This is a genomic window from Leisingera sp. ANG-M7 (genome assembly GCF_000813965.1).
Taxonomy (GTDB): Bacteria; Pseudomonadota; Alphaproteobacteria; order Rhodobacterales; family Rhodobacteraceae; genus Leisingera.
The window spans coordinates 115,344-169,331 of record NZ_JWLI01000007.1 but is presented as its reverse complement, the minus strand read 5'-3'; the positions used below and the strand labels follow the sequence as shown (position 1 = coordinate 169,331).

The following is a 53,988-nucleotide window of genomic DNA, read 5'->3' as shown; positions in this document are numbered from 1 at the left end:
GCGCGCGAAGGCATCACCGTGGTGGTCTGCAAGCCGGGCATGTATATCCCCGGCCTCGACATCACCATCGGCGTCGGCAAGATCCGCGGCGTTGAGAGCTTTGGCATGATGGCGTCCGAGCGTGAGCTGGAGCTGTCGGACGAGCATGACGGCATCATCGAGCTGCCTTCGGGCGCGGTCGGCGACAAGTTTGTGGACTGGCTGGCGGAGAACGATCCAGCCAAAGTCGATCCGGTGATCGAAATCGCGATCACTCCGAACCGCCCTGATGCGCTGGGCGTCTACGGCATTGCCCGCGACCTGGCGGCGCGCGGCCTTGGCACCCTGAAAACCCGCGCGTTTGAAGCGGTCCCGGGCGATTTCGCCAGCCCCATCAAAGTGACCATCGACGATGACACGCTGGACGGCTGCCCGCTGTTCGCGGGCCGGGTGATCAAGGGTGTGAAGAACGGCCCCAGCCCGCAGTGGCTGCAGGACCGGCTGAAGGCGATTGGCCTGCGCCCGATTTCGGCGCTGGTGGACATCACCAACTTCTTCACCTTCGACCAGAACCGCCCGTTGCATGTGTTTGATGCGGCCAAGGTGTCCGGTGATCTGCGGGTGCACCGCGCGCAGGGCGGCGAGACGCTGAAGGCGCTGGATGAGAAAGAATACACCTTCGGCGCGGACCAAATGGTGATCTCGGATGCCAATGGCCCGGAAAGCATCGGCGGCATCATGGGCGGCGAGGAGACCGGCTGCACGGAGGAAACCGTGGATGTGTTCCTGGAGAGCGCGTTCTGGGACCATGTGCAGATCGCCATGGCGGGCCGCGCGCTCAAGATCAACTCCGACGCGCGCTACCGTTTTGAGCGCGGCGTCGACCCGGAATACACCATCGAGGGCCTGCACAGGGCGACCCAGATGATCCTGGACCTGTGCGGTGGCGAGCCGTCTGAGGTGGTGATCGCGGGCGACGTGCCGGATCATTCGCGCGCCTACAAGCTGGATGCGGACCGGGTGCAGTCGCTGGTGGGCATGGAGATCCCGGAGAGCGATCAGCGCCAGACCCTGACCCGCCTGGGCTTCCGCCTGGAAGGCAATATGGCGCATGTGCCCAGCTGGCGTCCGGACGTGCAGGGCGAGGCCGACCTGGTGGAAGAGGTCGCGCGTATAGCGTCGCTGACCAAGCTGCAGGGCAAGCCGCTGCCGCGGCTGACCGACGGCATCCCTAAGCCGGTGATGACTCCGCAGCAGCGGCGACAGCAGATGGCGCGCCGCACCTGCGCCAGCCTCGGCTACAACGAAGTTGTCAGCTACAGCTTCATCGACAAGGCCTCGGCTGCGCTGTTCGGCGGCGGCGATGATGCCACCATGCTGGCCAACCCGATCTCCTCCGAGATGTCGCACATGCGCCCCGATCTGCTGGCAGGCCTGTTGCAGGCTGCGGCCCGCAACCAGGCGCGCGGCTTCATGGATCTGGCGCTGTTTGAGGCAGGCCCTGCCTTCACCGGCGGCGAACCGGGCGAGCAGGTGAACCAGATCGCAGGCTTGCTGGTGGGCCGTACCGGGCCGAAGGACGTGCACGGCGCCTCGCGCGCGGTGGATCTCTATGATTCCAAGGCTGATATTGAAGCGGTTCTGGCTGCCATTGGCGCACCGGCCAAAGTACAGGTTCTGCGCGAAGGGGCTGCCTGGTGGCACCCGGGCCGCCATGGCCGGATTTGCCTGGGGCCGAAGAAGACCCTCGGCGTCTTTGGCGAGCTGCACCCGAAAGTGCTGAAGGAGATGGGCATCAAGGGGGCCGCCGTGGCCTTTACCATTTTCCCGGATGAAATTCCGATGCCGCGCAAATCCTCGGCCACCCGCCCGGCGCTGGCGATCAGCGACCTGCAGGCGGTGGAGCGGGACTTTGCCTTTGTGGTGGACGACAGCGTCGAAGCGCTGACCTTGGTCAACGCGGCGGCCGGTGCCGACAAGGCGCTGATCGAGGATGTGCGCGTCTTTGACGAGTTCATCGGTGGCAGTTTGGGTGAGGGCAAGAAGTCGCTGGCGATCACCGTGCGGCTGCAGCCCAGTGATCAAACGCTGAAGGAAAAGGACATCGAGGCGGTGAGCGAGAAGATCATTGCCAAGGTCACCAAGGCCACCGGCGGCACCCTGCGCGGCTGACGGCGGGTTCAAGGCTTTTGAGCAAAAGCCTTGGCAAAAGTTTTGAGGAAAACTTTTGGGCGGCTCCCGGTTCCGGGGCCGCCCTTTTCCTTTGCGGCGGAGGTTCAGAACCGCATCTTCAGCCCGGTCAGGTAGTCGGCCAGAATGTCGAACACCAGACGGATGCGGCGGCTGGTGTGCAGCTCGCGGTGAGTGGCCAGCCACAGCGGAAATTCCAGCGTTGGCATGTCCTCCAGATCCAGTGGCTCCACGTCCGGGCTTTTGCGGGCGATGGCGTCCAGCATCGGCACGATGCCGAATCCCTGCCGGACCAGTTCCCAGGCCGCCAGGCCGCTGGTTGAGCCGACAGGGAAGTTCTCTTCGCTCAGCCGGATGCCAAGCGGTTCCAGGTAGGCCAGGAACTGAGGAATGTCGCCGAAGGAAACAAAGTCATGAGTGCTGAGGTCGGCACGGCAGCGCGGCGTGCCGCGGCGTTCCAGATAGCTGCGGGCGGCATAAAAGCGGGCAGTGGTGTCCTGCATCTTGCGGGCTATCAGTTCCGGCTGTTCCGGGCGGACGTGGCGGACCGCAATATCCGCCTCGCGCCGCTGCAGGTCGCGGATGTCGTCCGCGGCAACTATCTCAATCCGCAGCCGGGGCGCTTGCTGGCGCAGTCGTTCCAGCACCCCGGGCAGGATATGGGCCGAGATGCCATCGCTGGCGGTGATGCGCACCAGCCCTTCGATGGTCTGCGCTTGTCCTGTTGCCGCCAGGGCTAGCCCATCAGCTGCCTCGCCCATCCTGCGGCTGTGCGCCAGCAGCTCCTGTCCTGCTTCCGTCAGCGCAAGTGCACGGCCAAGGCGCTCAAACAACAGCACCCCCAGCTCTGACTCCAGTGCCGCAACCTGGCGCGAGAGCGTCGGCTGGGTGAGACCAAGCTTACGTGCCGCTGCTGACAGAGAACCGGTTTCAGCGGTGGCGAGAAAGGCGCGGATATGGTTCCAGTCAGGGCTCATCATGCAAATACGTATAACAACCTTGCGGATTTCGGCAATTTATCCGTGGTTCCTGCATAGGTAGGGTACGGGGACCCAAGGAGAGTTGCCATGACTGCCGACGCCCGCTTTTGGAACAAGATCGCCCCGAAATACGCCGAATCCAAGATCCGGGACGAAGACGCTTACCGCTTTGCGCTGGAGCGGACACGATCCTATCTCAAGGCGGATGACACCGTGCTGGAGCTGGGCTGCGGCACCGGGTCCACGGCCATTGAGCTGTCACGTGGTGTCTCCAAGATCGTCGCAACCGATCTGTCTGAGGCGATGCTGGAGGTGGGCCGCGAGCGGGCCTGGGATGCAGGTGCTGGCAATGTCGAGTTTCTATGCTGCAGCGCCGGGCAGGCGCCCGAGGGGCCGTTTGATGCGGTCCTGGCGCATAACCTGCTGCATCTGCTGCCGGACTTGGCAGAGGTTCTGGACGGCGTCGCGGGCCGGGTAAAGCCCGGCGGGCTTTTCATCTCCAAGACCCCTTGTTTGGGCGAGATGCGGGGCAGCTGGAAGTACTGGGTGTTCTCGGCGGCCATTCCGCTGATGCGGCTGGCAGGCAAGGCGCCCAGCTTTGTGGATTTTATCGACATCCGCAGGCTGGAGACGGCAGTGCAGAAGGCAGGGTTCGAGATCATCGAGACCGGCAACTACCCGGCCGATACACCTGGGCGCTACCTGGTGGCGCGGCGGCGCTGAGGTTGCCTTTGCAGCTTCCGCGCTAGGTAACGGGGTGGAGACTGAAATGTTTGAAGACCGGATTTCCGCCGGGCTTCAGCTGGCCAAGGAACTGGCTGAACGGCCGATGACGGACCCTGTGGTGCTGGCGCTGCCGCGGGGAGGAGCGCCTGTCGCCCTGCCGATTGCGCAAGCCTTGCACGCGCCCATGGACCTGATCCTGATCCGCAAGATCGGCATGCCCTCCAACCCGGAACTGGCCGCTGGCGCCTTGGCGGAGGGCAGCAATCCCATTTTCAACGGTGCTCTGCTGAAGGCCACGGGTATGAGGCCGGAGGATTTTGCCGCCCAGGTCGCCCAGGCACGGGAAGAGAACGCTGCCCGCCGCGCCCGCTATCTGCAAGGGCGCGACCCGATCGTGCTGGAAAGGCGCACCGTGATTGTGGTGGACGACGGGATTGCCACCGGCGCCACCTTTATGGCGGCACATTTCTGGCTGAAGGAACGTAAGCCTGCGCAGGTCATCCTGGCGGTTCCTGTTGCGCCGCCGGAAGCGGTGGACGAACTGCGCCCCTTGGTGGATACTCTGGTCTGTTTGCTGAGCCCCAGGGAGTTCTGGGCGGTCGGCGCGCATTACAGGGATTTTACGCAAACCAGCGATGACGAGGTCATGGCCGCACTGGCTGCGGCCCCGGACGCTGGCGCAGGAAAGGACAAGACGTGGCATTGAATGTTTATCTCTCGGGCGAGATCCACACCGACTGGCGGGAACAGATTATCGAAGGCGCCAAGGGGCTGGAAGTGAGCTTCAGCGCGCCGGTAACGGATCACGATGCCAGCGATGATTGCGGCGTGGCGGTGCTGGGCGCCGAAGAGAACAAGTACTGGCACGACCACAAGGGCGCGATGGTCAACGCGATCCGCACCCGCAAGGGGATCGCGGATGCCGATGTCGTGGTGGTGCGCTTTGGCGACAAGTACAAACAGTGGAACGCGGCCTTTGACGCGGGCTATGCCGCAGCACTGGGCAAGTCGATCATCGTGCTCAGCCCGCCGGAGCATCAGCACGCATTGAAAGAGGTCCATGCTGCCGCGCTGGCAGTCGCGGAGGAGCCCCGCCAGGTGGTCGAAATCCTCACCTATGTGTTGACCGGCAAGCTGCCTGCATGACCGCGCCAACGCTTGAAACAGAGCGGCTGATCCTGCGCCCGCACCGGGTGCAGGATTTCGAGGCCGTGGCGGCGCTCTGGGCGGAGCCGGAGGTGGTGCGTTTCATCTCCGGCACGCCGTCCACTCCAGAAGAAAGCTGGGCCCGGTTGCTGCGCTACATCGGCCATTGGCAGGCACTGGGCTTTGGCTATTGGGCCGTCACCCTGCGCGAGAACGGCCTGTTCATCGGCGAGGTGGGCTTTGCCGACTACCAGCGTGGCATGGAGCCGCCGCTTGCCGGGGTGCCGGAAGCGGGCTGGGTGCTAGCGCCGGAGGTGCACGGGCAGGGGATCGCAACCGAGGCGGTCGGCCGGATCCACGATTGGGCCGCAGAGATGACGGATTGGGCGGAAACGGCCTGCATATTCGATCCCTCCCACAAAGTGTCGCACAGGGTGGCGCTCAAGCTGGGTTATGCACCCGCGGGCGAGGCGCAGTACAGGGGCAGCCCGACGCTGGTCATGAAGCGGGCTGTCAGGCGTTGAAGCTGCAAACATTCCATTGTTTCAATGTTTTGCGGCTCACTTGCCGAGGCTGATGCATTTTCTGTGCGCAACGCTATGCAACGCTTCTTTAACGCCCCTGGGCTAGGTTGAGGGCGACTAGGGACTACAACATAGGCACCGCGCTTTCCGGAGGGCGGTGTTTGGGACTGCCGAATGACCAACCGCCGCCGCCCTCCAGTGCAAGTCACCCCGCTGATCGAGGACGCGGGCCTGTTCAAGCGCGAGGTGCGTGACGTGGTGGTGGAGCTGGTGCCGGTCTTCAGCCGCAACAACCGCGGCGATCTTGTGGTCAAGGGGATCGTGCAGCCTGATGCAGAGATTGAGGTGGTGTTTGCCGGCCGGCGGCTCCGGGAGGCTGCCAACCTGGTCGTGCGGATGAAAAAGCTGCGTGCGACGGGGGTGCGCGCGGCCATAAATGGCCATCAGGCGATGAACAGCATACGTCAGCTGCGGCTGCCGGTGAGGGTCCGGGGCACCTGGCGATTCCGGTTTCAGCCCGACCCGTCCGGCTGGGAGGTCAAGAACTACCAGCTGATCGCGGCGCAGTGGGCGTTTGCGGATGAGGACGGCGTCACCGTTCTGGCAGGCTGGCCGCCAGCCAAACCGGAAAACAGAGTGCAGGAGCGCGCCCGCGCGGTAAGAGCGCGCAATGCGGCCCTGCGGGCTTTAAAGGGCGCGCGGCAACAGTAGGCGTCCAGGTCTCGCCGTGTGTGCAAACGCCCCGCCAAAGGCGGGGCGCCACGCCCAACGGGATGCGGCCCCGGCAGGGGCCAAAGACGGGCGGGAGAGCCTCAGCCCGCCTTTTTGATTTCCACAGAGTGCGGATAGGGGATGGAAATGCCCTTGGTGTCAAAGGCCTCTTTCACCCCTTGGGTGAGGGCGAATTTCACTTCCCAGTAGTCCTCCGCTTTGCACCAGACCCGCGCGGTCAGATCGACAGAGCTGTCACCCAGGTTGGTGACCCGTACCCAGGGCTCCGGATCTTGCAGCACCCGCGCATCCGCATTCGCCTCTGCCAGGATAATCGCCTTGGCGGCTTCGGCGCTGTCGCTGTAGTCGATGCCGAACACCATGTCGACGCGGCGGGTGGCATGATGCGAGAAGTTGGTGATGACCGAGCCCCAGGCCTGGCCGTTGGGAACGATGATCTGCACATTGTCAGGTGTTGCCAGCTCGGTCACGAACAGATTCACGTCCTTCACCGTGCCCGCGGTGCCGCCGATGTCGACATACTGGCCGATCTTGTAGGGGCGAAACAGGATCAGCATGAAACCTGCGGCCAGATCGCTGAGGGTGCCCTGCAGCGCCAGGCCGATCGCCAGGGTGGCGGCTCCCAGCATCGCAACCAGGCTGGTGGCCTGAATGCCGAAGATGCCGAGGATCGCGACCAGCACCACCGCCAGCAGCACCCAGCGGATCATGCTGGCGGCGAAATTCCCCAGTGTCGGGTCGATCTGCGGCGTCTTGTTGATGCGGTTGCGCACCGCGCCGCTGATCCACCCGGTGGCAATCCAGCCCAGGATCAGTACAACCAGCGCCTTAACGCCAGCCACCACCAGCGGCCACAGCGCGCCGGCCTGTTCGATCAATTGTTCCATTGCGTTGTTATCCTTTCAAACGCGCAGAGGAGCGGAAACCCGCCCCTCTGCAATTCCTTGGTGCCGGTGTACCGGCGTTATTTTTTCAGCGAGTCGCGGATTTCCAGCAGCACGTCAAGCTCTGTCGGGCCTGCGGGTACCTCCTCTGCCGGGGCGTCCTCCTGCCGCTCCATCGCGTCGCGGGCGCGGTTCACGGATTTGACCAGCAAGAACACCACCCAGGCGATGATCAGGAAGTTCAGTACCGCCATCAGGAAGGAGCCATAGGCAAAGACCGAGGCGCCAGCCTCGCGCGCAGCCTCCAGCGAGCTGTAGCTGGCGCCATCGCCGCCCAGCACCGCGAAATTGTTGGTGAAATCCACACCGCCGGTGAACAGCCCGATGATCGGGTTGATCAGATCATCGACCATCGATTTTACGATTGCGGTGAATGCAGCGCCGATAATGATCCCCACCGCCATATCCATCACATTGCCCTTGGCAATGAAGGCCTTGAATTCGTCCAGCATGCCCGTTTCCTTTCATCCCTGTCGCGTTGTTATGCGCTTCAGGCTAGGAGCGGCGTTTCACTCTGTAAACGGGGAATATGAGGACGGTAACAGCATGCCAGAGGTGGAACTGGGGGCGGATCACACGCCGCATGCCTCAGGTCAGCAGCATCCAGGTCGCGACCGCGGCCAGCACGGCACCAAACAGAAGGTTCAGCCAGCGGGCGCCTTCCGGTGTCTGGAAGAGCTTGGCGATACTGCCGCCAGCCAGCGCCCAGACCGAGAAGGCCAGAAGGTTGTTGAGGGTGAAGATGGTCGTAATCAGCAGCACCGGCCACAGGCGCGGGGCCTCTGCTGGACCTAAGAATTGCGAGAACATCAGCGCGATGATCACATAGGCCTTGGGGTTCAGCACCAGCAGAACTGCGCCGTCTGTGAAACTGGCCGCCCGGGCCTGCTGCACGCCTTCCAGCGCTCCGGCCCGGACCAGTTGCCAGGCGAGCCACAGCACATAGAAGGAACCTGCGGTCTTGAGTGCTGCAAACAGCTGCGGCGCCTGGTCCATGGCGGTGACGAAGCCAAGCCCGATTGCCGCCGTCACGACCCAGGTTGCCAGGTGATACCCCGCGTTGGCCGGAATCGTGGCCGCAAAGCCGAAACGCGCGGCATTGGCGGCAAAGAACAGGTTGCCGGGGCCTGGGCTGAAAGCGAGCGGGAACAGGAATACGATGAGGGCGGCAGTGGTCTGGAGCATTCTGGAAGCCTCTTTGAGAGATTCCAGAAAGGCCGTTTCCGCCGGTCAGGTCGATCCGGTTCTTGCGCAAACCGGGGCAGCAAAAAGCCCCGCCGGACTGGCGGGGCTTTCTGTCTGTTCTCACTGTCCGTTGGCGTGGGCTTACTGCTTCAGCGCCAGTTTCGGCGACAGCACGTCCAGGCCCAGGGCCTCGCCCACGGCGTAGTAGGTCAGCTGGCCTGCGTGCACGTTCAGGCCGTTCAGCAGGTGCGGGTCGTCCTCGCAGGCCTGGCGCCAGCCTTTGTTGGCCAGGTTCAGCATGAAGGGCAGGGTCGCGTTGCCCAGAGCCTGGGTCGAGGTGCGCGCCACGGCGCCCGGCATGTTGGCGACGCAGTAGTGCATGATGCCGTCGACTTCATAGATCGGGTCGGCGTGGGTGGTTGCCTTGGAGGTCTCGAAGCAGCCGCCCTGGTCGATGGCGACGTCCACCAGAACTGCGCCCGGCTTCATCTCAGAGAGCTGTGCGCGGGACACCAGTTTCGGCGCTGCCGCACCGGGGACCAGAACCGCACCGATCACCATGTCGGCCTCGCGCACCAGTTCAGCGGTGGCGCCGGCAGTGGAGTACTGGTTTTTGAAGGAGCGGCCGAAGACGTCGTCCAAGTACTTCAGGCGGGTCAGCGAGCGGTCGAGGATGGTGACATCCGCGCCCATGCCGGCCGCGATCTTGGCTGCGTGGGTGCCGACGACACCGCCGCCGATCACGACAACCTTGGCCGGGGCCACGCCGGGGACGCCGCCCATCAGCACGCCGCGGCCGCCGTTGGCCTTCTGCAGGGTGTAGGCGCCAACCTGGGGGGCCAGGCGGCCGGCCACTTCCGACATCGGCGCCAGCAGCGGCAGGCCGCCGCGGTCGTCGGTGACGGTCTCGTAAGCAATTGCAGTACAACCGCTTTCAAGCAGATCTTTGGTCTGCTCCGGATCGGGCGCCAGGTGCAGGTAGGTGAACAGCAGCTGGTTCTCGCGCAGCATCTTGCGCTCAACCGCCTGCGGTTCCTTCACCTTGACGATCATGTCGGCGGTGGCAAAGATTTCCTCGGCGGTGTCCAGGATCACGGCACCGGCGGAAACGTAGTCCTCGTCGGTGAAGCCTGCGCCCATGCCTGCGCCTTGCTGGATGACAACCTCGTGGCCGCGCAGGACGGCTTCGCGGGCGGCGTCCGGGGTCATGCCGACGCGGAATTCCTGCGGTTTGATTTCGGTGGGGCAGCCGATTTTCATGTGAGTATCTCCTCAAAACTCTCTGCGGGCATATTGCCGCAGGCAGTCCGGAATGTGCTGCTTATTTGGGCAGAATAAAAACATGCCCTTCGAAGATTCTTCGCGTATATTGGCAATATACAGCAAGGATCTTCGCAAAATGTCGCTAGACGAAACAGATCGTCGCATTCTCTCGGTACTGCAAAAGCAGGGGCGCATCTCCAACGCCGACCTGTCGGAGCGGGTGAACCTGTCCGCTTCGGCCTGTCACCGGCGGGTGCAGCGGCTGGAGGCGGAGGGCTATATCCGCGAATATGTCGCCCTTTTGGATGCGCGCAAGATGAACGTGCCGTCGACGGTGTTTGTGGAGATCACCCTGTCCGGCCAGGCGGACGAAGTTCTGGACGCGTTCGAGAAGGCGGTGTCGCGGATTCCGGATGTGCTGGAATGCCACCTGATGGCAGGCACCGCGGATTACATCCTCAAGGTGGTGGCGGAAAACACCGAGGATTTTGCCCGCATCCACCGCCAGCACTTGGCGCGGCTGCCGGGGGTGGCGCAGATGCAGTCGAGCTTTGCCCTGCGCACCGTATTCAAGACCACGGCGCTGCCGGTCTGAGGCGGGATATTGGGGGGTGACATGTGTGCACCCCCTGTACACCCCCTGTACACCGGGGCGGCGCATTTTCAGGCCGGACCGGGGTAGGTGAACAGCAAGAGGTGGGTGATGTTGAAGGCAAAGTGCATCAGCACCGGCACGCGGAACCGGCCCGATCCCGAATAGCCCAGTCCGCAGGCCAGCCCCAGGAACGCGGCGAATGCGGCTACCGCCGGACCTGCGGCCACATGGGCGAGGCCGAAAAGAATGCTTGCGGCGGCAATGCCCGCGGCAGGCCCGAAGCGGAGGCAGAGGCCCTGCTGCAGGTAGCCGCGGAAGAAGGCTTCCTCTGCCAGGCAGGTGAGCAGCAGGTTCGAAGCTATCCAAAGAAGGGTCCAGTCCGGCAGCGAGGGCTCCAGGTCCAGCGCGCCGGTGAGGAGGGCCAGCGGCAGCAGCGCGGCAAGGAGCAGCAGGCCGGACTGGAAGGCGGGTTTGCCTGCCGGATCCTTGCGCTGCAGCAGCGCAGGCCAGGCCAGCAGCAAGGCGAAGAACACCAGCGGCTTGTCCAGATTCAGGTGCAGGGAATAGGGCGCGCTGCCGGGGGCGGCCCGAACCTGGTCGAGGATCAGCAGATTCTGTACCCCTGGCAGCAAATGCGCGCCAAGCGCTAGCGACCACAGCACCAGCACTGCATGCCCGGCCAATCCGGCAGGGCCGCGGGTGCTGGGGATGAGGACGGCAAGCAGCAGGCCGGCCGCCAGCACCGCCAGACTCAGCGGCTCCAGATGCCCGCGCGCCAAGGCAGCACCTCCGAAGGCGGCAAGAAGGGCAAAGGCCGGCCCGCGCTGCCCGCACCAGCCGGCAGTCAGCGCTGCTATCAGGATCAGCCAGGGCCAGGTTTGGGGCAGGGAGGTCAGGACAAAGTTCATGGCGTGCACATAAACCGCTCATCCGCCCGGTTTCCAGCAGGCGGCGCAGGGGTTGTGCTCTTTTTGCGCTTGAACCTGCCCGGGAATTCCGCTTGCCTTGAGGGAAGCTGCAGGCGGGGGGTGACATCAAGCCGTCACATGGCGCCGCTAGAAAGCAGGCTTTGCACCACCTGACAAGGAAGGAACCCGCCCGTGACCCGCGAATTTGAAACCGCCTCCCTCGACTGGCTGGAAGCGGAGCTGCAGGACACGCTGGACGAAGACATCGAGATCGAGTTTTCCGAGCCGATGCTGAGCCAGGAGATCCGCAAGGTCTACCGCGAGCAGCATCCTGAAATGCTTGACCGGCAAGTCTATTTCCGCAACCTGCTGCGGCTGCAGGCGGAGCTGATCAAGGTGCAGGACTGGGTTCAGCACACCGGCGCCAAGGTCTGCATTCTGATGGAAGGCCGCGACAGTGCCGGCAAGGGCGGGGTGATCAAGCGGATCACCCAGCGGCTGGACCCGCGGGTTGCGCGGGTGGTGGCACTGCCGGCGCCGAACCGCCGCGAGCAGAGCCAGTGGTATTTCCAGCGCTACGTGCCGCATCTGCCCGCAGGCGGCGAAATCGTGCTGTTCGACCGCTCCTGGTACAACCGGGCGGGGGTCGAGCGGGTGATGGGCTTTGCCAGCGAGGACCAGGTCGAGCAGTTCTTTCAGGACGTTCCCGAATTCGAGCGGATGCTGGTGCGCTCTGGCATTATCCTGCTGAAATACTGGTTCTCGATCACCGATGAGGAGCAGCAGCTGCGGTTTTTGATGCGCATCCACGACCCGATGAAGCAGTGGAAACTGTCGCCGATGGATCTGGAGAGCCGGATCCGCTGGGAACAGTACACCAAGGCCAAGGAGGCGATGTTCAAGCGCACAAATATCCCCGAGGCGCCCTGGTACATCGTCGAGGGCAACGACAAGAAGCGCGAGCGGCTGAATTGCATCGAGCACCTGCTGACCAAGATCCCCTATGAGGAGGTGCAGCACGAGAAGGTCGAGCTTCCGGACCGCAAGTACAACCCGGATTACGAGCGCCAGGTGCTGCCGGATGAGCTGTATGTGCCGAAGATTTACTGAGACCTGACCGGCACGGAAAAAGGGGCGCCGCGGCGCCCCTTTTGCTTTTTTGCCCGGCGGGGACAGGGGATCAGAACAGGAAGTCGCCCGAGCTGAGGTCCTGTTCTGTGATACCAGTCAGCAGCATGCTGTCGCCGTTGCCGTCGGTGATCAGCAGCCCGTTTGCGGTCTGGCTGGTGTGATTGGTCATCAGGTCGCTGAAGCTGGTGATGCCGTCAGCCGGCCGGAGGTCGATCAGTTCGCCGCTGGCGTTCGGGTCAAAGTCGCTGACGGTATCGTCACCGGCGGAGAAAATGAAAAGGTCGCCGCCGCCATTACCGCTCAGCAGGTCATTGCCGGCCCCGCCGTCCAGGGTGTCGTGCCCAGTCCCGCCAGACAGCGTGTCGCTGCCGCCGTCGCCGTTCAGCCTGTCATCGCCAAAATTGCCAGCCAGATTGTCATTCCCGTTGCCGCCGTTCAGGGTGTCGCTGCCGTCGCCGCCCAGCATCACGTCAAAACCCATGTTGCCGAACAGCAGGTCGTTGCCGCGGCCGCCGTCCATCGTGTCGTTGCCGTCGCCGCCCCAGAGGGTGTCCAGGCCGAGGTTTCCGTAAAGCACGTCGTGGCCCTTGCCGCCGTCAATCGTATCGTTGCCGTCAAGGCCCCACAGTTTGTCATCGCCGCGGTTGCCGTACATGGTGTCATGGCCGTTGCCGCCGTTCAGTGTGTCGGAGCCGTCGCCGGCCCACATCTTGTCGTCGCCGCCTTCACCGTTGAGGGTGTCCGAATGTGCGCCGCCATACAGGGAGTCGGCGCCATGGCCGCCTTGCAGCAGGTCGCGGCCGTCCTGGCCCAGCAGGTTGTCGTTGCCTGCGCTGCCGTTCAGCGTGTCATTTCCCGCTAGCCCCTCCAGGCTGCCGGCGCTGGTCAGGGTCAGGTTGTCGTTGCCGCTGGTGGGCTGGCTGCCGCCGCCGGACCCGGTGTCGAGCTGCAGCTCTGCGCTGGTCTTGGCGAAATTCTGGGTCACCATAACTGCGTCCCAGCCGTTAAAGTTGCCCTGTTCGATCCCGATCCCGATGACCTCGACGTTGGCATTCAGGATGTTGGCGCGGTGGCCGGGGCTGTTCATCAGCGCGTTGTGCAGGTCGATGACGTCATCGGCGAGGCCGGGGGCGCCGCGTTCGCTTTGCCAGGCGATGTTTTCCGCCCAGGTCCAGCTGCCGGAAAAGACAAATCCCGCGTCCTCCATCCGGTCGCCTGCGCTGGAGCCGCCTGCGCCGGTGTGGGAAAACACATCCTGCTGCAGCATCCAATCGCTGTGATCCTCGGCGGACTCGTTGAGGCGCAGCTCCAGCTGAACCGGATTGAGCCCGCGCGATGTGCGTTCCGCGTTGATCAGTTCGAGCATCTGACGCTCGAGATCGCTTGCCTGTGACATTGTAAACTGCTCCGTGAGTGAGCCGGCTGTGCGGCGGTGCCCTGATCCGTTAACGAATTTTCAGGGCGTAAAAAGGGCAGCAATGTGCAGGCGGCGCTTTGCGGCAAAGCTCTGCCCGAAGTGCGGTTATGGTACGCGGATTCCTGCGTATCTGGCCTGAAACCCCGCCGGCAGCGCGGCTGCGGGTGCTGTAGCGGCCGGAGGCTGGCTGGCGGTCAGGGCGCGGCATCCGGGATTCGCGGTGCGCCAGAGCGGTTCCAGAGCAGCTGCCAAAAACGGGGAGGGCAAACGAACCGGACGCTGCCGGGGGGAAATGGCAGCGTCCGGAAAAAATGGAAACCCTGAAAGATGAGCCTTGTTTGCAGGGACCAAGACCGGCGCCGGTTACAAGGGGGAAGCGCCGATTGCCCAGGGTTTCGGAGAACCGGGTGTTCCAATCCCGGCCGGCGGGGCAATGGTTAGGGAAACGCAACTGATCTGCCCTGCCGTGAGTCTGTGTATAGCAGAAGGTGGCAGAGAAATACACCCTAAAGATGTATTTGTGATCAATTTGACATTTTTACGTGTGTCTTCCAGGGGGAGACCGGTACGCCGCGGTGCGCGATCAGCCGAAAGAGGTGCCACAAATGACAAACCCCCGGGCAGGGCCGCGGGGGTTGTCTGATCTTTTAGCGGCGGGTCCTGGGACCTGCCATAGTGCTGTCCAAAGCTGGAGAGCGGGGCCGGCTTACAGCAGACCTTCGCGCTGGGCTTTCTTGCGTGCCAGTTTACGGGCACGGCGGATCGCTTCAGCTTTCTCGCGCGCTTTTTTCTCGGACGGCTTCTCGAAATGTTGCTTGAGCTTCATTTCACGGAAGACGCCTTCACGCTGCAGCTTTTTCTTCAGGGCACGAAGCGCCTGATCGACGTTGTTGTCGCGAACACTAACCTGCATGTGGTTTTCACCACCTTTCTAAGTTGAGTTGCAAGGATTTGCAGGAGGTGGCCGTATAGCAAAGCGCGTATATTTTGTCTAGTAGGGTACCAGGACGCTGCCAGCGGGAGGCTGAGATGACCAAGGACCACGATCACGCACCGGAGGGTATCAAGGATAAACTGCTGGATGCGGCGCTGAATCATGTGCCGTTTGACGGCTGGTCGGAGGTGACGTTCCGCGCCGCCTGCCAGGATGCAGATGTGCCGGAGGTGCTGGCCCATGCGGTCTGCCCGCGCGGCGGTGTCGACCTGGCGCTGGCGTTTCACGCCCGGGGCGATTCGCGGATGCTGGAGCGGCTTGAGGCCGAGGACTTGTCGGGGATGCGGTTCCGCGACAAGGTTGCGGCGGCGGTGCGGTTCCGGCTGGAAGCGGTCGAGGACAAGGAGGCGGTGCGCCGGGGCACCACGCTGCTGGCGCTGCCGCAATATGCCGGCGATGGCGTCAAGGCGATCTGGACCACCTGCGACCTGATCTGGGACACGCTGGGCGACGGCTCGGACGATCTGAACTGGTACACCAAGCGCGCGACGCTGGCTGGCGTCTATTCTGCCACGGTGCTGTTCTGGCTGGGCGATGACAGCCTGGAGCATCAGGCGACCTGGGATTTCCTCGACCGGCGCATCGATAACGTGATGAACTTCGAGAAACTGAAGGCCGGTCTGCAGAAGAATCCGCTTCTGAAGCCCTTGCTGGTGGGGCCGAACTGGCTGGCCGAACAGATCAAGCCACCAAAGGGGCGCGATGATCTGCCGGGGTCGGTTGATCCGCGGCGCTGAAGGGGGGGGCAGTCCCGAGGTCGGATACCTGTCTGCTGGCGGCACGGGACTTGCCGTCAGCCAAAGCGCATATGCGCGTACCTTGCTGCAGATGGCGGGAGAGAGCCCAGAGCGGCGAATGCTGCGAAGGTTTTAGGCGGCCGTTATGGGGACATATCTGGCGACTGCAGATGAACGCTCAGTTTTGAAGACGTGCAGTGAGTTGCAGCTGAAGCCGTGCCTGCCGGAAGCAGGCACGCCGCAGAGGCATAGGAATTCCGCGTGTTACTCATTCCCGCCGGTCAAATCCTGCGCAAGCATCAGCGCATTGCCGTCGAGGTCGTAGAAAGTCGCGGTTTTGACCATGCCTTCGACGACATCCGTCTCGCCATCAAATTTGACTTTCGCCTGCTCCAGTTTCTGCCGGGCCGAATCCAGATCAGCGATCCCAAAGACAGGCACGCAGTTGCCGGGTGCTGGCTTGGTGTGCTCGCCAAGGCCGATAGCGACGCCGGGCGTGTTTGTCCGAAGCTCGGACCAGCCCGCCTCATCGGCATGATAGAGCAACTCAAATCCCAGCATGGTTTCGTACCACTTTGCGCTCGCATGGCGATCCCTGACTGACATTGCGATGGTGATGGTTTGGTCGACTGCAATCAGTGACATGGGCTTTCCTTATAACTAAAAATATACTAACTATACTTTATGGACATAGAAGCGTTTGTCAACATCACGTCGAAGGCTTGGGCGATGCCTATACTCTCGTGCCTGCATTCGGGCATTGCCGGACGGCAAGCGCCCCTGCTGGCCGCGACAGGGGCAGGCAGAACCGCCTTCGCGCAAAGCATGGATCACCTGATCGAAATTGGATTGATTGAACGAAACCCTGGGTATGGTCATCCGCTGCGCCCGGAATTCCGCCTTACGCAGCTGGGGATTGCGGCGGCGGCCCTTGCCCATAAGATTCAAGGTGTTTCGACAGCGGAAGATCAGCCTTTGCTGCGCCGCTCATGGACTTTGCCGGTTCTGACATCGCTCCACACACCAAGCCAATTCAGCGGCATCAAGCGAACCCTGCCGACGATAACAGATCGGGCATTGTCGCAATCATTGAAATCCATGGAGGCAAGGAATTGGGTGTGCCGCAGCGTGGATAGCGCCGCCCGCCCGCCGAGGTCCATTTATTGTGCGGTGAACACTGGCGGCCGGATCAGCCGGCTCATTGCACCTGAAATTACCTTCATGTTGTAGAAACGGTTGTTAGTTGAAAGAGGGCGGAAGTCAGGAAAGTCCGCGCTGCTATTACAATACCGGCCGAAGTTCTGTGACAGCGTTTGTAATGCCGCTCTGACAGATTCCTGCTGCCGGCGCGGCCACTCCGCATTCCGCCCCAACTGCGGCGCCTTTGCTGTTTGCGCTCACTCTGCCGGATGCTAGGCAGAGGGCAAGGATCAGGAGGAAATCAGCCGATGACAGAGATGATGCGCGCGGTGGAGATCACCAAACCCGGCGGGCCCGAGGTGTTGAAGATGTGTGAACGCCCGGTGCCGCAACCGGGCCATGGCGAGGTGGTGATCAAAGTGGCCTATGCCGGGGTGAACCGCCCCGATGCGCTGCAGCGCGCAGGTGCCTATGATCCGCCCAAGGGCGCCAGCGACCTGCCGGGGCTGGAAGCCTCGGGCGAAGTTTTGGCCGTGGGCGCGGGCGTCAGCGGCATCGTGGCGGGCGATCAGGTCTGCGCGCTGCTGCCGGGCGGGGGGTATGCGGAATATGTGGCAACGCCGGCGGCGCATTGCCTGCCAATCCCGGTGGGCATGGATCTGAAACAGGCAGCGTGTTTGCCGGAGACCTTCTTTACCGTCTGGTCCAACGTCTTCACCCGCGGCGGGCTGAAGGCCGGCGAACGGTTCCTGGTACATGGCGGCTCTTCCGGCATCGGCACAACAGCGATTCAGCTGGCCAGGGCGTTCGGAGCGCGGGTGTTTGCGACTGCGGGGTCGGATGAGAAATGCCAGGCCTGCCTGGACCTGGGCGCCGAGCGGGCGATCAACTACCGGGACGAGGATTTCGTCAAGGTGCTGCGGGATGAGGGCGGCGCCGATCTGGTGCTGGACATGGTCGGCGGCGATTATATCCCGCGCAACATCAAGGCGATGGCCGAGGACGGGCGGCTGGCGCAGATCGCCTTTCTGCAAGGCCCCAAGGTGGAGCTGAACTTTGCCTTGATGATGGTCAAGCGGCTGACGCTGACCGGATCGACCCTGCGCCCGCAGAGCGACCTGGCCAAGGCGCAGATCGCCCAGGATCTGGCGGAGGCGGTCTGGCCCCTGCTGGAAGCAGGCAAGGTGGCGCCGGTGATGGACAGCGAATTTGCGCTGGACGAGGCGGCAGCGGCCCATGCCCGGATGGAAAGCTCCGGCCATATCGGCAAGATCGTCCTGAAGGTGGGCTGACTGCTTCAGGCCTGCAAACCAAAGGGCCGGCGGATGCGCCGGCCCTTGTTTGGTTTCAGGTGTTCACTCCACCGCGCGCCGGTACAGATGCCAGGTCGCATGTCCCAGCACCGGCACCACGATGATCAGCCCTGCCAGGAAGGGGATTGATCCGACGATCAGCGACACGCCGACGATCAGGCCCCAGGTCATGCAGACCATCGGGTTCTTGCGCAGCACCTTGATCGAGGTTGCGACCGCGACCGGCAGGCCGACATGGCGGTCCATCAGGAGCGGGAAGGACACCAGACTCATCGCCAATGCGGCAAAGGCAAAAACCGCGCCCACGATGCCGCCGCTGATTGACATCATCCAGCCCTCGCGGGTGGTCAGCACGTCGCCGACGAAGCCCATGATCGAGGCCGGCGGCTCTGGCCCCAGGGTGCGGCTGTAGATCATGTCTGCCGCCACCAGCCAGATGATGAACAGGGCTGCCAGATACAAGCCCAGCACCAGAATGGCGCCAAAGGAGGGCGAGCGAATGACCGCGAAGGCATCCATCCAGCGGGTCTCCATCCCGGCCTCGCGGCGCGATGACATCTCATACAGGCCGACTGCCGCGACGGGGCCAAGGATGGCAAAGCCCATGATCATCGGCACAACGAGCGGCAACAGGTTCATCGACAGGCTCATCACGATGAGCGCGATGCCGATAATGGGATAAAACAGCACCAGGAACATCGCGTCGGAGCGGCATGCGGCAAAATCCTCCAGCCCGGCGGCCAGCGAATGGATGATGTCATCCATGCTGAGCTTGCGTGCCTCCGGCATTGCCGCAGCGCCGGTGCTGCGCATTTCGCTGACGGATTGGCCAACGTGGTGGGAGGTGGTCTCTGCACCCTGCAGAAGCCAGCTGAGCGGGTTACCGATTGTTTTTGCCATGCGCTTCCTCCTTCTCGCTGACCAAAACGGAGTGCCGTTCAGGCAGGGCCGGGCGCGGCACGTGGTGTAATGTAGCACGAAACGCGGCAGTTTCCGCTTCACAGGCGCTTTACCGCCTTGGGGCGGGGCGGAGGCATGTTTCCGCACCTGCCGGCGGCGGCGCTGGCTGCGTGGCAGGGTTTGTGTATTTGGGGAAAGATGAAGACTGGGTCCCCTGTTCATCTGGCCCGAAATATCCCGGAGTGAATTGGCCGTGGGGCCTAGAGGGGCAGCGCCCTTGCCTGTTCAGCGGATGGGCGCGAAGCGGGCGTTTTTCAATGTGCAGTCCCTGATCACGTCGCGCCCGCAGGGCACCGGCTCCAGTGCCTTGGACAGGCAGATACGGGCCTCCTGGATGGCGCCGTCGCGGCAGGTAATGGTCAGGCTGTCGCGGCTGAGGTCCGGGTTGTCCTGCAGAAAGGCCTGCTCAACAACGGCGGCAGGCAGGGTCACCGGCTTCTCGAGACTGCGGAAGGCGGCGGGGCGGGTGACGCGTTCGTAGGCCGCACGCATCGCGGTGTAGTAGTCCCGCGCGCTGAGGCCGGAGCAGGTGCCGTGTTTCTTCCACTGGTGCCAGGCGAGCCCTGGGCTGCCCATGATGTCTGCCATGTCCCGGCTCATTGCGCGGCTCGGCGGGGCCTCTGCCGTGCGGCAGTAGCTGGGCCAGCCGCGGTGGTACTGGGGCCAGAGGCCATGCAACGTCCAGCCGTAATCATGACGGGCATCACATTGGTCCGCGCCCTTGGCGTCGCCCTCCAGCGTGCACCAGTTCGGCGACCAGCTGAGCGACAGCACGTAGTAGTCGAAGTCGCCCGCAGGCTCGCCGTCCGCCGCCGCAAGCACCGGCAGCAGGGTCAGAACAGCCGCAAATATACCTGTGAACAACTTGCGCATTGGCCTCTTTCCTTATGCATCGATGCCGACTATATAGGGCGGAAGTTCCCCGACAACGGAAACCTGCCCCGGATCGCCGGGGACGCCATTTCAGGCGGCGGGAGAGATGTATCCGGGGATCAAAGGTGTTTTAAGGAGATGAGCACATGGCAAAACCGTTGATGGCCAAGGCAACCGCCGTGTGGCTGGTGGACAATACCACAATCAGCTTCAAGCAAATCGCGGATTTCGTGGGCATGCACGAGCTGGAGATCCAGGGCATCGCCGACGGTGAAGTGGCGGTGGGCGTCAAGGGCTTCGACCCGATGGCAAACAACCAGCTGACCCAGGAAGAGATCGACAAGGCGCAGGCCAACCCGCTGCACAAGCTGAAGCTCAAGTTCAACCCGGCAGCGGCCGGCGAGGAAAAGCGCCGCGGCCCGCGCTACACTCCGCTGTCCAAGCGCCAGGACCGTCCGAACTCGATCCTGTGGCTGGTCAAGTTCCACCCGGAACTCAGCGACGGCCAGATCGCCAAGCTGGTGGGCACCACCAAGCCGACCATCCAGTCGATCCGCGAGCGCACCCACTGGAACATCGCCAACATGCAGCCGATCGACCCAGTGGCGCTGGGCCTGTGCAAGCAGTCCGAGCTGGATTCCGCGGTGCAGAAAGCCGCGGCCAAGAAGGCAGCCGAAGGCGGCGTGATGAGCGATGACGAGCGCCGCAAGCTGGTCTCCACCGAGCAGTCGCTGGAGATGGACGCTGAGCCGAAGATCCCGTCCGCCATCGAGGGTCTGGAAACCTTCACCCTGGGCGGCGGCCTCAATGACGACGAGGACGAGAAGAAAGAAGAGGACGTCCTGGACGCCGACAGCTTCTTCAACCTGCCCGCGGGCGGCGATGATGAGGACGACGACGAGGACAGCCGCTTCTGATGCGGACCTGCCCGTCCTAGGTCAGCCGGCCGGTCCGGCAAATGGAAAATCTGTAAAAAGCCGCAGATCCGGTGCTCCGGATTTGCGGCTTTTTCTGTTAGAATTGAGTCTCAATCATACAAGATGTTGACTGCGCACGTGTAGTTCGCGCAGCATGATGTTGCGGTGCAGCCATGTTCCAGGCTGCCTGCAGAATTGAGCACTGCGGAGGACGCCCTTGGGTAAAAGGGGGCTGGTCTGCGGCGCGGAAGGACAGTGTTTTGTGAGTTTGCCAGGGGTCCGGACCCGGAAGGCCGGCCCGTGCAGGGATGGCAGGAGTATTGGTTATGGACGCATCCGGGGGTGCGGCGCTTGGGGCAGGCAGCCGCTTGGATCTGGAAGAGCTGGCGGGCGCAAGCGGCGCCGGGTTCTGCCAGGCATTTGCAGATCAGCTGGCACGGGGATTCAGCGCGGATCTGGTCACAGTCAGCGCATTGCGGATCCGGCAGGGCGAGCACCTGAAGGTGGTGGCCAGCTGGTTCGACGGGATGCCGCTGGGGGATTTCGAATATGACGCGCGCGGCGCGCCGTGCCGGGACGTGGTGCTGCGCGCCGCGCCGCAGGTTTTCGCGGACCGGGTGCAGCAGCTGTACCCGGAAGACGCGATGTTCATCGAAGAAAACATCAACGCCTATGCCGGGGTGCCCTTGCTGGACGCTGCGGGCGCAGTTGCCGGCCTGGTGCAGGCGGCCTGGCGGCAGCCGCCAGGGGCGGCGCTGACAGCAGAGGCCGTAGCAGCCATGCAGCAGTTTGCCCGGCGGCTGGGGGCGGAGCTGGCCTCCATGCAGCAGGCCGCAGTCCTGGCGGCGCTGGCGCGCGGGGCGGGGGCAGGCAGCCTGTCGCCCCGGGCGGCCCTGCGGCAGCTGGCGGTTCAGATGCAGCGCGCCTTCCGGGTGCGAAGGGCTTTCATCGCTGAATACACGGCTGACAGCCCGGGCTGCTACAGGGTTCTGGCATGCTGTGATGGCGGGCTGGCCGCTGCAGGCAGCGGCGAGGAGCTGATGTCTTATGAGGGCGCCCCTTGCGCTTTCCTGCAAGAGGGAGAACCCTTTCTGGTGCCCAAAGGGCTGCAAGAGATGTTTCCGGCGCAGGAGGCGTTCCGGGCGCAGGGGGTGGTCTCCTATTTCGGGATGCCGCTGCGGGATGAGAATGGGCAGCTGATTGGCCATTTTGCGCTGCTGCACGACGGCGAGATGGCCGCCGGATTTCAGAACAGCAGCTTGATCGGCGTCTGTGCAGCACGGGCTGCGCATGAGCTATGCCGCGGCAGGGCGGAGCGGCGGCGGCGCCAGGCGGAACAGGCGCTGCTGCTGCGGCGCAAGGCCGAAAGCCTTGGGCTGCTGGCGGGCACAATCGCGCATGAGTTCAACAACCTGCTGGCCGGGATGCAGGGCCGCAGCGAGCTGGCGCTGGCGCATCTGGAGGCCGCGCATCCGGCAGCAGCGGATGTGCAGTCTGTGAAGGCGGGGCTGCAGGATTCGGCCCGGCTGATGCGGCAGCTGCTGGGCTATGCAAGGGGCGGCGGCACCCCGCAGCCGGAGGCCTGCGATCTGAACCGGATCGTCCGTGAGACGCTGGCGCTGGTGCCACCAGAGTGCAAGCTGGGCAAGGCGGTGGTTCTGGATCTGGAGGCAGGGGAACTGACTGCCCGGATGGATCCGGCCCAGGCCGGTCAGCTGCTGATGCAGGCGGTGCTGAATGCGGTTGAGGCGATCGGGCCGGGGGCCGGCACGGTGACGGTCTCCACCCGGCGCAGCAGCCTGGGCTCGGCAGAGCGGCGGCGGCTGCTGGCGGGGCGCAGGATGCCTGCGGGCCCCTGCGTCATGCTGGAGGTGCGCGACACAGGCGGCGGCATGGCACGCGATACCGTGGCGCGGATATTCGATCCGTTCTTTACCACCAAGCCCGGCGGCCGCGGTCTGGGGCTGGCGGCGGCGATGGGCATCATCAGCAGCCACCGGGGCGGGCTGGCCGTGGACAGCCGGGAGGGCGGCGGCAGCACCTTCCGCTTCTATTTCCCGGCCTGCGAGGCGGCTGAGGTTCAGGCCGCCGGACCCGCCGCGGCGCCAGAGCCGCGCAAAGGGCAGGCGCGCCGTATCCTGGTGGTGGATGACGAGGACACCGTGCGCCGTGCTGTCGCCGGCCTGTTGCAGCTGCGCGGCTGCGAGGTCGCAAGCGCGGATGGCTATGATGCGGCGCTGGCGCTTATTCAGACTCAAGGACCGTTTGACGGCGCGGTGATCGACATGAGCATGCCGGGGCGCGGCGGCTGGGAAACACTGTCCCGGCTGCGGCAGCTCCAGCCCGGGCTGAACGCTGTGATGATGAGCGGCTTTGCCTTCAGCGCTGCGCAGGCGGGTTACCCGGAACTGGATGGGGTTCAGGTGCTGGACAAGCCGTTCACCAAGGAAAAGCTGTACAAGGCGCTGTTCCGCTAGGGGAGCCCGCATACCGGAGTGCTCCCGCGCCTGCAGGTGCCCCTGCGGGCCCCTTGGCAGCCTTGGGCGTGGCGCCGCGCTGATGCGCGGCGCGGTGGCGTCTAGGCGCCGGGCGCCTGTTCCAGCAGCCAGGTCCGGACCCGTTCGATCCGGCTGATGCCCGTCTTGGCCTGCGGTGTCAGCAGATAATAAGCGCTGGCGGGCGTGCAGCGGTGCGGGTGGGCCAGGGTCAGGCTGCCTTCCGCCAGCTCGCGGCGGACCAGAAGCTCCGGCAGGATCGCCACCCCGTGGCCGTATTTCACCGCGTCGATCAGCATCTCGAACTGGCTGAACAGGGGGCCGGTGGGACGGGCGGGCAGCGCCTGGCCCAGATCTTCGAACCAGATCTGCCAGCTGAGCGGGCGGGTGGTGTGCTGCAGCGACGGGTGGTCCAGCAGGCGGGCAGCCTCCTGCGGCGGAGCTTCCAGCAGGCCGGGGGCCGCCACCGCCACCAGGGTTTCCGGCATCAGGAGATCGGCACGGAAACCGGGCCACGGCGGATCGCCCTGCACGATGGCCAGATCCACCAGGCTGGCATCCACCTGTGCATTGTCCAGGTAGGTGATGGTGTTGACCGTCAGCCGCGGCAGCGCCTGAGCAAGTTCCGCAAGCCGCGGCATCAGCCAGCGGCTGCCCAGCGTCGGATAGGTGCCGATGTTGAGCGCGCCGTAGGGATTGTCGCGGGTGCGCAGCCGGTAAAAGGTGGCTTCCAGCGCCTCAAGCTGCGGCGCCAGCTCCTGCAGCAGCATTCCGCCTGCGCCGGTCAGATGCACCCGCTGGCGCTCGCGTTTGAACAGGGTCTGACCGGTCTGCGCCTCCAGCCCCTGGATCTGGCGGCTGAAGGCGCTTTGCGACAGGTTCATGGCGCGGGCGCCCTGGGCAAAGCTGCCGGAGCGGGCTGCTGCCTCGAAACACAAGAGGGCGGAGGTGGGCGGGATCTTGCGGCGCATGGAGTTACCCTGCCATGTGTTGCAATTTTTGCAAGAAGGATTGCGGAAACGCTGCTTTTGGGACGGGAAGCAGTCTGCAATGCTGGCGTCAAGTGCAACACCCGAACATGCGAACGGAACGAAACTGGGAGCGCGCAGCATGACTTTTTCACCGCAGATCAAGGACGCCGATGTGCAGGCCGTCACCCGGGCCATGCAGGCCATGCCCGATTCCGCCTCGGTGGCGGAGTTTGTGCCGGGGCCGGGCATCCAGCGGCTGGAGCTGACGTTCGACATCCAGCTGTTGCAGGAGGCACTGCAGGAATGTCTGCGCCGCGAGGACTTCATGGGCGGCATGCAGGACCAGGGGTTTGCCGCGCTGCCGCTGACTCAGCGGCCGGGGCAGTCCGAGTGGACCGCCAATGATCTGTCGGGCCGCTACTGGCTGCGCGCCGACAGCCGCTATGTCGAGGAGCCGCGCGAGGATCTGGTGCCGGAGGTGGAGTTTTCCGAGTTCAATCCGAAATTTGCAGGAACCTACTTCGAGCATGTGCACGAGGAACTGGCCAAACGCTTTCCGATCGGGCGCACGCGGGTTTTGTCCAAGGGGCTTTACAACTGCAACTCGTGGCACCGCGATCCGGAGCCGCGGCTGCATATCCCGGTGCTTTCCAATCCCGGATCATTGTTTATCGTGAATCATCACGTCACCCACTTGCCAGCCGACGGCTCTGTCTATTTCACTGACACCCGCGGCTACCACACCGCATTGAACGGAGGCGAAACCCGGCGTGTCCACATCGTGGCGGCGCTGGCCTATGAACAGGTGACGGAATGAACCAATACGCCGGCATGGCGCGGGCCGGGGACAATGCGGCCCTGTGCGACCTGCGCAGCGATACGGTGACGCGGCCCGATGCGGGGATGCTGCAGGCAATGGCCGCAGCGGAGCTGGGCGATGACGTTTATGGCGAAGACCGCTCGGTGAACCGCCTGGAGGCCGTTCTGGCCGAACGGCTGGGCAAGGAAGCGGCTCTTTTTGTGCCCACCGGCACCATGAGCAATTTTGCTGCCATGCTGGCGCATTGCCAGCGCGGCGAGGAAGTGATCTGCGGCAGCGGCTACCATGTGAACGCCTACGAGGCGGCTGGCGCCTCGGTTCTGGGCGGCATTGCGCTCTGCCCTCTGCCCGTGCGCGCGGACGGGGCGCTGGACCCGGCAGAGATCCGGGCTGCGGTAAAGGAGGATGATCCGCATTTTCCCGTCAGCCGCCTGGTGTCGCTGGAAAACACCCATAACGGGCTGGCAGTGCCGCTGGCGGATATGGCCGCAGCGGCGGAGGCCGGCCGGGCTGGCGGGCTGTCGGTGCATCTGGACGGGGCGCGGTTCTTCAACGCAATCACCGCGCTGGGGTGCGCGGAAACGGATCTTGCCGGGCTGACGGACACGGTGTCGGTATGCCTGTCCAAGGGGCTGGGCACACCGGCGGGATCTGTGCTGGTCGGGCCAGCGGATCTGATCGCCAGGGCGCGGCGCTGGCGCAAGATGCTGGGCGGCGGCATGCGGCAGGCGGGCGTGCTGGCAGCGGCCGGGCTCTATGCGCTGGAGCATAACGCTGAGCGGCTGGCAGAGGATCACGCACGGGCAGCGGACCTGGCCGGAGTGCTGCGGGGGCTGGGCGCGGGTGATGTGTCTCAGGCCACCAACATGGTGTTCTTCACGCCCGCTGACGGGCGCAATGATGATCTGCGGGCGCATCTGGCAGCCGAGGGCGTGGTGATCGGCGGCGGCAGTTCCGGCGCGATCCGCCTGGTGCTGCACAAGGACACCGGCGATGGTGCGCTGTCCCGGGCGGTACAGGGGCTGCAACGTTTCTACGGCTAACGGAGGAGAGCCGGAAAATTTCGAATTTTCCGGCCAAAATTCTTCGAAGAATTTTGCGCCCGGCCGCGGCGTCAGATTTCCTTGCGCGCCTGCATCGCGGCGGAGATGGTGCCGTCATCGAGGTAATCTAGCTCCCCGCCGATCGGCACGCCCTGCGCCAATGAGGTCAGCTTCACCTGTCCCTGCAGCTGATCGGCGATGTAATGCGCCGTGGTCTGGCCGTCGATGGTGGCATTCAGCGCCAGGATCACTTCACTGATGCCTTCGGTGGCGACCCGGTCGATCAGCCGCGGGATGCGCAGATCCTCAGGTCCCACCGCATCCAGCGCCGAGAGCGTGCCGCCGAGCACATGGTAGCGGCCCTTGAACACGCCTGAGCGCTCCATCGCCCAGAGGTCGGCCACATCCTCGACCACGCACAGTTCGCCGTTGCCGCGCACCTCGTCGGTGCAGATCGGGCAGATCTCGCTGGTGCCGGCATTGCCGCAGTTGAGGCATTCGCGGGCTGTCGCTGCCACCTCGCTCATCACATCGGCCAGGGGCGTCAGCAGCAGCGCCCGCTTGCGGATCAGATGCAGTACCGCGCGGCGCGCCGAGCGCGGCCCCAGTCCCGGCAGCTTGGCCATCAGGGCAATCAGGTCTTCAATATCGCTGGTGGAGTTCTTGATCATGCCTTGGGCCCTTTGCTTCCCAGCCATATAGGCTGATCGGGACAGGGAAGTGCAAGGGCAGGGCAGCAAAATGTTCGGGGTTTGTTTTGCTGCGTGCCGGGGGTATGCCTAGCCTGAAACGGCGGAGGGTTCGGGATGGCTAGCGGCACATGGCGGGAAGCAGGAAAATCTCCCCGGCTGCGTTTTGCCCGGCTGACAGAGGTGCCGCCGCAGGAGATTGCCCGCCACATGTCAGACCCGCGGATGGCGGCGCATATGCCGTTGCTGACAGGCGCGTGGGATGAGGCCGCTGCCAGGGATTTCGTGGCCGCCAAGGAAGCCCGCTGGCAGCGCGACGGGCTGGGCCATTGGGCTTTCTTGCACGGTGAGGATTACCTCGGCTGGGGTGGGTTCCAGAAAGAAGGCGCAGAGTGGGATTTCGGGCTGGTGCTGCGGGCGGACTGTTTTGGCCTTGGCCCCGCCATTGCGCGCAAGGCACTGGCGTTTGCCCGCCAGGATCCGCGCATTCCCTTTGTCACCTTCCTGCTGCCGCCGACCCGACGCCATCTGCGGCCGCTGATGCGGCTTGGGGCGGTGCAGACCGGGGCGGTGCAATACGAGGGGCAGCGTTTCTTGAAGTTCCGGCTGGAGACTGGATGAGGCAGGCAAAGAAAAAGGCGGCACCAGACGGGCCGCCTTTTTTGCATTCAGCTTGCCGGTTCTTAGAACGGCAGCTTGATGTCTTTGGGCAGGCCCATGCTTTCGGTCAGCTTGGCCATTTCGTCCTGCGCCTTTTCCGCGGCCTTTGCCTGGGCGTCTTTGATGGCGGCCAGGATCAGGTCCTCGACCACTTCCTTGTCGTCGCCGTTGAAGATCGAGGGGTCGATGTCCAGCGCTTTCAGGTCGCCTTTGGCAGAGGCGGTTGCCTTGACCAGGCCCGCGCCGGCCTCGCCGGTCACCATGACGTTGTGCAGGTCTTCCTGCATCTGCGCCATCTTGGTCTGCAGTTCCTGTGCCGATTTCATCATCTTGGCCATGTCGCCAAGACCGCCGAGGCCTTTGAGCATCTGTCTTCTCCTAAGTGCGGGGGCGCAGGGCGCCGTAAGTCATCCCCGCACATATCGCAATTGCAAGCGCGATGAACAAGTGGGGGGAGGCGGTGCAGTCTTCGATTATGCCCAAGGCTTTCTTATCGTCGAAGAAAAGCTCGTGGTTATCTACGGCTATGACGAAGGCCAGAAGGCCCCACAGCGCGCCCGCGAGTGAAAACGGCAGTCGCTTTCCGCTATAGAGTGCGAATCCGGCGAGGGCGAAGAGGGCCAATGCAACAGGTTTGGACGAGAGCCGCACAAGGACATCCCATGCGCTGTCTTGTGCTTCCCCTGTGTCAAAGCAAGTGGTGGCAAAGGCGGTGGCCGGCATTGTGAACAAGAGGGCCGCCAGGCCCGCCGTCAGCCGTCTTCGAAGGGGTCCCATTCGTCCTCCACCTCGGGCAGGGCTTCGGCGGCAACTTCGGCGGCCAGTTCCTCCGGTGTGCGTATGCGGGTGATTTTGGCCTTGGGGAAGTTCTCTAAAACGGCTTGCACCAGCGGATGCGCAGTCGCCTCTTCACGCAGGGCGTTCTCAGCCGCATCGCGGATCTCGGCAATGGTTGCGGCATCGCCGTCCGGCGCGATGGAGACTACCCAGCGGGCGCCGGTCCAGTTCTGCAGCGCTGAGCCAAGCCGGGCGGCCAGGTCGCGCGGCGCCTGGGCAGAGGGGGTGAACTCGATCCGGCCCGGCTGGTAGGAGACCAGCCGCACGCCGGTTTCGACCTCGACCAGCAGCTTGACGTCGCGGTTGGTGCGGATCAGTTCCACCACGTGTTCAAAAGACGGATAGCGGGCGAGGGCGGAGCTGACCTGCGGCGCCAGCGCCGTTACCGTGCCGCCGCCACCATGGGCCACAGGTGCGCCGCCGGATGCGCCGCCTGCCGGGCCGCCTTGCGGTGCAGCACCGCCAAGCGCCTGGGCGCCCATACCTTGCATTTGCATGCCGCCGCCAGGGCCGCCTGGACCGGGGGGCGGCGGAGGGGGCGTGTCCTGCAGCTTGCGGATCAGCTCCTCAGGGGAGGGCAGGTCGGCCACATGGGTCAGCCGGATCACCGCCATTTCCGCGGCCATCATTGCGTTCGGCGCGGCGGCCACTTCCTCCAGCGCCTTCAGCAGCATCTGCCACATGCGGGTCAGGACGCGCATCGCCAGCGCATCCGCCATCGCCTTGCCGCGGGCGCGCTCGTCCGGGCTGACGGTGGGGTCCTCGGCGGCGTCAGGGGTGATCTTCACCACCGAGACCCAATGGGTGATCTCCGCCAGATCGCGCAGCACCGCCAGCGGGTCGGCGCCCTCGGCATACTGGCCGCTGAGTTCTGTCAGCGCCGCCGCCGCGTCGCCGCGCAGGATCATGTCCATCAGGTCCAGGACGCGGCCGCGGTCGGCAAGGCCCAGCATAGCGCGGACCTGATCGGCAGTGGTCTCACCGGCGCCGTGGGAAATCGCCTGATCCAAGAGCGAGGTCGCATCCCGCGCGGAGCCCTCGGCGGCGCGGGTGATCAGCGCCAGCGCGTCCTCGGCTATCTCGGCGCCTTCGGCTGTGGCGATCTTGCGCAGAAGGGCAATCATCACCTCCGGCTCGATCCGGCGCAGGTCGAAACGCTGGCAGCGCGACAGCACCGTCACCGGCACCTTGCGGATCTCGGTGGTGGCGAAGATGAATTTCACATGCGCGGGCGGTTCCTCCAGCGTTTTCAGCAGTGCGTTGAACGCGCTGGTCGACAGCATGTGGACTTCGTCGATGATGTAGATTTTGTAGCGGGCCGAGGCGGCGCGGTACTGGACTGAATCAATGATCTCGCGGATGTCGTTCACACCGGTGCGCGAGGCCGCGTCCATCTCCATCACGTCCACATGGCGGCCTTCCATGATCGCCGTGCAATGCTCGCATTTGCCGCAAGGGTCGGTGGTAGGGCCGCCCTGACCGTCCTCGCCGACGCAGTTCATGCCTTTTGCGATGATCCGCGCGGTAGTGGTCTTACCGGTGCCGCGGATGCCGGTCATGATGAAGGCCTGGGCAATCCGGTCAGCGGCAAAGGCGTTCTTCAGCGTCCGCACCATGGCGTCCTGACCCACCAGATCGGCAAAGGTCTCAGGCCGGTATTTGCGGGCCAGAACCTGGTATTGGGATTGGCCGGTGCTGCCGGTGGTGCCGCTGGGGGTATCGTTCATGATGTCTCGTGCCGGATTCGATGTGCGGGCGTCCCGCGTTGCGCGCAGGGTATTGAAGCGCAGCCGGTTCGTCCACCGCTGATGGGCAGGTGCCAGCCGGCCAAGAAAAGGTTTTGGATTCGGCGGCTTTGGCGGTTAGAATCACCTTGCAAGACCCTGGGCGGGAGTGGGAATTGGAACGCAACGCGAGGAGGCGGCATGCGATCTGACGAAGTCTCTGGGACTGCGGCGCAGGAGATGCCTGTGGCAGTGAATATTTCCATATACGAGGTGCCCGTCGCGGGCGGGAGGCTGGCGCTGTGCCCCTTGCCGGGCAAGGGCGGCGACTATGCTGGCGACATGGGCCGGATCAACGCCTGGAAGCCCGGACTGGTGATCTCCATGACCACGGCAGACGAACACGCGGCGGCCGGCAGCCACCGGCTCGGCTGCGATATCCAGAGCATGGCCAGCCGTTGGATCCATCTGCCGGTGCCGGATTTCGACGTGCCGTCGCGGCAGGTGGCGGCGAAATGGCCCAAGGCAAGCGCCTCGGCGCGGATGGCGCTGGAGGGCGGCGGCCGGGTGCTGGTCCATTGCAAGGGCGGCTGCGGCCGCTCCGGCATGGCGGTGCTGCGGCTGATGATCGAAAGCGGCGAAGACTCCGCACAGGCGCTGGCAAGGCTGCGCACTGTGCGCCCTTGCGCTGTGGAAACGCAGGCGCAGCTGGAATGGGCCTACGCGGGGCGTCCGGCAGGGCTGCGGCCGCAATAAGTCGGCAGCCCCATCAGGCCTGCCGTTCCGTTTTGCTGCGCTTGGCTTGCCGGCTTAAAGCGCCAGCATCTGCTCCGCCTGACGTGCCTCTGCCGTTTTCGGCAGCGCCTCCATCAGCGCACAGGGGCGGGCGTCCAGTTTGGAGGCCGCAAAGCCGGTGCCGTCGCGGCTGAGAATCGCATCGGCAAACCGGTCCAGCCCGTCACGCGGGGCCTCTTCCCCGACACCGCAGAACAGCCGGATCCGGTCGTGGCTGGCCACGAACTGCGCCGGGCAGTTGCGCGGGCAGCCGTCCAGCTTGCTGGTGCCGGTGATTTCGAAATCCTCCTGGGTCAGCGGCTTGGCCTTGGTCATCGCCTCAGCCAGCTTGGCGATCATCCGCTCTGCTGCCGGGCAAGGTTTCCCGAGGTATTTGCAATCCGTTGCCGCATAGAAATGCGTCTTGTCCGTCCACATCATGTTTGCGCCCTCCGCGCGTGGTGCGGGGGTCTTGGGGACAAGAGACCGGATGAGAAAGCGGAAAGCCCGCGGTGCCATCAGACCCTGTCCGGACACCCCGCCCGGGTTCGAGTTTCATATCCGATGGCAGGTCTCCTGACTTGCGGGTCGCAGCTTTCCCGATCCTTCCCGGCCCATTCGGGCCAGTGGCTCTATCGGGGTCGCTCGCCGCTTACAGTTGCGGGGGCAGTCGCGGAATTGGCCTTGCGCTGGGCGAGGCCGCACCGTGTTCCCTTTTCATCCCGGACACAAGATTCTGTGGCACGGGAACCATCAACACAAGCGGTAGCGGCTGGATCCCTGAGTCGTCAAATGTTTTTCTGCGTCTGCACAGGTGCGCGCAGCTGCAGGTGCAGTCCTCGGATCACGTCCGAGTCCCGCCGCACCCGCGCCAGCTGCCAGCCGCCCTGCAGCAGGATATAGAAATTTTCCGCCGCTGCGCGGGCCTCATCCCTGGGCAGCCCCAGGCGCTCGGCGTGCTGTGCGGTCTCCGTGATCCAGCCCTCGAAAAGCTTGGCGGCGTGCTGGTGAAAGGCCTCATTCTCCGGCCCCTCGAACAGCGTGGCCGAAACCGGGCAGCCGCTCCATTTCCCTTGCAGGTCGAACAGCTTGGCCAGTTTGTAGCAGACGGTTTTGGCACCTTCCTGAAAACTGGGGGCGGGGTCAAAAGACACTGCAATCACCTGCCGCATCTGCTCCGACGCCCAATCCGCCGCAGCCAGCGCCAGATCGGATTTACCGTTCGGGAAATGATGGTAGAGCGATCCTTTGGGCGCCTCCGCCGCGGCCAGCAGTTCGGCCAGGCCGGTGCCGCTGTAGCCCTTGTTGCGGAACAGGCCGGCCGCCGCCCGCAGCAGCCGCTCGCGGGTCGGGATGGGGCTGTCCGGGTCGGGCTGGGGTGTCGTCACGTCAGTCATGACGGCAGGTTGACAGCATTAGACCGATTGGTCCAGAGGTGGAATAGACCAATCGGTCTAGGAGGGTGCCATGCTCGACAGCCATGCAGAACACGCCGCGGAAGTCCGGGTGGAGGACGTGCGCTTTGCCGCCGGTGAGGCAGAACTGGCCGGGCGGCTCTATCATCCGGCGGCACCGGTCAAGGCAGCGGTGGTGCTGAATGGCGCAACAGGGGTGCCGCAGGGCTATTACCGGCATTTCGCACGCTGGCTGGCGGCAGAACGGCAGATGGCCTGCCTCACTTATGACTACCGGGATTTCGGGGCCTCGGCGTGCATGCACCCGCGCCGGTCACAGGCCACTATGGCCGAGTGGGCGCTGGCGGATCAGCCGGCCGCCCGCCAGGAAATGCAGCGGCACTATGCGGGTGTGCCGCTGCTGGTTATTGGCCATTCTCTGGGGGCGATGCTGATGCCCCTGCAGGAAGGCCTGACGGACGTCGCCCGCATGATCGTGGTTGCGGGCGGCTTGGTGCATCACCACGATCATCCCTGGCCCTACCGTGCGCTGGCACTGGCCTTCTGGTTCGGCCATGTGCCGGCGCTGGTCCGTGCCCTGGGCTATCTGCCCGGGCGCGCGGTGGGGTTCGGGGCCGACTTGCCGGCAGGTGTCTACTGGCAGTGGCGGCGCTGGTGCACCACCCCGGGCAGTTACTTGCCGGAAGCGGGGCGGGGCCTGCCGCAGCCGCGCTGGGCGGAAACCGGCATCCCTGTGGATCTGTTTGCAATGAAAGATGACGATGTGGTGCCGCCTGCGGCGGTCTGGCGGCTGGGCGATGCCTTTGGGAGTGTGCTGCAGCGCCGCGAGGTGCTGGACCCGCAACAGGCGGGCCTGCGGAAAATCGGCCACCTTGGCGCCTTTGCCCGCGCCAATTCCGCGCTGTGGCCGCGGCTGGTGCCGCAGTTCTAGAATTTGCGCGGAGGCTTTCCGGAAGGCGGGCTCAGGCTGCCTGGTTCAGGCGGACCGGCTCAGACGCTCTTCGGTGATGCGGGCGTAATCCGCCAGCCGCAGCTTGAAACGGCGGTTCAGATTGCTGCGTGCCAGTTTCAGCGATTGCACCAGGAGCCGGCCGGTCAGAGAGGTCGGCGACAGTTTGAGCCGCACCGACATCCGGGTCCGCTGCGGCGACAGCGCCAGCAGCTCAACCTCCGTCCGCCCGTCAATACCGCTGCCGCTGCCCTCCAGCACTATGCCCGACGGAGGCGAGTAGGAGGCCATCGTCAGCTTGATCTCGCGCGGCTTGCCCCGGAAGCGGAAGGCAAGGTCCCAGGCGAGGCCGTCTTCGGGGCGGGCCAGATCACCGCTGCGCTGCAGCTCAATGCCGCGCCGCAGGGCGGACCGCTCCAGCATGGCGAAATCCGAGATCGCACCGAACACCTCGGCAATCGGGGCATCGATGTCTTCTTTGCTGTGAAATTCCATGTTCGCCTGCCTCGTTTGCGGCTTGGGGTCTGCGCCGTTTCCGGCAAATATGCGCTTTAGTCCAGCGTGTCCGCAAGCCAGTTCTTGATCAAAAACTGCGCAATCGCGCCTTTGCGCGCGGGCTTCAAAACCGGATGTTCGCCGGCAAAGACGGTCATCATCTCCTGACGGCTGACCCACAGCGCATCCTCGATCTCCTCGGGGTCGATGGTGATCTCGCGGCTCAGCGCCTCGCCAGCGCAGCCGAACATCAGCGACATCGGGAAGGCCCAGGGCTGGCTGGACAGGTAGCTGACAGCGCCGACCTGCACGCCGGTCTCCTCCAGCACTTCGCGGCGCACGGCGGCCTCCAGCGTCTCACCCGGTTCGACAAAGCCCGCGAGCAGCGAATACATCCCCTCCGGCCAGCCGGGGGAGCGGCCCATCAGGACGCTGTCGCCATGGGTGATCAGCATGATCACCACCGGGTCGGTGCGCGGGAAATGCGGAGCCTTGCAGGCCGGGCACAGCCGCTGCCACCCCGCCTGCGCCGGATCGCTGGGGGAGCCGCAGCAGGCGCAGAACCGGTGACTGCGGTGCCAGGCCAGCAGCGCCTTGGCAGTGGCGGCCAGTTCCGCCTCCAGCGGGGTGAGGCAAGTCATGATCCGGCGCAGCTCTGCAAAGATGTGTGTGTCCGGTAGGTCCGGGTGCTGCTGCTCGCTGGCGTCGGCAAAGCTGTTGAGCGCTTCCCGGTCCAGGTCCTGCGGCTGCCAGTCACTGATGTCGCAGGCAAAGCAATGCGTGCCGCCGGTGGCCTGGCCCAGGTAAATGGCGTCACCCTTGCGGTCCGCCGCCAGCGGATGCGCGGGCGCGGTCCAAGCCAGGCCGCAGGGCAGGTCCGCCTCTGCTTTGCGCCGAGTGAGCGGCTTGCCCCGCCACATCAGCAGAACCTGCGCCTCAGAGCTCTTCCAGGCCTCCGTCAGCGCCGCCGCATCGCTGCGCAAATGCGCGGCGCGCTCAAGTCCGCCGCCGCCGCCGAAGGTCACCTGTTCCGCGCGTCTCATGGCAATTCTCCTATGACTGGCGGATTTCGGGCCGCGCTCAACGGGGAAATGCGGCAATCCATGACAGTGTGCCGCAGCCGTTGCCAGCATTCGGGCACGATCCGCGCTTGCCTGTCGCCATGCGGCCACACCTGGCACGGCTGACGTAGGGTCATTTCGCAGCGGAGCAGGGCGTAACAGGGGGGCAGCGCAAGACGCGTGTGAAAAAGTTAACACGCACTGCAAAGGATCCTTTGCAAATCGTAGAAACGCTGATTCAAATAACGCGAAACAAAAATGGCGCCGAATGGTGCAAGAGGAGCAGCGGGCAGGCGGTGTCAGCAGTATTTCGGACATGACAGGCGGGGCGGCGGCCTCCAAGGCCCGAAGTGCCGGGGAATTGCATGTGCTGGCCACCACGGACCTGCATTGCAATCTGCTGAGCCATGATTACTACGCCAACCGGCCGGACCCGGCCATTGGGCTGTCGCGGGTGGCGACCCTGATTTCCCAGGCGCGTGCTGAAGCCGCGCAGCAGGGGGCGGCCTGTGTCCTTGTCGACAATGGCGACGGTTTGCAGGGGGCACCGCTGGGAGATGTCCTGCCGCGGGCGTCCGGTCCGCATCCGCTGATGCGCGCATTTCAGGTTCTGGAATATGACGCCGCCGGTCTTGGCAATCACGATTTCGATTCCGGGCTGGAGGCGCTGGCGAATGTGCTGAAGGACGCGCCCTGTCCGGTGCTGTGCTCTAACCTGTCAGCGGTTGATCCTGACCGCGTGCTGCCATTTGCGCCCTCTGCGGTGCTGGAGCAGAAGGTGCCTTGTTGCCCGAACCTGCCGCCGGTGCGGATCGGGGTGATTTCTGTGCTGCCGCCGCAGACGCTGGCCTGGTGCCGGCAGGCGCTGGAGGGGCAGCTGCGGGCTGCTGGTATTATTGAAGCCGCAGCAAAGAAGGCGCGGCAACTGAAGGCGGAAGGCTGCGATCTGATACTGGCGCTGGCGCATACCGGGCTGGCAGCCGCGGGCGGTGACCGCAGCGAAAATGCTCTGAAAGACTTGGCCGTCCTCACGGAGATCGACGTAGTGGTCGGCGGACACACCCACCTGACATTGCCGCACCCTGACCACTCCTTTGCCAAGCCGGTGGTGATGCCCGGTGCCCATGGATCGCATCTGGGAGTGATCCGGCTGGAACTGGAATACACTGGTAGAGGCTGGCAGATGTCGGGCGGCTCGGCCTGCTTGCGGCCGGTTGCCATGCCGGGCGGGCGCGGCGCGGTGCAATCTCTGGCGGCAGAAGATCCGGCCCTGGTTCGGGCGCTGGCAGAGGATCATGCCCGCACACAAGAACGGATGCAGGAGCCGGCTGGCCACAGCCCGGTAGCTATGCATTCCTACTTCACATTTTTTGCCCCGGACCGTGGCCTGACCCTGGCTGCCTGCGCCCAAGCCGCCGCGGCGCGGGTGCTGCTGCGCGGCACTGATGCCGTAGGCCTGCCGCTGCTATCGGCGGCCTCACCGGGCAAATTCGGCGGCCGTTCCGGGCCGCAGTCCTATACCGACATTGCGGCGGGCGAGCTTTGTGCCCGCCATATTGCCGATTTGCAGGTCTTCCCGAATGAATTACGGGCGGTGGCCGTCACTGGCGCACAGCTGCGGGACTGGCTGGAAATGTCAGCCGGACTGTTCAACCGGGTTGCGCCAGGCAGCTCCGGCCAGCGGCTGACCGATCCGCTGCGGGCCGGGCACAACTTCGATGTGATCTTCGGCCTTAGCTACCGGATCGATGTCTCCCAGCCGCCGCGGTATTCAGCATCAGGGGAGCTTCTCAATCCTGCAGCCCGGCGGATCACGGATCTGCGCTGGCAGGGCCGTCCGGTTGATCCTGGTCAGCGCTTTGCGGTTGCGCTCAACAGCTACCGGGTCAGCGGCGGCGGCCGGTTCCGGATGCTCGAGGAGGCGGAAGCGCTGCCGCTGCCGCCTGTCCGCATCCGCCAGGCGATCCGCGACTATATCGCCGGGCGTTTGCCGCCGGAACCGCTGGCAGAGATGCCTTATCCCTGGCAGCTGGCACCGGTACCGGGCACCAGCGCCGTGGCTGTGACGGGCCCCGGAGCGGCGGAGCATCTTCAGGAGCTGCCCGCCGGGCTGGCCGAGCCGCGCGGTTTCAACAGCAGCGGTTTCTGGGAGCTGGAGCTGCAGCTTTAGGCATCCAACAGCGGTGCTGCAGCTGCTCTTGCCAATCACCGCGGCGGTCCTTATATCAGGATTCGAGAGGTTGGCGCGGGCAGGCGCCTCGCCAACCTGGTCAGGTCCGGAAGGAAGCAGCCACAACGAGCCCCGCTTGGGTCGATGTCCAGCCTCTCACTTACCCCCCCCTCCGCATAATTCAGCCTGAACGGGATTGCTCCCGCCCGCTCTGGTGCAATCAAAGATTGCGTCGCGCCGTTGGGCCGGGCGCCACGCTGGCGCGTGGCGGGGGCTGTCGCTTCATCTGGCTGGAAAATACCCTGGGGTGAATTGGCCGTGGGGCCAAGAGGGGCAACGCCCCTGCCTGCCTTCTTCCCTGTCAGAACCGGCCGTTGTCCGCCGGGTAGACGCCGAGGATTTCCACATTGGTGGTGAAATAGCTCAGCTCATCCATTGCCAGCTGCACATTGGCATCATCCGGGTGGCCTTCGATATCGGCATAGAACTGAGTGGCGGTAAACGAGCCGTCCACCATATAGCTTTCCAGCTTGGTCATGTTGATGCCGTTGGTGGCAAAACCGCCCATCGCCTTATACAGCGCCGCCGGGATGTTGCGCACCTGGAACACGAAGCTGGTGATCATGTTGTGGGCACCGCGGCGGGTGTAATCGATGTCCTTCGCCATGATCAGGAAGCGGGTGGTGTTGTCGCCGTTGTCCTCGATATGGCGGGCCAGCACGTCCAGCCCGTAGATCTCGCCCGCCAATTCGCTGGCCAGCGCGGCGGAGTGGATGTCTCCGGCCTCAGCCACGTCGCGCGCGGCGCGGGCGTTGTCGGGGCTAACGCGGCCGCGGATGCCGTGCTCGCGCAGGAAGGTTCCGCATTGCGGCAGCAGCACCAGATGCGAATGCGCCTCGCGGATATCCTCCAGCTTCGCCCCCGGCACCGCCAGCAGGTTGATATGAACCCGCACAAAAGCCTCGTCGATGATGTGCAACCCGCTGTGCGGCAGCAGCCGGTGGCTGTCGGCCACGCGGCCGTAGGTGGAGTTCTCCACTGGCAGCATCGCCTGCTCTGCCTCGCCGCTGCGCACCGCCTCCAGAATCTCCTCGAACGTGCGGCAGGGCAGCACCTCCATGCCCGGGCGTGCAATGCGGCAGGCCTCGTGGCTGTAGGAGCCAAGCTCCCCCTGAATGGCGATTTTGCGGCTCATGGGTGTGTTCCCCGTGCAAAACTTCAAGAATTGGGCGTTTCGTCGCGCTGTCTATACCTTGCCACTTGGGAGGGGAAGCCTTAGACACCCCTGCAGACAGCTAAATGGACTCGCGATCATGTTTGACACGATGACCCTCACCAAAGCGACCGCAGGCATCTGCGGCGCGTTCCTGGTATTCCTTCTGGGCAAATGGGGCGCAGAAGTACTGTATCACATGGACAGCCACGGTGAGGCTTCCTATGTGATCGAAGTTGCCTCGGCCGAAGATGCCGGCAGCGACGAGCCGGAAGTCAGCTTCGAAGAGCTGATGGCCTCTGCCGACGCCGCCAAAGGCGCCAAGGTATTCAAGAAATGCTCCGCCTGCCACAAGCTGGAAGACGGCGCCAACGCAACCGGCCCGTATCTGTACGGTGTGGTTGGCCGTGACATCGCCTCTGCTTCCGGCTTCGGTTATTCCGGCGCTCTGACCGGCCTGGCCGATAAGGCCTGGACCCCGGAAGAGCTGGACGCCTTCCTGGCCAAGCCGTCGGCCTATGCCTCCGGCACCACCATGTCGTTCTCAGGCCTGAAAAAGCAGACCGACCGGGTGAACCTCATCGCCTATCTGGACAGCCTGGACGGCTAAGCCGGACCGCTGTCCCAGCTATCCAAGTGAAAAAGCCGCTGCGGTTTGCAGCGGCTTTTTTGATGTTCGCGTGAGTGGTGTGCCGCGGGCGGCCTGATCAGGCCGGGTTGTTCTCACGGTAGTAGGCCAGCGCGTCGCGCTCTGTGCCGTCGGGCAGGATGCAGACGCCGATGGTGCCCGCCTTGCCGCTGCGCAGCACATATGTGCCGCCGGTCTGCACGCAGTATGCCTCTTCCGGACTGGTGTAGACGACTTCCTCTTCCTGCTGGGCGCAGGCGCTCAGTGCAGCGGCCCCGGCAACCGCAAGGGCGGCAAATCTCATTGACTTCAGCATCGCAAACTCCCTCGTTTCATAACGCAATCGTGATATGAGGCTGGCAGGCAATTATATTTCGGGCAAGCGCCGCGGCGCGCAGGCCCTTGTTTGGGCTGCTTTATGCCCAGATCAGGCGTTTGATCACCCAATCTCAACTTGAATGTTACCGCCCCCGGACATTAGCTTGGGGGCGAAAACCCGGGCCAAAGTTCCGGGCACAGGAGGTCATGGCAGATGAACATCGCCAAAGCTGCAGCGCGCGTGCGCGCGAAGGACAGAGTGAACCCGCTGCAGGCCGCCGCCGCGCTTGCGCTCGGCTTGATCCTGGCATTGGCCGCGGCCACGCTGGCGCGGGCGGAAGAGGCCATCATCAAGGCGCATGGCTTTGCCGAGTTCGGAGAGCTGAAATACCCGCAAGGCTTTGACCATTTCGATTACGTGAATCCTGATGCGCCCAAAGGGGGCGAATTGTCGATTTCTGCCGTCGGCACCTTCGACAGCATGAACCCCTATACCCGCAAGGGCCGGGCTGGGGCGCTGTCCTCGGCCCAGTTCGAAAGCCTTCTGGTGGACTCCTATGATGAGCCCGGGTCCTACTACGGCCTGATCGCCGAAAGCCTTGAATACCCCGAAAGCCAGGATTGGGTGATCTTCAACCTGCGCCCCGAGGCAAAGTTTTCTGACGGCAGCCCGGTCACCGCGGATGATGTGGTGTTCTCCCACAACATCCTGCTGGAGCAGGGACTGAAATCCTACGCCGAAGCGGTGCGCAAACGCATTCCCAAGGCGGAGGCGCTGGGGCCGCACCGGGTGAAGTTCTACTTCTCCCCGGATTTCCCGCGCCGGGCGATGATCACCCAGGTCGGCGGCACCTCGGTTTTTTCCAAGGCCTGGTTCGAGGCAGATCCGGAAAACCGCCGCATCGACCAGCCGCGCTTGGATCCCGGCATCGGCTCCGGGCCTTATGTGCTGGAAAGCGCCGATGTGAACCAGCGCATCGTCTACAGGCGCAACCCGGACTACTGGGGCAAGCACCTGAACGTGAACGTGGGCCGCCACAACTATGACCGCATCCGGGTCGAATATTTCGGCGATGATGTGGCTGCGATGGAAGGCTTTAAGGCTGGCGTCTATACACTGCGCCCCGAAAACAACTCCAAGAACTGGGCCACCAACTATGAATTTGCCGCAGTCGACTTGGGGCATGTGATCAAGGGAGAATTCCCGGACGGCAATGTGCCGGCCGCCAGCGGATTTGTGATGAACCTGCTGAAACCCAAGTTCCAGGACATCCGCGTCCGTGAGGCGATGCAGCTGGCGTTCAATTTCGAATGGACCAACGAAAGCCTGCAATACGGGCTGTTCCGCCACCGCTCCTCCTTCTGGCAGGATTCGCCGCTGGCGGCCGAAGGCCTGCCCGAAGGCCGCGAAAAGGAGGTGCTGGAGGCGTTGGGCGACCAGATCAGCCCGTCCATCCTGACTGAGCAACCGGTGATGGCCCATGCCTCCAAGGCGTCGCGCCCGGGAGACCGCAAGAACCTGCGCCGGGCGATGAAGCTCTTGGATGAGGCCGGCTGGGCCGTCGGCGGCGACGGCATGCGCCGCAACGCGCAAGGCGAGCCGCTGAAGGTTGAATTTCTGGCCGACAGCCCGACCATCGAACGCATCGTGCAGCCCTATGTCGCCAACCTGCGCACCATGGGGGTGGATGCAGTGCTGAACCGGGTCGATTATGCCCAGTACACCAGCCGCCGCCGCGAGAAGGAGTTCGACATGATCTCCTCCGCCTATCCGATGTCGCTGGAGCCTTCGACCGGCCTCTACCAGTATTTCGGGTCCGAGGCGCATGAGTATTCGGTGTTCAACCCGGCAGGCCTGGCCGACCCGGCGGTGGATGCACTGATCGGCAATATTGTCGATGCCAAGACCCAGGAAGAGCTGCGCGCCAACGCCCGCGCGCTGGACCGGGTGCTGCGGGCCAAGCGGTTTGTGGTGCCGACCTGGTATCTGGATGTGAACTGGATCGCCTATTGGGATATGTACCGCCAGCCGGAAAACCTGCCGCCCTATGACACCGGCCTTCTGGACCTGTGGTGGATTGATGCAGCGCGTGAGGCGGAGCTCAAATCCGCCGGCGCGCTGCGGTAAGGGACCTGAGATGGCAGCCTATATCCTCCGGCGCCTGCTGCTGGTGATCCCGACCCTGTTTGGCATCCTGGTGGTGAACTTCGCCCTTGTGCAATTCGTGCCCGGTGGTCCCGTCGAGCAGATCATCGCCCAGCTTGAAGGCGGCGGCGACGTGTTCGAGGGCTTTGCCGGCGGCGGCGGCGATGCCGGCACAGAGGCGATCAGCGCTAACGAGAATTACGCCGGCCGCCAGGGCCTGCCGCCGGAGCTGATCAAGGAGCTGGAAGAACAGTTCGGCCTCGACAAGCCGCCCTTGGAACGCTTCCTGACCATGCTCGGCAACTATGCGCGCTTTGATTTCGGCGAGAGCTATTTCCGCAAGATCGATGTCACCGACCTGGTGCTGGAGAAAATGCCGGTCTCAATCTCGCTCGGCCTGTGGTCAACGCTGATTGCCTATCTGATCTCGATCCCGATGGGCATCCGCAAGGCGATGCGCGATGGCTCGCCGTTCGACACCTGGACCAGCGGTGTGATCATTGCGGCCTATGCGATCCCTGGCTTCCTGTTTGCCATCATGCTGCTGGTGCTCTTTGCCGGCGGCTCCTACTGGCAGATCTTCCCCCTGCGCGGCCTGACGTCCGACAATTGGGAAAGTCTCAGCCTGCTTGGCAGGGTCATGGACTATTTCTGGCACATCGCCCTGCCGGTCACCGCCTCCACCATTGCGGCCTTTGCGACGCTGACCCTGCTGACCAAGAACTCCTTTCTCGACGAGATCAAGAAGCAATACGTCATGACCGCCCGCGCCAAGGGCCTCAGCGAGAACCGGGTCCTCTACGGCCATGTGTTCCGAAACGCGATGCTGATCGTCATCGCGGGTTTCCCGGCGGTGTTCATCGGGGTGTTCTTCGCAGGCTCCCTGATCATCGAGACGATCTTCTCGCTCGATGGCCTCGGCCGGCTGGGGTTTGAGGCCGCGGTGGCGCGCGACTACCCGGTGATGTTCGGCACCATGTATATCTTCGGCCTGATGGGGCTGGTGGTCGGCATCATCTCCGACCTGATGTATGTGGTGGTCGACCCGCGCATCGACTTTGAAAAGCGGGAGGGCTGATCCATGGCGCTCTCCCCCCTGAACCAGCGCCGCTGGCGCAACTTCTGCCGTAACCGCCGCGCCTACTGGTCGCTTTGGATCTTTGCGGTGCTGTTCGGCCTGTCGCTGTTCGCCGAATTCATCGCCAACGACAAGCCGATCCTCGTGAGCTACCGTGGCGAGGTCTACGCGCCGGTGTTCAAGTTCTACCCGGAGACCGAATTCGGCGGCGACTTCCAGACAGAGGCCGTCTATTCCGATCCGGAGGTCGAATGCCTGATCCGCTCCGGCGGGGTGGAGGACTGCTTTGATGAGCCGGATACCATCCTTGAAGAAATCGCCGCTGGCACCTATGCAGCAGATGATTTTCACGAAGGCTGGACCCTGTGGCCGCCGATCCCCTACAGCTTCAACACCACCGTCGACCGCCCCGGCGCCGCACCACTGCCGCCTGGCGGGCTGAACCTCCTGGGCACCGATGATACCAAGCGCGACGTGCTGGCGCGGGTGATCTACGGCTTCCGCCTGTCGATCCTGTTCACCCTGATGGTGACCGGCGCCGCCAGCCTCATTGGCATTCTGGCCGGCGCGGTGCAGGGCTATTTTGGCGGCCTGACGGACCTGGTCTTTCAGCGGGTGATTGAGGTCTGGGGCTCGGTGAACTCGCTCTATGTCATCATCATCATGTTCGCGATCCTGGGCCGCAGCTTCTGGCTGCTGGTGCTCCTGATGGTGCTCTTTGGCTGGACCGCGCTGGTCGGAGTGGTACGGGCCGAGTTCCTGCGCGCCCGCAACCTGGAATACGTGCGCGCCGCCAAGGCGCTGGGGGTCGGCAACCTGACCATCATGTTCCGCCACATGCTGCCCAACGCGATGGTGGCGACGCTGACCATGCTGCCCTTCATCATTACCGGCACCATCGGCCTGCTGGCGGGTCTCGACTTCCTTGGCTTCGGCCTGCCGTCCTCGGCGCCGTCTTTGGGCGAGCTGACGCTGCAGGCAAAGCAGAACCTGGAGGCGCCCTGGCTTGCCTTCACGGCCTTTTTCACCTTTGCCATCATGCTGTCGCTCTTGATCTTCATCTTTGAGGGCGTGCGCGATGCCTTTGATCCGCGGAAGACGTTTTCATGACCGGCTCAGACTTGTTTGAAATGCATCGCCCGGCGGGACGCCGGGCAGTGTCCGTCCGCCCCCACGGGCGGGCACTTCGTTTCCGCCCTCGGACGGGCACTGCCCTCATTGTGGTGCCGCAAGGGGAAAAACAATGACCAAAACCTCCCCCCTCCTGAACGTCCAGAACCTCCGCGTCTCCTTTCGCCAGGACGGGAAGGTGACAGAGGCCGTGCGTGGCGTATCTTTCTCCGTCGGCCGTGGCGAAACCGTGGCGCTGGTGGGTGAAAGCGGCTCCGGAAAATCGGTCTCGGCGCTCTCCACCGTGTCCCTCCTGGGCGACAGCGCCATGGTGAGCGGTTCCGTCACCTATGACGGCACCGAAATGGTCGGCGCCAGCGAGCGCCACCTGATGCAGGTGCGCGGCAATGACATCAGCTTCATCTTCCAGGAGCCGATGACCTCGCTCAATCCGCTGCACACCATTGAACGCCAGCTGGAGGAATCCCTGGCGCTGCACCAGGGGCTGACCGGCAAATCCGCCCGCGCGCGTATCCTGGAGCTCTTGGAGAAGGTCGGCATCCGCGACGCCGAAAGCCGCCTGACCTCCTACCCGCATCAGCTCTCGGGCGGGCAGCGGCAGCGGGTGATGATCGCCATGGCACTGGCCAACAAACCCGATATCCTGATCGCCGATGAGCCGACCACGGCGCTCGATGTGACCATCCAGGCGCAGATCCTCGACCTGCTGGCCGATCTCAAGGAAAGCGAGGGCATGGGGCTGCTGTTCATCACTCATGATCTCGGAATCGTGCGCCGCATCGCCGACCGGGTCTGCGTGATGAATAGCGGCGAGATCGTCGAAGAAGGCCCAGCAGCCGAAATCTTTGCCAACCCGCAGCACCCCTACACGCAGAAACTGCTGGCGGCAGAACCCTCCGGCCAACCTCAACCGGTGCCGGCTGACGCGCAGGAATTGGTGGCCGCCAAAGACCTCAAGGTCTGGTTCCCGATCCAGCGCGGCCTTCTGAAACGCACCGTCGGGCATGTGAAGGCGGTGAACCCGATGTCGATCTCCGTGCGGGCAGGGGAGACCCTGGGCATCGTGGGGGAGAGCGGCTCCGGCAAGACCACCCTGGCGCTCGCCATCATGCGGCTGATCGCGTCCGAGGGCGCAGTTGAATTTCAAGGCCAGGACCTGCGCAAATGGTCCACCCGCGACCTGCGTGCGCTGCGCAAGGACATGCAGATCGTGTTCCAGGACCCGTTCGGCTCTCTCAGCCCGCGGATGACCTGCGCTCAGATCATTTCCGAGGGCCTCGCCATCCACAAGGTCGATCAGCACCGCGATAGCCGCGAACTGGTGGCAGAGGTGATGACGGAAGTGGGCCTCGACCCGGCAGCGATGGACCGCTACCCGCATGAGTTCTCGGGCGGCCAGCGCCAGCGGATTGCGATTGCCCGCGCCATGGTGCTGCGCCCGAAACTGGTGGTGCTGGACGAGCCGACCTCGGCGCTGGACATGACGGTGCAGGTGCAGATTGTCGAACTTTTGCGCGATCTACAGACGCGCTACGGGCTCGCCTATCTGTTCATCTCCCACGACCTCAACGTGGTGCGGGCGATGTCGCATCAGGTGGTGGTGATGAATCAGGGCGACGTGGTGGAGACCGGCGCGGCAGGGGAGCTGTTTGCCAACCCGCAGGCAGACTACACCCGCAGGCTGCTGGCCGCCGCCGGTTGACCCGTCCGGGTTAACGCTCTGTCAGGCTTTGCAGCATCTATGCGTTCGCAGCTTACGCAACGCCCAGAAGTTGCGGCAGCGCGTTTGACCAAATGTTTGGCGCGCGAAACATTTGGTCAGGACGGCTGACCTATATCTTTTGTCTGGAAAACCGGCAAATGCTCCCGTTGGACGGCGGCGTGCGGGAGGCTTCCGTGTTCGAAAGACCGCCTCAGATGGCGGTGCTGTGGCCTGAGTGGCTCAGCTCGTAGGCGTCAAAGCTGCGGGCGATCATCCGGGTCAGCGGGCGGGCTTCCTCGCGGATTTTCAACCCTTTGGCGGAAACCTCCAGCATCCCCGGAAAGGCTGCGCTGGCCTCTGCAAACAGCCGGTCCAGATTTGCCTCGGTGACGGCAAAGCGCGACAGGATCTCTTCGCGGCAGATGCGGAAATCGCACATCAGCGCTTCGATCAGCCGCGCCCTGAGCAGGTCCTCGCCGCCAAAGGCATGGCCTCGGGCGGTGGCGAATTGGCCGTTGCGGATTGCGCGCACATAGGCCGAGGTCGCAGGCGCGTTCTGCGCATAGCCTTGCGGGAACCGCGAAATGGCCGAGGCGCCGATGCCGATCAGCACCTCTGCTGGATCGTCGGTGTAGCCTTGGAAGTTGCGGCGCAGGCGCCCGGTTTGCTGCGCCACTGCCAGCCCGTCATGGGGCCGCGCGAAGTGGTCAATGCCGATCTCCCGGTAGCCGTCCCACTGGAACAGCTGGCGGGCGGTCTCGAACAGCTCCAGCCGCGCCTCCGGCGTCGGCAGCGCATCAGAGCGGATCATGCTTTGGCGCCCGGCCATCCAGGGCACATGGGCATAGCCGTAGACTGCCACACGGTCCGGTGTCAGCGACAGCAGCTTCTGCACGCTTTCGGTCATGATCGCCGGCGTCTGATGCGGCAGGCCATAAAGGATATCGGCATTGAGGCTGCGGATCCCATGCGCGCGCAGCTGCTCAATGGCGGCGCGCGTGGCCTCGAAGCTCTGGATGCGGCCGATCGCCTGCTGGATGGTGCTGTCGAAATCCTGCACGCCCACAGAGGCGCGGTTCATGCCTGCCTCGGCCAGCGCGTCCAGCCGCCGGTCCCCGATCTCGTTCGGGTCGATCTCGACCGAGAACTCTGCCCGCGGCGCCAGGGGAAACGCCTCAGTGATTGTGCCTGCCAGATCGCGGATCAGATCGGCACTCAGCAAGGTTGGGGTGCCGCCGCCCCAATGCAGGCGCGACAGGGTGATGCCCTCGGGCAGCTGCGCTTTCAAAAGCGCAATTTCGGCTTTAAGAACCTGAACATAGGCCTCCACCGGGGCATCGGAATGGGTGCCCTGCGTGCGGCAGGCGCAGAACCAGCACAATCTGCGGCAGAACGGCACATGCATGTACAGCGAAATGCTGCTGCCCGGTGAAATATTTGAAATCCAACTGGAAAACTGCGCGGAATCAGTCTCTTTGCCAAAGTGCGGCGCGGTCGGGTAGCTGGTATAGCGCGGCACTTTGGCGTCAAACAAACCAAGTTCGGCCAATTGAGCTTTCTGTTCCATTCAATTACCGTTATGGGAACCCGCGAACCTGAGCCTTGACCCAGATCAAACCGGACCAACGTATGAACGCTCCAGTCCTTTCCCATTCCAGATGCGGTGACTGCCCGATCCGCCACCGTGCCGTTTGCGCGCGCTGCAACGCGGATGAGCTGGAGGAACTGGATGCGATCAAATACTACCGCACCTATGAGGCCGGCCAGCCGATCATCTGGTCCGGCGACGTGATGAACTTTGTGGGTTCTGTGGTCTCTGGCATCGCCTCCCTGACCCAAACGATGGAGGACGGGCGCACCCAGATGGTGGGCCTGTTGCTTCCCAGCGATTTTGTCGGCCGTCCGGGGCGTGAGGGCGCGGCATATGATGTGGCGGCGACCACCGACGTGGTAATGTGCTGTTTCCGCAAGAAGCCGTTCGAAGAACTCATGGAGCGCACTCCGCATATTGCCCATCGTCTGCTGGAAATGACCCTGGACGAACTCGACGCTGCGCGCGAGTGGATGCTGGTTCTGGGCCGCAAGACTGCGCGCGAGAAGATCGCCAGCCTTTTGGCCATCATTGCGCGGCGTGATGCCACGCTGACACCGGGCGGCGCCACCAACCGGATGGTGTTCGACCTGCCACTGACCCGCGAGGCAATGGCCGACTACCTGGGTCTGACGCTGGAAACCGTGAGCCGCCAGATCTCGGCCCTGAAACGCGACGGCATCATCGAGCTGGAAGGCAAGCGGCATGTGACCGTGCCTGACATGCGCCGCCTGATGGAAGAGGCGGGCGACGACAGTGACGGCGGCTTCCTCGGCTGACCCAGCTTAATCCGCGTTCTCTCTAACCGTTTTCCGCCAGCCAGCGCGCCACCCGTGCTGCCGGGCTGCGCGGGCCGGAGGGGCGCAGGCTCCACAGGCGCAGCGCGCGCGGCAGCTCTGCTTTGACCGCAAACGGCGCCACCAGCCTACCGCTGTCCAACAGCGGTGCAACCAGAACCCGGTGGCCGATCAGCACCCCTGCGCCATTGACGGCCTCCTCCACCGCCAGCGAGTAGAGCGAATACTCCGGGCCCCTTAGATGCAGAACCTCGCCGGTGCAGGCGGCCTGCAGCCAGTGCTCCCAGTCCTGCGCCCAGACAGCGTCTGACAGGCAGGGCACGTTCTGCAGATCCGCTGGCGTGCGCAGCTTCCCTGCCAGCGCGGGGGCGCAGACGGGGAAGATCACGTCCTGCTCGATCACCTCCCCCAGATCGCCGCCGTAGAACAGGCACAGGTCATAGGGCGTGCGTTTGAGGTTCGGCGGCTCCTCGGCGGCAGTGACCGAAACCGCCATCTCCGGCATCGCAGCGCGCAAGGCAGGCAGGCGCGGCGACAGCCAGAACTGGGCAATGGCGGGCAGGGTGGCGATATGCACGGTGCTGGGCTGGGCCTCCTCGCGCAGGAACCGGGTGGCGGCGTTCAATTGGTCAAAGGCGGCGGAGAATTCCGGCAGCACCCGTGCGCCCAGCGGCGTCAGCGTCACCTGCTTGGGGCGGCGATGGAACAGCTGCGCTTGAAGCGCGTCCTCCAGCGATTTGATCTGGGCTGAGACCGCACCTGGGGTTACGCCCAGCTCCTGCGCGGCGGCAGAGAAACCGCCCAGCCGCGCGGCGGCCTCAAAGGCACGCAGGGCGGTCAGCGGCAGCGATTGGGCAGGGGGCGGGGAAACAGCCATGTCTGAGCCTCAATTTTTCTAGCCCTAGTTTTCTGGAAAACTGATTTGCGGGCAAGGGGGCATCGGCGCTTTGATGGTGGCAGAGAGAAACCCGCCACTGCGCGAAGGAGACAAACCATGACAGAGCTTGCCCGCCGCAACTGGGTGCCCGCCGCCTGCGAAGACTACGTGCAGATCGTGGCTGCCACGACCGCCGCTGCCACCAGCGGTGAGACCGCCGCGCGGCTGACCGCGCTGGCGGACCGGAATGCAGAGATCCACGACCGTGACTGCTTCAACCTGAACCCGGCCACCAATGTGATGAACCCGGCGGCTGAGGCATTGCTGGCAACCGGCCTTGGAAGCCGCCCGTCGCTGGGCTATCCCGGCGACAAGTACGAGATGGGTCTGGAGGCCATCGAGGAGATCGAGGTGATCGCCGCTGAGGTCGCCGCCAAAGTTTTCAACGCGCGCTATGCGGAAATCCGTGTGGGCTCGGGTGCGCTGGCGAACCTCTATGGCTTCATGGCGCTGACCAAACCCGGCGATGCTATCATCGCGCCGCCTGCCGCAGTGGGCGGTCATGTCACCCATCATGCGGGCGGTTGTGCGGGGCTTTACGGGCTGCAGACCCATCCGGCGCCGGTGGATGCGGACGGTTATACCGTCGATCTGGACGCGCTGCGCGATCTGGCGCTCAAGGTGCGGCCGAAGCTCATCACCATTGGCGGCAGTCTCAACCTGTTCCCGCACCCGGTGGCAGAGGTGCGCGCGATTGCGGATGAGGTGGGCGCCAAGGTGCTGTTCGATGCGGCCCACCAGTGCGGCATGATTGCCGGCGGCCATTGGGCCAACCCGCTGGAACAGGGCGCGCATATGATGACGATGAGCACCTACAAGAGCCTGGGCGGCCCGGCGGGCGGTCTGATCGTCACCAATGATGCGGAGATCGCCGAGCGGCTGGATGCCATCGCCTTTCCCGGCATGACCGCGAATTTCGACGCGGCGAAATCGGCGGCGCTGGCGATGAGCCTGCTGGACTGGGTGGAGCACGGCGCAGGGTATGCCAAGGCGATGGCCGATCTGTCGCTGGCCCTGGCCGAGGCGCTGGCGGGTCAGGGACTGCCGGTCTTTGCGGCCGTAAGGGGCATGACCCAGTCGCATCAGTTCGCACTGGAGGCGGCGGAGTTCGGCGGCGGCCAGGCGGCGTCGAAGCATCTGCGCAAGGCGGGCTTCCTGGCCTGCGGCATCGGCCTGCCCATTGCGGAGGTGCCGGGCGACATGAACGGGCTGCGCATCGGTACCCCGGAACTGGTGCGCCGCGGAGTCACCGTGGAGCATGCGCCCCAGCTGGCGGAACTGATCACCCGGGCCTTGCGGACGGAGGACCCGGCGGCCATGGCGGCAGAGGTCGCCGAATTCCGCGCCGCCTTCCAGGGCATGCACTACGTGCGCTGACGCCAGACAGGCGGGACGCTAAAACGGGGCGCTCCCGCACCCGCGCGTGCCCGGCTGTGCCGGACCCGCTGGCGGCTTTGGGCGGGAGCACCTGTTTTCGCCGGACCTGGCGGCAGCGGGTGACCCGGCGGTTCGGTTGTGTTCTACTATGGCGGTAACACAACATGGAGGCGGCAATGCAGTTTGGAAGTCTGATCGGGATGCTGATCATCGGGGCACTGGCGGGCTGGCTGTCCGGCAAGATCATGCAGGGGCGCGGTTTCGGCATCCTTGGCAACATCATCGTCGGCGTGGTGGGCGCTTTCCTCGCGGGCACCATCTTTCCGGCACTGGGCTTTGCCGCGGGCGGCGGCTTTTTCTGGTCGCTGATCCACGCCACCATCGGCGCGGTGATCCTCTTGTTCCTGATCGGCCTGATCCGCAAGGCACGCTAGGGCCCGGCTTGCTGGTACAAAAGAAAAAGGCGCCCTGCGGGGCGCCTTTCTGATTGCAAAGCCTGACAGGCCTTAGTGGGCCATCAGCACCGGCACTGCGGCCTGTTCCAGCATGTTGCGGGTGGCGCCGCCCAGGATCGCCTCGCGGAAGCGGGAGTGGCCGTAGGCGCCCATCACGATCAGGTCGGCGGCAGTGTCAGCGGCGTGGCGGTTAAGCACGTCCGACACCCGGGTCAGCGTCTTGCTGAGCACGTCGATCTCGCATTTCACTCCGTGGCGGGCCAGCATCTGTGCCAGCATGCCGCCGGGGTCCGAACGCTCGGGGCCGTGTTGCGGCGGGTCGATTACCGCGATGCGGACCAGTTCCGCGCCCTGCAGGAAGGGCATCGCACGGCGGATGGAGGTCATTGCCTCGATGCTTTCGTTCCAGGCCACCAGAACGGTTTTTGGTGTCTTCAGCGGCGCGCCCTTGTCCGGCACCACCAGCACCGGCGCGCGGCCCTCGAACAGGGCGGCTTCGACGATCGGTTCTGCCTCGGCACGTTTGCCGGATCCATAGGGCTGGCCCAATACCACCAAGTCGGAGAACCGCGCCTGACGGGCCACGTGACGGCCGATGTCCGCGATCTGGGCGACGCCGCTGTCGGTGCCGTAGGCCACGCCAGCCTGTTTCAGGGCTGCGTCTGCCTGGGCCTGGACGCCTTCGGCCTCTTCCTGCGCGCGGGCCAGGGTTTCCTGCAGCACCATCGCATTGGCGCCGGCATAGTAGTATCCTGTCTGGGTGCGGTCGACACCAAGGCAGAGGGCATCGGCATGGGCGCCGAATTCCTCAGCCAGGGCCGCAATTTGCGCCAAAGGCGCCGCTGCGGTGTCCGCAGCTGTCAGAACGGTAAGTAAGGACTTGTAGGACATTGACACCTCTCGGCGGAAAGTGCACCGCAATCCTGACGGGTGCTGGTGCGTGGAGTTTCACTGCTCGTGAAGAAGTGTCACATGTTGCCCGGATTTGTCTTGATGCAGATCAAGGCAGCAAAGAGGCGCGTTTTGCATGAAGGGCGCGGTCTAATAACGTTCCCGGTTTCGCAAGAATCGCGGGGGCATGGCAAAGGGACGCAAGATGTCTAATTATATCAAGCTGATAGCGCTTGGTCTGGTCACGCTGTTTGCGATGATCGGCACCAATTACGCGCGGGATCTGGCTTACCAGGTGCACGCGATCATCGTGATGATCGTGGCTGGCGGCCTGTTTCTCTACACTTTGCGCAGAACCGACGAGCCGAAAGTGGCGGCCGCCGGTCTGGAAAATGAGTATTTCGACAGCGTGATCCGCGCTGGCACGATTGCAACCGCCTTCTGGGGTGTGGTCGGGTTCCTGGCCGGAACCTTCATCGCGTTTCAGCTGGCATTTCCAGCGCTGAACTTCGAATGGGCCGAGGGTCTGGCCAACTTTGGCCGCCTGCGCCCGCTGCACACCTCTGCGGTGATCTTTGCCTTTGGCGGCAACGCGCTGATCGCGACCTCCTTTTACGTCGTGCAGCGGACCTCCGCGGCGCGGCTGTGGGGCGGCAACCTGGCGTGGTTCGTGTTCTGGGGCTACCAGCTGTTCATCGTGCTGGCGGCAACCGGCTATCTGTTCGGCTCCACCCAGTCCAAGGAATATGCCGAGCCCGAGTGGCACGTCGACCTGTGGCTGACCATTGTCTGGGTCGCCTACCTGGCCGTGTTCCTGGGCACCATCATCAAGCGCAAGGAGCCGCATATCTATGTGGCGAACTGGTTCTATCTGTCGTTCATCGTCACCGTGGCGATGCTGCACCTGATCAACAACATGACCATCCCGGTCTCGATCTGGGGGTCCAAGTCGGTCATCGTATGGCCGGGCGTGCAGGATGCGATGATCCAGTGGTGGTACGGCCACAACGCTGTGGGCTTCTTCCTGACCGCGGGCTTCCTGGGCATGATGTATTACTTCATCCCCAAGCAGGCCGAGCGTCCGGTGTTCTCCTACAAGCTGTCGATCATCCACTTCTGGGCGCTGATCTTCCTCTATATCTGGGCCGGTCCGCACCACCTGCACTACACCGCGCTGCCTGACTGGGCCTCGACCCTGGGCATGGTGATGTCGGTGATCCTGTGGATGCCCTCCTGGGGCGGTATGATCAACGGTCTGATGACCCTGTCGGGCGCCTGGGACAAGCTGCGCACCGATCCGGTGATCCGGATGATGGTGATCTCGCTGGGCTTCTACGGCATGTCCACCTTTGAAGGCCCGATGATGTCGATCCGCGCGGTGAACTCGCTGTCGCACTACACCGACTGGACCATCGGCCACGTGCACTCCGGCGCGCTGGGCTGGAACGGCATGATCACCTTCGGCGCGCTCTACTATCTGGTGCCGGCGCTGTGGAAGCGCGAGAGCCTCTACAGCTTGCGCCTGGTCTCCTGGCACTTCTGGCTCGCCACCATCGGCATCATTCTCTATGCCGCTTCGATGTGGGTGACCGGCATCATGGAAGGCTTGATGTGGCGCGAAGTGGACGCCAACGGCTTCCTGGTGAACTCCTTTGCCGACACCGTGGCAGCGAAGTTCCCGATGTATGTGGTGCGGGGCTTGGGCGGGGTGATGTTCCTCGCTGGGGCGGTCATCATGTGCTACAACCTGTGGATGACGGTCCGTAAGGCGCCGGCCAAAGAGGCCAGCCTGACGGTCCAGGTCCCGGCTGAATAAGGAGCCAGGAAGCTATGTCTATTCTCGACAAACATAAGATCCTCGAGACCAACGCGACCCTGCTGCTGATCTTCAGCTTCCTGGTCGTGACCATCGGCGGCCTGGTGCAGATCGCACCGCTGTTCTACCTGGAAAACACCATCGAGAAGGTGGAGGGCATGCGTCCCTACACCCCGCTCGAGATGGCGGGCCGCGAGGTCTATATCCGGGAGGGCTGCTATGTCTGCCACAGCCAGATGATCCGTCCGATGCGCGACGAGGTCGAGCGTTACGGCCACTACTCGCTGGCGGCGGAGTCGATGTATGACCGCCCGTTCCAGTGGGGCTCCAAGCGGACCGGGCCGGATCTGGCCCGCGTCGGCGGCCGCTACTCGGATGAGTGGCACGCAGATCACCTGCGCGACCCGCAGTCGGTGGTGCCGGAATCGGTGATGCCGAAATACGGCTTCCTCGAGGAGAAGAAGATCGACGGCAAATACATCGGCGACGTCATGGCGACCAACGCGCTCCTGGGCACGCCCTACACGGATGAGATGATCGAAGCCGCGCAGGCTGACTTCCGCGCCCAGGCCGATCCGGACAGCGACTATGACGGGCTGCTGGAGCGTTACGGCGAGGACATCAATGTGCGCAACTTTGATGGCCAGCCGGGGGTTTCCGAGGCCGATGCGCTGATCGCCTATCTGCAGATGCTGGGCACGCTGGTCGACTTCTCGACCTTTACCCCGGACGCGAGCCGCTGAGGAAGGAGCAGAGATGGAACTCTATACACTCCTCAGGCAGTTCGCCGACAGCTGGATGCTGCTGTTCCTGTTCACCTTCTTCATTGGTGTGATTGTCTGGGCGTTCCGCCCGGGCAGCACCAAGGCCTACAAGGACACCGCAAACATCCCGTTCCGGCATGATGACGCACCCGCGCCCAGCCAGGGCCAACCCGCCGCGAATAAGGAGGCGAGGGCATGAGCAAGAAATCGCAGAAATTCGAAGGCGATCCGAACACCACCGGCCATGAGTGGGACGGGATCGAGGAATTCGACAACCCGATGCCGCGCTGGTGGCTGTGGACCTTCTATGCCACCATCATCTGGGGCGTTCTGTACACCGTCGCCTATCCGGCATGGCCGCTGATCAACGGCGCCACTGCGGGCGTG

55 protein-coding genes, 1 other RNA gene and 1 riboswitch (2 of these 57 running past the window's edge) are annotated in these 53,988 nt (G+C 64.2%); of the genes, 32 read left to right on the top strand and 24 right to left on the bottom strand.

The genetic code is table 11. From position 1 onward, the window contains the following. Positions 1-2,151: the 3' portion of a phenylalanine--tRNA ligase subunit beta gene (gene pheT / locus RA26_RS10810; RefSeq protein ID WP_039183670.1), read on the top strand. Its footprint begins 246 nt before the window's first position; the window shows 2,151 of its 2,397 coding nt (coding positions 247-2,397); the start codon falls outside the window, past its left edge; its stop codon occupies positions 2,149-2,151. A 104-nt stretch (positions 2,152-2,255) separates the two neighbouring features. On the opposite strand, the gene RA26_RS10805 is transcribed toward pheT, so the two are convergent. Further along, the gene (locus tag RA26_RS10805; RefSeq protein ID WP_039183669.1) at positions 2,256-3,149 is read right to left on the bottom strand and encodes a LysR family transcriptional regulator; all 894 of its coding nucleotides are present in this window, start codon (positions 3,147-3,149) and stop codon (positions 2,256-2,258) included. A gap of 87 nt (positions 3,150-3,236) precedes the next feature. Between RA26_RS10805 and RA26_RS10800 the strand changes: the two genes are divergently transcribed. The 5 genes from RA26_RS10800 (at position 3,237) to RA26_RS10780 (ending at position 6,256) form a co-directional block, all read left to right on the top strand. Beyond that, positions 3,237-3,872, top strand: coding sequence for a class I SAM-dependent methyltransferase (locus RA26_RS10800; RefSeq protein WP_039183668.1), 636 nt, complete (start codon positions 3,237-3,239; stop codon positions 3,870-3,872). Between the two features lie 46 nt (positions 3,873-3,918). Next, complete coding sequence (locus tag RA26_RS10795; protein ID WP_039183667.1) at positions 3,919-4,581, top strand: phosphoribosyltransferase; 663 nt, start codon at positions 3,919-3,921, stop codon at positions 4,579-4,581. Then, positions 4,572-5,021: a YtoQ family protein gene (locus tag RA26_RS10790; protein ID WP_039183666.1), complete on the top strand. Its 450-nt coding sequence runs from the start codon at positions 4,572-4,574 to the stop codon at positions 5,019-5,021. Before RA26_RS10795 ends, RA26_RS10790 begins: the two co-directional genes overlap by 10 nt. Continuing rightward, entirely contained in the window at positions 5,018-5,545 is a 528-nt protein-coding gene (locus tag RA26_RS10785) for a GNAT family N-acetyltransferase (RefSeq protein WP_039183665.1), read from the top strand. Before RA26_RS10790 ends, RA26_RS10785 begins: the two co-directional genes overlap by 4 nt. 174 nt (positions 5,546-5,719) lie before the next feature. Further along, a complete protein-coding gene (locus tag RA26_RS10780; RefSeq protein ID WP_039183664.1) occupies positions 5,720-6,256 on the top strand; it encodes a hypothetical protein in 537 nt (178 codons plus the stop codon). Between the two features lie 101 nt (positions 6,257-6,357). Here the strand turns inward: RA26_RS10780 and RA26_RS10775 are convergent, their stop codons facing one another. From RA26_RS10775 to ald, 4 genes are all read right to left on the bottom strand, one after another. Then, positions 6,358-7,164, bottom strand: coding sequence for a mechanosensitive ion channel family protein (locus RA26_RS10775; protein ID WP_039183663.1), 807 nt, complete (start codon positions 7,162-7,164; stop codon positions 6,358-6,360). Between the two features lie 77 nt (positions 7,165-7,241). After that, the gene (gene mscL / locus RA26_RS10770) at positions 7,242-7,673 is read right to left on the bottom strand and encodes a large conductance mechanosensitive channel protein MscL (RefSeq protein WP_039183662.1); all 432 of its coding nucleotides are present in this window, start codon (positions 7,671-7,673) and stop codon (positions 7,242-7,244) included. A gap of 136 nt (positions 7,674-7,809) precedes the next feature. Continuing rightward, a complete protein-coding gene (locus tag RA26_RS10765) occupies positions 7,810-8,406 on the bottom strand; it encodes a LysE family translocator (protein ID WP_039183661.1) in 597 nt (198 codons plus the stop codon). A 141-nt stretch (positions 8,407-8,547) separates the two neighbouring features. Then, positions 8,548-9,666, bottom strand: a complete 1,119-nt coding sequence (ald, locus tag RA26_RS10760; RefSeq protein ID WP_039183660.1) for an alanine dehydrogenase — start codon at positions 9,664-9,666, stop codon at positions 8,548-8,550. Between the two features lie 139 nt (positions 9,667-9,805). On the opposite strand from ald, the gene RA26_RS10755 reads away from it, so the two are divergent. Further along, positions 9,806-10,264 (top strand): Lrp/AsnC family transcriptional regulator, encoded by a 459-nt coding sequence (locus RA26_RS10755; protein ID WP_039170544.1) that lies wholly within the window; start codon positions 9,806-9,808, stop codon positions 10,262-10,264. A gap of 68 nt (positions 10,265-10,332) precedes the next feature. On the opposite strand, the gene RA26_RS10750 is transcribed toward RA26_RS10755, so the two are convergent. After that, positions 10,333-11,172 (bottom strand): CPBP family intramembrane glutamic endopeptidase, encoded by an 840-nt coding sequence (locus RA26_RS10750; protein WP_039183658.1) that lies wholly within the window; start codon positions 11,170-11,172, stop codon positions 10,333-10,335. A 192-nt stretch (positions 11,173-11,364) separates the two neighbouring features. Here RA26_RS10750 and ppk2 point away from each other — a divergent pair, with 192 nt between their 5' ends. Then, positions 11,365-12,282, top strand: a complete 918-nt coding sequence (ppk2, locus tag RA26_RS10745; RefSeq protein ID WP_019298245.1) for a polyphosphate kinase 2 — start codon at positions 11,365-11,367, stop codon at positions 12,280-12,282. A gap of 70 nt (positions 12,283-12,352) precedes the next feature. Here ppk2 and RA26_RS10740 read toward each other — a convergent pair whose 3' ends face one another. Both RA26_RS10740 and rpsU read right to left on the bottom strand, forming a co-directional pair. Next, positions 12,353-13,699, bottom strand: coding sequence for a CAP domain-containing protein (locus tag RA26_RS10740; RefSeq protein WP_039183656.1), 1,347 nt, complete (start codon positions 13,697-13,699; stop codon positions 12,353-12,355). 727 nt (positions 13,700-14,426) lie between these two features. Continuing rightward, complete coding sequence (rpsU, locus tag RA26_RS10735) at positions 14,427-14,633, bottom strand: 30S ribosomal protein S21 (protein ID WP_005614280.1); 207 nt, start codon at positions 14,631-14,633, stop codon at positions 14,427-14,429. A 116-nt stretch (positions 14,634-14,749) separates the two neighbouring features. Between rpsU and RA26_RS10730 the strand changes: the two genes are divergently transcribed. After that, positions 14,750-15,451 (top strand): COQ9 family protein, encoded by a 702-nt coding sequence (locus RA26_RS10730; RefSeq protein ID WP_039183654.1) that lies wholly within the window; start codon positions 14,750-14,752, stop codon positions 15,449-15,451. Positions 15,452-15,715: 264 nt separating this feature from the next. Here RA26_RS10730 and RA26_RS10725 read toward each other — a convergent pair whose 3' ends face one another. Further along, the gene (locus RA26_RS10725) at positions 15,716-16,096 is read right to left on the bottom strand and encodes a VOC family protein (protein ID WP_039183652.1); all 381 of its coding nucleotides are present in this window, start codon (positions 16,094-16,096) and stop codon (positions 15,716-15,718) included. 39 nt (positions 16,097-16,135) lie between these two features. Here RA26_RS10725 and RA26_RS10720 point away from each other — a divergent pair, with 39 nt between their 5' ends. Both RA26_RS10720 and RA26_RS10715 read left to right on the top strand, forming a co-directional pair. Continuing rightward, on the top strand, positions 16,136-16,681 hold the full coding sequence (locus RA26_RS10720; RefSeq protein WP_039183650.1) for a winged helix-turn-helix transcriptional regulator: 546 nt from the start codon (positions 16,136-16,138) through the stop codon (positions 16,679-16,681). Between the two features lie 218 nt (positions 16,682-16,899). Continuing rightward, on the top strand, positions 16,900-17,883 hold the full coding sequence (locus tag RA26_RS10715; RefSeq protein ID WP_039183649.1) for an NAD(P)H-quinone oxidoreductase: 984 nt from the start codon (positions 16,900-16,902) through the stop codon (positions 17,881-17,883). Between the two features lie 63 nt (positions 17,884-17,946). Here RA26_RS10715 and RA26_RS10710 read toward each other — a convergent pair whose 3' ends face one another. Both RA26_RS10710 and RA26_RS10705 read right to left on the bottom strand, forming a co-directional pair. Next, entirely contained in the window at positions 17,947-18,804 is an 858-nt protein-coding gene (locus RA26_RS10710) for a DUF2189 domain-containing protein (RefSeq protein WP_039183646.1), read from the bottom strand. Between the two features lie 285 nt (positions 18,805-19,089). Further along, a complete protein-coding gene (locus RA26_RS10705; RefSeq protein ID WP_039183644.1) occupies positions 19,090-19,737 on the bottom strand; it encodes a ribonuclease T2 family protein in 648 nt (215 codons plus the stop codon). A 146-nt stretch (positions 19,738-19,883) separates the two neighbouring features. Here RA26_RS10705 and RA26_RS10700 point away from each other — a divergent pair, with 146 nt between their 5' ends. Together RA26_RS10700 and RA26_RS10695 are read left to right on the top strand one after the other, a co-directional pair. After that, on the top strand, positions 19,884-20,654 hold the full coding sequence (locus RA26_RS10700) for a DUF1013 domain-containing protein (RefSeq protein WP_039183642.1): 771 nt from the start codon (positions 19,884-19,886) through the stop codon (positions 20,652-20,654). Between the two features lie 326 nt (positions 20,655-20,980). Further along, positions 20,981-23,131, top strand: a complete 2,151-nt coding sequence (locus RA26_RS10695) for a hybrid sensor histidine kinase/response regulator (protein WP_039183640.1) — start codon at positions 20,981-20,983, stop codon at positions 23,129-23,131. A gap of 101 nt (positions 23,132-23,232) precedes the next feature. Here RA26_RS10695 and RA26_RS10690 read toward each other — a convergent pair whose 3' ends face one another. After that, positions 23,233-24,120 carry a LysR substrate-binding domain-containing protein gene (locus tag RA26_RS10690; RefSeq protein ID WP_039183638.1) on the bottom strand — a complete coding sequence of 296 codons (888 nt, stop codon included), beginning with the start codon at positions 24,118-24,120 and terminating at the stop codon, positions 23,233-23,235. Positions 24,121-24,259: 139 nt separating this feature from the next. On the opposite strand from RA26_RS10690, the gene RA26_RS10685 reads away from it, so the two are divergent. Then, positions 24,260-24,937, top strand: a complete 678-nt coding sequence (locus tag RA26_RS10685; protein WP_039183636.1) for a hypothetical protein — start codon at positions 24,260-24,262, stop codon at positions 24,935-24,937. Then, positions 24,934-25,983: a low-specificity L-threonine aldolase gene (gene ltaE / locus RA26_RS10680; RefSeq protein WP_082015805.1), complete on the top strand. Its 1,050-nt coding sequence runs from the start codon at positions 24,934-24,936 to the stop codon at positions 25,981-25,983. Before RA26_RS10685 ends, ltaE begins: the two co-directional genes overlap by 4 nt. A gap of 71 nt (positions 25,984-26,054) precedes the next feature. Here ltaE and recR read toward each other — a convergent pair whose 3' ends face one another. Then, positions 26,055-26,654, bottom strand: coding sequence for a recombination mediator RecR (gene recR / locus RA26_RS10675; RefSeq protein ID WP_039183634.1), 600 nt, complete (start codon positions 26,652-26,654; stop codon positions 26,055-26,057). 135 nt (positions 26,655-26,789) lie between these two features. On the opposite strand from recR, the gene RA26_RS10670 reads away from it, so the two are divergent. Then, positions 26,790-27,293 (top strand): GNAT family N-acetyltransferase, encoded by a 504-nt coding sequence (locus RA26_RS10670; RefSeq protein ID WP_052272380.1) that lies wholly within the window; start codon positions 26,790-26,792, stop codon positions 27,291-27,293. A 62-nt stretch (positions 27,294-27,355) separates the two neighbouring features. On the opposite strand, the gene RA26_RS10665 is transcribed toward RA26_RS10670, so the two are convergent. Together RA26_RS10665 and RA26_RS10655 are read right to left on the bottom strand one after the other, a co-directional pair. Further along, positions 27,356-27,700: a YbaB/EbfC family nucleoid-associated protein gene (locus RA26_RS10665; RefSeq protein ID WP_019298230.1), complete on the bottom strand. Its 345-nt coding sequence runs from the start codon at positions 27,698-27,700 to the stop codon at positions 27,356-27,358. 384 nt (positions 27,701-28,084) lie between these two features. Next, a complete protein-coding gene (locus RA26_RS10655) occupies positions 28,085-29,896 on the bottom strand; it encodes a DNA polymerase III subunit gamma/tau (protein WP_039183631.1) in 1,812 nt (603 codons plus the stop codon). A 237-nt stretch (positions 29,897-30,133) separates the two neighbouring features. On the opposite strand from RA26_RS10655, the gene RA26_RS10650 reads away from it, so the two are divergent. Continuing rightward, complete coding sequence (locus RA26_RS10650) at positions 30,134-30,649, top strand: protein-tyrosine phosphatase family protein (RefSeq protein WP_039183962.1); 516 nt, start codon at positions 30,134-30,136, stop codon at positions 30,647-30,649. Positions 30,650-30,703: 54 nt separating this feature from the next. On the opposite strand, the gene RA26_RS10645 is transcribed toward RA26_RS10650, so the two are convergent. Together RA26_RS10645 and RA26_RS10640 are read right to left on the bottom strand one after the other, a co-directional pair. Further along, positions 30,704-31,108, bottom strand: a complete 405-nt coding sequence (locus tag RA26_RS10645) for a hypothetical protein (RefSeq protein WP_052272394.1) — start codon at positions 31,106-31,108, stop codon at positions 30,704-30,706. Between the two features lie 108 nt (positions 31,109-31,216). Next, a riboswitch (cobalamin riboswitch) is annotated at positions 31,217-31,437 on the bottom strand. Between the two features lie 18 nt (positions 31,438-31,455). Then, complete coding sequence (locus RA26_RS10640; protein ID WP_039183629.1) at positions 31,456-32,064, bottom strand: TetR/AcrR family transcriptional regulator; 609 nt, start codon at positions 32,062-32,064, stop codon at positions 31,456-31,458. Positions 32,065-32,134: 70 nt separating this feature from the next. Between RA26_RS10640 and RA26_RS10635 the strand changes: the two genes are divergently transcribed. After that, on the top strand, positions 32,135-33,013 hold the full coding sequence (locus RA26_RS10635; RefSeq protein ID WP_039183628.1) for an alpha/beta hydrolase family protein: 879 nt from the start codon (positions 32,135-32,137) through the stop codon (positions 33,011-33,013). A gap of 45 nt (positions 33,014-33,058) precedes the next feature. Here RA26_RS10635 and RA26_RS10630 read toward each other — a convergent pair whose 3' ends face one another. Then, positions 33,059-33,526, bottom strand: coding sequence for an SRPBCC family protein (locus tag RA26_RS10630; RefSeq protein WP_039183627.1), 468 nt, complete (start codon positions 33,524-33,526; stop codon positions 33,059-33,061). Between the two features lie 56 nt (positions 33,527-33,582). Then, positions 33,583-34,569: an NAD(+) diphosphatase gene (gene nudC, locus RA26_RS10625; RefSeq protein ID WP_039183626.1), complete on the bottom strand. Its 987-nt coding sequence runs from the start codon at positions 34,567-34,569 to the stop codon at positions 33,583-33,585. A 286-nt stretch (positions 34,570-34,855) separates the two neighbouring features. Here nudC and RA26_RS10620 point away from each other — a divergent pair, with 286 nt between their 5' ends. After that, positions 34,856-36,757, top strand: a complete 1,902-nt coding sequence (locus RA26_RS10620) for a 5'-nucleotidase C-terminal domain-containing protein (protein ID WP_241482629.1) — start codon at positions 34,856-34,858, stop codon at positions 36,755-36,757. 63 nt (positions 36,758-36,820) lie between these two features. After that, an RNA gene (gene ffs / locus RA26_RS22390) (signal recognition particle sRNA small type) lies at positions 36,821-36,919 on the top strand. A gap of 199 nt (positions 36,920-37,118) precedes the next feature. Here ffs and RA26_RS10615 read toward each other — a convergent pair. Further along, positions 37,119-37,952 carry a prephenate dehydratase gene (locus RA26_RS10615; protein ID WP_019298220.1) on the bottom strand — a complete coding sequence of 278 codons (834 nt, stop codon included), beginning with the start codon at positions 37,950-37,952 and terminating at the stop codon, positions 37,119-37,121. A 118-nt stretch (positions 37,953-38,070) separates the two neighbouring features. On the opposite strand from RA26_RS10615, the gene RA26_RS10610 reads away from it, so the two are divergent. Then, on the top strand, positions 38,071-38,580 hold the full coding sequence (locus tag RA26_RS10610; protein ID WP_039183625.1) for a c-type cytochrome: 510 nt from the start codon (positions 38,071-38,073) through the stop codon (positions 38,578-38,580). Between the two features lie 97 nt (positions 38,581-38,677). On the opposite strand, the gene RA26_RS10605 is transcribed toward RA26_RS10610, so the two are convergent. Continuing rightward, positions 38,678-38,914, bottom strand: a complete 237-nt coding sequence (locus tag RA26_RS10605; protein WP_039183624.1) for a putative hemolysin — start codon at positions 38,912-38,914, stop codon at positions 38,678-38,680. A 216-nt stretch (positions 38,915-39,130) separates the two neighbouring features. On the opposite strand from RA26_RS10605, the gene RA26_RS10600 reads away from it, so the two are divergent. The 4 genes from RA26_RS10600 to RA26_RS10585 all read left to right on the top strand — a co-directional run bounded on the left by RA26_RS10600 (position 39,131) and on the right by RA26_RS10585 (position 44,973). Continuing rightward, complete coding sequence (locus RA26_RS10600; RefSeq protein WP_052272379.1) at positions 39,131-41,044, top strand: extracellular solute-binding protein; 1,914 nt, start codon at positions 39,131-39,133, stop codon at positions 41,042-41,044. 10 nt (positions 41,045-41,054) lie between these two features. After that, entirely contained in the window at positions 41,055-42,140 is a 1,086-nt protein-coding gene (locus RA26_RS10595; RefSeq protein WP_039183623.1) for a microcin C ABC transporter permease YejB, read from the top strand. A gap of 3 nt (positions 42,141-42,143) precedes the next feature. After that, positions 42,144-43,250, top strand: a complete 1,107-nt coding sequence (locus RA26_RS10590; RefSeq protein WP_039183622.1) for an ABC transporter permease — start codon at positions 42,144-42,146, stop codon at positions 43,248-43,250. Positions 43,251-43,383: 133 nt separating this feature from the next. Beyond that, a complete protein-coding gene (locus RA26_RS10585) occupies positions 43,384-44,973 on the top strand; it encodes an ABC transporter ATP-binding protein (protein ID WP_039183621.1) in 1,590 nt (529 codons plus the stop codon). Positions 44,974-45,184: 211 nt separating this feature from the next. Here RA26_RS10585 and hemN read toward each other — a convergent pair whose 3' ends face one another. After that, positions 45,185-46,540: an oxygen-independent coproporphyrinogen III oxidase gene (gene hemN, locus RA26_RS10580; RefSeq protein WP_039183620.1), complete on the bottom strand. Its 1,356-nt coding sequence runs from the start codon at positions 46,538-46,540 to the stop codon at positions 45,185-45,187. A gap of 62 nt (positions 46,541-46,602) precedes the next feature. Here hemN and fnrL point away from each other — a divergent pair, with 62 nt between their 5' ends. Next, complete coding sequence (fnrL, locus tag RA26_RS10575; protein ID WP_039183619.1) at positions 46,603-47,343, top strand: transcriptional regulator FnrL; 741 nt, start codon at positions 46,603-46,605, stop codon at positions 47,341-47,343. Positions 47,344-47,365: 22 nt separating this feature from the next. Here fnrL and RA26_RS10570 read toward each other — a convergent pair whose 3' ends face one another. Beyond that, entirely contained in the window at positions 47,366-48,238 is an 873-nt protein-coding gene (locus tag RA26_RS10570) for a LysR family transcriptional regulator (protein ID WP_039183618.1), read from the bottom strand. Between the two features lie 117 nt (positions 48,239-48,355). Between RA26_RS10570 and RA26_RS10565 the strand changes: the two genes are divergently transcribed. Beyond that, a complete protein-coding gene (locus RA26_RS10565; protein ID WP_039183617.1) occupies positions 48,356-49,675 on the top strand; it encodes a serine hydroxymethyltransferase in 1,320 nt (439 codons plus the stop codon). A 176-nt stretch (positions 49,676-49,851) separates the two neighbouring features. Continuing rightward, the gene (locus RA26_RS10560; RefSeq protein WP_039183616.1) at positions 49,852-50,109 is read left to right on the top strand and encodes a GlsB/YeaQ/YmgE family stress response membrane protein; all 258 of its coding nucleotides are present in this window, start codon (positions 49,852-49,854) and stop codon (positions 50,107-50,109) included. A gap of 72 nt (positions 50,110-50,181) precedes the next feature. Here the strand turns inward: RA26_RS10560 and RA26_RS10555 are convergent, their stop codons facing one another. Beyond that, a complete protein-coding gene (locus RA26_RS10555; protein WP_039183615.1) occupies positions 50,182-51,021 on the bottom strand; it encodes a universal stress protein in 840 nt (279 codons plus the stop codon). A gap of 205 nt (positions 51,022-51,226) precedes the next feature. Here RA26_RS10555 and ccoN point away from each other — a divergent pair, with 205 nt between their 5' ends. The 4 genes in view from ccoN to ccoP are tightly spaced (at most 14 nt apart) and all read left to right on the top strand, a layout consistent with a single transcriptional unit that may run on beyond the window. Beyond that, positions 51,227-52,837: a cytochrome-c oxidase, cbb3-type subunit I gene (ccoN, locus tag RA26_RS10550; RefSeq protein WP_039183958.1), complete on the top strand. Its 1,611-nt coding sequence runs from the start codon at positions 51,227-51,229 to the stop codon at positions 52,835-52,837. 14 nt (positions 52,838-52,851) lie between these two features. After that, a complete protein-coding gene (ccoO, locus tag RA26_RS10545; RefSeq protein ID WP_039183614.1) occupies positions 52,852-53,580 on the top strand; it encodes a cytochrome-c oxidase, cbb3-type subunit II in 729 nt (242 codons plus the stop codon). 13 nt (positions 53,581-53,593) lie between these two features. After that, on the top strand, positions 53,594-53,800 hold the full coding sequence (locus RA26_RS10540; RefSeq protein ID WP_039183613.1) for a CcoQ/FixQ family Cbb3-type cytochrome c oxidase assembly chaperone: 207 nt from the start codon (positions 53,594-53,596) through the stop codon (positions 53,798-53,800). Beyond that, positions 53,797-53,988, top strand: partial view of a cytochrome-c oxidase, cbb3-type subunit III gene (gene ccoP, locus RA26_RS10535; protein WP_039183612.1) — the start only. It continues 678 nt past the right edge of the window; only the first 192 of its 870 coding nucleotides appear in the window; its start codon is at positions 53,797-53,799; its stop codon lies off the right edge, out of view. Before RA26_RS10540 ends, ccoP begins: the two co-directional genes overlap by 4 nt.

What these genes read in the sequence shown, in the direction of transcription:
- RA26_RS10805 (WP_039183669.1), bottom strand. Translation starts at nt 3,149, where the DNA reads ATGATGAGCCCTGACTGGAACCATATCCGCGCCTTTCTCGCCACCGCT.
- RA26_RS10800 (WP_039183668.1), top strand. Translation starts at nt 3,237, where the DNA reads ATGACTGCCGACGCCCGCTTTTGGAACAAGATCGCCCCGAAATACGCC.
- RA26_RS10795 (WP_039183667.1), top strand. Translation starts at nt 3,919, where the DNA reads ATGTTTGAAGACCGGATTTCCGCCGGGCTTCAGCTGGCCAAGGAACTG.
- RA26_RS10785 (WP_039183665.1), top strand. Translation starts at nt 5,018, where the DNA reads ATGACCGCGCCAACGCTTGAAACAGAGCGGCTGATCCTGCGCCCGCAC.
- RA26_RS10780 (WP_039183664.1), top strand. Translation starts at nt 5,720, where the DNA reads ATGACCAACCGCCGCCGCCCTCCAGTGCAAGTCACCCCGCTGATCGAG.
- RA26_RS10775 (WP_039183663.1), bottom strand. Translation starts at nt 7,164, where the DNA reads ATGGAACAATTGATCGAACAGGCCGGCGCGCTGTGGCCGCTGGTGGTG.
- mscL (WP_039183662.1), bottom strand. Translation starts at nt 7,673, where the DNA reads ATGCTGGACGAATTCAAGGCCTTCATTGCCAAGGGCAATGTGATGGAT.
- RA26_RS10765 (WP_039183661.1), bottom strand. Translation starts at nt 8,406, where the DNA reads ATGCTCCAGACCACTGCCGCCCTCATCGTATTCCTGTTCCCGCTCGCT.
- ald (WP_039183660.1), bottom strand. Translation starts at nt 9,666, where the DNA reads ATGAAAATCGGCTGCCCCACCGAAATCAAACCGCAGGAATTCCGCGTC.
- RA26_RS10755 (WP_039170544.1), top strand. Translation starts at nt 9,806, where the DNA reads ATGTCGCTAGACGAAACAGATCGTCGCATTCTCTCGGTACTGCAAAAG.
- RA26_RS10750 (WP_039183658.1), bottom strand. Translation starts at nt 11,172, where the DNA reads ATGAACTTTGTCCTGACCTCCCTGCCCCAAACCTGGCCCTGGCTGATC.
- RA26_RS10740 (WP_039183656.1), bottom strand. Translation starts at nt 13,699, where the DNA reads ATGTCACAGGCAAGCGATCTCGAGCGTCAGATGCTCGAACTGATCAAC.
- rpsU (WP_005614280.1), bottom strand. Translation starts at nt 14,633, where the DNA reads ATGCAGGTTAGTGTTCGCGACAACAACGTCGATCAGGCGCTTCGTGCC.
- RA26_RS10730 (WP_039183654.1), top strand. Translation starts at nt 14,750, where the DNA reads ATGACCAAGGACCACGATCACGCACCGGAGGGTATCAAGGATAAACTG.
- RA26_RS10725 (WP_039183652.1), bottom strand. Translation starts at nt 16,096, where the DNA reads ATGTCACTGATTGCAGTCGACCAAACCATCACCATCGCAATGTCAGTC.
- RA26_RS10720 (WP_039183650.1), top strand. Translation starts at nt 16,136, where the DNA reads ATGGACATAGAAGCGTTTGTCAACATCACGTCGAAGGCTTGGGCGATG.
- RA26_RS10715 (WP_039183649.1), top strand. Translation starts at nt 16,900, where the DNA reads ATGACAGAGATGATGCGCGCGGTGGAGATCACCAAACCCGGCGGGCCC.
- RA26_RS10710 (WP_039183646.1), bottom strand. Translation starts at nt 18,804, where the DNA reads ATGGCAAAAACAATCGGTAACCCGCTCAGCTGGCTTCTGCAGGGTGCA.
- RA26_RS10705 (WP_039183644.1), bottom strand. Translation starts at nt 19,737, where the DNA reads ATGCGCAAGTTGTTCACAGGTATATTTGCGGCTGTTCTGACCCTGCTG.
- RA26_RS10700 (WP_039183642.1), top strand. Translation starts at nt 19,884, where the DNA reads ATGGCAAAACCGTTGATGGCCAAGGCAACCGCCGTGTGGCTGGTGGAC.
- RA26_RS10695 (WP_039183640.1), top strand. Translation starts at nt 20,981, where the DNA reads ATGGACGCATCCGGGGGTGCGGCGCTTGGGGCAGGCAGCCGCTTGGAT.
- RA26_RS10690 (WP_039183638.1), bottom strand. Translation starts at nt 24,120, where the DNA reads ATGCGCCGCAAGATCCCGCCCACCTCCGCCCTCTTGTGTTTCGAGGCA.
- RA26_RS10685 (WP_039183636.1), top strand. Translation starts at nt 24,260, where the DNA reads ATGACTTTTTCACCGCAGATCAAGGACGCCGATGTGCAGGCCGTCACC.
- ltaE (WP_082015805.1), top strand. Translation starts at nt 24,934, where the DNA reads ATGAACCAATACGCCGGCATGGCGCGGGCCGGGGACAATGCGGCCCTG.
- recR (WP_039183634.1), bottom strand. Translation starts at nt 26,654, where the DNA reads ATGATCAAGAACTCCACCAGCGATATTGAAGACCTGATTGCCCTGATG.
- RA26_RS10670 (WP_052272380.1), top strand. Translation starts at nt 26,790, where the DNA reads ATGGCTAGCGGCACATGGCGGGAAGCAGGAAAATCTCCCCGGCTGCGT.
- RA26_RS10665 (WP_019298230.1), bottom strand. Translation starts at nt 27,700, where the DNA reads ATGCTCAAAGGCCTCGGCGGTCTTGGCGACATGGCCAAGATGATGAAA.
- RA26_RS10655 (WP_039183631.1), bottom strand. Translation starts at nt 29,896, where the DNA reads ATGAACGATACCCCCAGCGGCACCACCGGCAGCACCGGCCAATCCCAA.
- RA26_RS10650 (WP_039183962.1), top strand. Translation starts at nt 30,134, where the DNA reads ATGCCTGTGGCAGTGAATATTTCCATATACGAGGTGCCCGTCGCGGGC.
- RA26_RS10645 (WP_052272394.1), bottom strand. Translation starts at nt 31,108, where the DNA reads ATGATGTGGACGGACAAGACGCATTTCTATGCGGCAACGGATTGCAAA.
- RA26_RS10640 (WP_039183629.1), bottom strand. Translation starts at nt 32,064, where the DNA reads ATGACTGACGTGACGACACCCCAGCCCGACCCGGACAGCCCCATCCCG.
- RA26_RS10635 (WP_039183628.1), top strand. Translation starts at nt 32,135, where the DNA reads ATGCTCGACAGCCATGCAGAACACGCCGCGGAAGTCCGGGTGGAGGAC.
- RA26_RS10630 (WP_039183627.1), bottom strand. Translation starts at nt 33,526, where the DNA reads ATGGAATTTCACAGCAAAGAAGACATCGATGCCCCGATTGCCGAGGTG.
- nudC (WP_039183626.1), bottom strand. Translation starts at nt 34,569, where the DNA reads ATGAGACGCGCGGAACAGGTGACCTTCGGCGGCGGCGGCGGACTTGAG.
- RA26_RS10620 (WP_241482629.1), top strand. Translation starts at nt 34,856, where the DNA reads ATGGTGCAAGAGGAGCAGCGGGCAGGCGGTGTCAGCAGTATTTCGGAC.
- RA26_RS10615 (WP_019298220.1), bottom strand. Translation starts at nt 37,952, where the DNA reads ATGAGCCGCAAAATCGCCATTCAGGGGGAGCTTGGCTCCTACAGCCAC.
- RA26_RS10610 (WP_039183625.1), top strand. Translation starts at nt 38,071, where the DNA reads ATGTTTGACACGATGACCCTCACCAAAGCGACCGCAGGCATCTGCGGC.
- RA26_RS10605 (WP_039183624.1), bottom strand. Translation starts at nt 38,914, where the DNA reads ATGCTGAAGTCAATGAGATTTGCCGCCCTTGCGGTTGCCGGGGCCGCT.
- RA26_RS10600 (WP_052272379.1), top strand. Translation starts at nt 39,131, where the DNA reads ATGAACATCGCCAAAGCTGCAGCGCGCGTGCGCGCGAAGGACAGAGTG.
- RA26_RS10595 (WP_039183623.1), top strand. Translation starts at nt 41,055, where the DNA reads ATGGCAGCCTATATCCTCCGGCGCCTGCTGCTGGTGATCCCGACCCTG.
- RA26_RS10590 (WP_039183622.1), top strand. Translation starts at nt 42,144, where the DNA reads ATGGCGCTCTCCCCCCTGAACCAGCGCCGCTGGCGCAACTTCTGCCGT.
- RA26_RS10585 (WP_039183621.1), top strand. Translation starts at nt 43,384, where the DNA reads ATGACCAAAACCTCCCCCCTCCTGAACGTCCAGAACCTCCGCGTCTCC.
- hemN (WP_039183620.1), bottom strand. Translation starts at nt 46,540, where the DNA reads ATGGAACAGAAAGCTCAATTGGCCGAACTTGGTTTGTTTGACGCCAAA.
- fnrL (WP_039183619.1), top strand. Translation starts at nt 46,603, where the DNA reads ATGAACGCTCCAGTCCTTTCCCATTCCAGATGCGGTGACTGCCCGATC.
- RA26_RS10570 (WP_039183618.1), bottom strand. Translation starts at nt 48,238, where the DNA reads ATGGCTGTTTCCCCGCCCCCTGCCCAATCGCTGCCGCTGACCGCCCTG.
- RA26_RS10565 (WP_039183617.1), top strand. Translation starts at nt 48,356, where the DNA reads ATGACAGAGCTTGCCCGCCGCAACTGGGTGCCCGCCGCCTGCGAAGAC.
- RA26_RS10560 (WP_039183616.1), top strand. Translation starts at nt 49,852, where the DNA reads ATGCAGTTTGGAAGTCTGATCGGGATGCTGATCATCGGGGCACTGGCG.
- RA26_RS10555 (WP_039183615.1), bottom strand. Translation starts at nt 51,021, where the DNA reads ATGTCCTACAAGTCCTTACTTACCGTTCTGACAGCTGCGGACACCGCA.
- ccoN (WP_039183958.1), top strand. Translation starts at nt 51,227, where the DNA reads ATGTCTAATTATATCAAGCTGATAGCGCTTGGTCTGGTCACGCTGTTT.
- ccoO (WP_039183614.1), top strand. Translation starts at nt 52,852, where the DNA reads ATGTCTATTCTCGACAAACATAAGATCCTCGAGACCAACGCGACCCTG.
- RA26_RS10540 (WP_039183613.1), top strand. Translation starts at nt 53,594, where the DNA reads ATGGAACTCTATACACTCCTCAGGCAGTTCGCCGACAGCTGGATGCTG.